Annotated in this window: 62 protein-coding genes and 1 pseudogene (2 of these 63 running past the window's edge); 24 read left to right on the top strand and 39 right to left on the bottom strand. The window is 70.4% G+C overall.

Annotated elements, in window-relative coordinates:
* Together QRX50_RS18860 and QRX50_RS18855 are read right to left on the bottom strand one after the other, a co-directional pair.
* Positions 1-595 carry the 5' portion of an LLM class flavin-dependent oxidoreductase gene (locus tag QRX50_RS18860; protein WP_285973252.1) on the bottom strand. It extends 260 nt beyond the left edge of the window, so 595 of the gene's 855 nt are visible here — the first part of the coding sequence; it begins with the start codon at positions 593-595; its stop codon lies off the left edge, out of view.
* The gene (locus QRX50_RS18855; RefSeq protein WP_285973251.1) at positions 595-1,491 is read right to left on the bottom strand and encodes an SDR family oxidoreductase; all 897 of its coding nucleotides are present in this window, start codon (positions 1,489-1,491) and stop codon (positions 595-597) included. The genes QRX50_RS18860 and QRX50_RS18855 overlap by 1 nt, the downstream gene beginning before the upstream one ends.
* A gap of 125 nt (positions 1,492-1,616) precedes the next feature.
* Between QRX50_RS18855 and QRX50_RS18850 the strand changes: the two genes are divergently transcribed.
* On the top strand, positions 1,617-2,504 hold the full coding sequence (locus QRX50_RS18850) for a LysR family transcriptional regulator (RefSeq protein ID WP_285973250.1): 888 nt from the start codon (positions 1,617-1,619) through the stop codon (positions 2,502-2,504).
* A 113-nt stretch (positions 2,505-2,617) separates the two neighbouring features.
* Positions 2,618-2,905: a hypothetical protein gene (locus tag QRX50_RS18845; RefSeq protein ID WP_285973249.1), complete on the top strand. Its 288-nt coding sequence runs from the start codon at positions 2,618-2,620 to the stop codon at positions 2,903-2,905.
* Between the two features lie 322 nt (positions 2,906-3,227).
* Here QRX50_RS18845 and QRX50_RS18840 read toward each other — a convergent pair whose 3' ends face one another.
* The 7 genes from QRX50_RS18840 to QRX50_RS18810 all read right to left on the bottom strand — a co-directional run bounded on the left by QRX50_RS18840 (position 3,228) and on the right by QRX50_RS18810 (position 9,332).
* Positions 3,228-3,650: a DUF5709 domain-containing protein gene (locus tag QRX50_RS18840; protein WP_285973248.1), complete on the bottom strand. Its 423-nt coding sequence runs from the start codon at positions 3,648-3,650 to the stop codon at positions 3,228-3,230.
* Between the two features lie 77 nt (positions 3,651-3,727).
* Positions 3,728-5,371 carry a RecQ family ATP-dependent DNA helicase gene (locus QRX50_RS18835; RefSeq protein ID WP_285973247.1) on the bottom strand — a complete coding sequence of 548 codons (1,644 nt, stop codon included), beginning with the start codon at positions 5,369-5,371 and terminating at the stop codon, positions 3,728-3,730.
* A 68-nt stretch (positions 5,372-5,439) separates the two neighbouring features.
* Positions 5,440-5,787: a UBP-type zinc finger domain-containing protein gene (locus QRX50_RS18830; RefSeq protein WP_285973246.1), complete on the bottom strand. Its 348-nt coding sequence runs from the start codon at positions 5,785-5,787 to the stop codon at positions 5,440-5,442.
* Positions 5,788-5,831: 44 nt separating this feature from the next.
* Entirely contained in the window at positions 5,832-6,473 is a 642-nt protein-coding gene (locus tag QRX50_RS18825) for a DNA-3-methyladenine glycosylase family protein (RefSeq protein ID WP_285973245.1), read from the bottom strand.
* 31 nt (positions 6,474-6,504) lie between these two features.
* Positions 6,505-7,278, bottom strand: a complete 774-nt coding sequence (locus QRX50_RS18820; protein WP_285973244.1) for an SDR family oxidoreductase — start codon at positions 7,276-7,278, stop codon at positions 6,505-6,507.
* A 121-nt stretch (positions 7,279-7,399) separates the two neighbouring features.
* Positions 7,400-8,425 (bottom strand): LacI family DNA-binding transcriptional regulator, encoded by a 1,026-nt coding sequence (locus QRX50_RS18815; protein ID WP_285973243.1) that lies wholly within the window; start codon positions 8,423-8,425, stop codon positions 7,400-7,402.
* 127 nt (positions 8,426-8,552) lie between these two features.
* Positions 8,553-9,332, bottom strand: a complete 780-nt coding sequence (locus tag QRX50_RS18810; protein WP_285973242.1) for an IclR family transcriptional regulator — start codon at positions 9,330-9,332, stop codon at positions 8,553-8,555.
* A 239-nt stretch (positions 9,333-9,571) separates the two neighbouring features.
* Here QRX50_RS18810 and QRX50_RS18805 point away from each other — a divergent pair, with 239 nt between their 5' ends.
* Positions 9,572-10,006: a cupin domain-containing protein gene (locus QRX50_RS18805; RefSeq protein WP_285973241.1), complete on the top strand. Its 435-nt coding sequence runs from the start codon at positions 9,572-9,574 to the stop codon at positions 10,004-10,006.
* A gap of 50 nt (positions 10,007-10,056) precedes the next feature.
* Positions 10,057-10,386, top strand: coding sequence for a cupin domain-containing protein (locus QRX50_RS18800; RefSeq protein ID WP_285973240.1), 330 nt, complete (start codon positions 10,057-10,059; stop codon positions 10,384-10,386).
* A 38-nt stretch (positions 10,387-10,424) separates the two neighbouring features.
* Here the strand turns inward: QRX50_RS18800 and QRX50_RS18795 are convergent, their stop codons facing one another.
* The 4 genes from QRX50_RS18795 to QRX50_RS18780 form a co-directional block, all read right to left on the bottom strand.
* The gene (locus QRX50_RS18795; protein WP_285973239.1) at positions 10,425-12,149 is read right to left on the bottom strand and encodes an L-aspartate oxidase; all 1,725 of its coding nucleotides are present in this window, start codon (positions 12,147-12,149) and stop codon (positions 10,425-10,427) included.
* A gap of 60 nt (positions 12,150-12,209) precedes the next feature.
* Complete coding sequence (locus QRX50_RS18790) at positions 12,210-12,965, bottom strand: SDR family oxidoreductase (RefSeq protein WP_285973238.1); 756 nt, start codon at positions 12,963-12,965, stop codon at positions 12,210-12,212.
* Positions 12,966-13,059: 94 nt separating this feature from the next.
* On the bottom strand, positions 13,060-14,379 hold the full coding sequence (locus QRX50_RS18785; RefSeq protein WP_285973237.1) for an NAD(P)/FAD-dependent oxidoreductase: 1,320 nt from the start codon (positions 14,377-14,379) through the stop codon (positions 13,060-13,062).
* A 109-nt stretch (positions 14,380-14,488) separates the two neighbouring features.
* On the bottom strand, positions 14,489-15,088 hold the full coding sequence (locus QRX50_RS18780; RefSeq protein WP_285973236.1) for a TetR/AcrR family transcriptional regulator: 600 nt from the start codon (positions 15,086-15,088) through the stop codon (positions 14,489-14,491).
* A 104-nt stretch (positions 15,089-15,192) separates the two neighbouring features.
* Here QRX50_RS18780 and QRX50_RS18775 point away from each other — a divergent pair, with 104 nt between their 5' ends.
* From QRX50_RS18775 to QRX50_RS18765, 3 genes are read left to right on the top strand one after another with little or no spacing between them, the layout of a single operon-like run.
* Entirely contained in the window at positions 15,193-16,116 is a 924-nt protein-coding gene (locus QRX50_RS18775; RefSeq protein WP_285973235.1) for a ketopantoate reductase family protein, read from the top strand.
* The gene (locus tag QRX50_RS18770) at positions 16,113-17,195 is read left to right on the top strand and encodes an enolase C-terminal domain-like protein (RefSeq protein WP_285973234.1); all 1,083 of its coding nucleotides are present in this window, start codon (positions 16,113-16,115) and stop codon (positions 17,193-17,195) included. The genes QRX50_RS18775 and QRX50_RS18770 overlap by 4 nt, the downstream gene beginning before the upstream one ends.
* A 16-nt stretch (positions 17,196-17,211) precedes the next feature.
* Positions 17,212-17,736 (top strand): LOG family protein, encoded by a 525-nt coding sequence (locus tag QRX50_RS18765; RefSeq protein ID WP_285973233.1) that lies wholly within the window; start codon positions 17,212-17,214, stop codon positions 17,734-17,736.
* A gap of 1 nt (position 17,737) precedes the next feature.
* Here the strand turns inward: QRX50_RS18765 and QRX50_RS18760 are convergent, their stop codons facing one another.
* The 4 genes from QRX50_RS18760 to QRX50_RS18745 all read right to left on the bottom strand — a co-directional run bounded on the left by QRX50_RS18760 (position 17,738) and on the right by QRX50_RS18745 (position 21,865).
* Entirely contained in the window at positions 17,738-18,616 is an 879-nt protein-coding gene (locus tag QRX50_RS18760; protein ID WP_491700786.1) for a formylglycine-generating enzyme family protein, read from the bottom strand.
* A gap of 96 nt (positions 18,617-18,712) precedes the next feature.
* Complete coding sequence (locus QRX50_RS18755; RefSeq protein ID WP_285973232.1) at positions 18,713-19,141, bottom strand: VOC family protein; 429 nt, start codon at positions 19,139-19,141, stop codon at positions 18,713-18,715.
* Between the two features lie 59 nt (positions 19,142-19,200).
* On the bottom strand, positions 19,201-20,907 hold the full coding sequence (locus QRX50_RS18750) for an MOSC and FAD-binding oxidoreductase domain-containing protein (protein WP_285973231.1): 1,707 nt from the start codon (positions 20,905-20,907) through the stop codon (positions 19,201-19,203).
* A 91-nt stretch (positions 20,908-20,998) separates the two neighbouring features.
* Positions 20,999-21,865, bottom strand: coding sequence for a DUF427 domain-containing protein (locus QRX50_RS18745; protein ID WP_285973230.1), 867 nt, complete (start codon positions 21,863-21,865; stop codon positions 20,999-21,001).
* A 116-nt stretch (positions 21,866-21,981) separates the two neighbouring features.
* Between QRX50_RS18745 and QRX50_RS18740 the strand changes: the two genes are divergently transcribed.
* Both QRX50_RS18740 and QRX50_RS18735 read left to right on the top strand, forming a co-directional pair.
* On the top strand, positions 21,982-22,584 hold the full coding sequence (locus tag QRX50_RS18740; protein WP_285973229.1) for a CGNR zinc finger domain-containing protein: 603 nt from the start codon (positions 21,982-21,984) through the stop codon (positions 22,582-22,584).
* A gap of 11 nt (positions 22,585-22,595) precedes the next feature.
* A complete protein-coding gene (locus QRX50_RS18735) occupies positions 22,596-23,513 on the top strand; it encodes a pyridoxamine 5'-phosphate oxidase family protein (RefSeq protein ID WP_285973228.1) in 918 nt (305 codons plus the stop codon).
* Here the strand turns inward: QRX50_RS18735 and QRX50_RS18730 are convergent.
* A complete protein-coding gene (locus QRX50_RS18730; RefSeq protein WP_285973227.1) occupies positions 23,510-24,115 on the bottom strand; it encodes a CGNR zinc finger domain-containing protein in 606 nt (201 codons plus the stop codon). The genes QRX50_RS18735 and QRX50_RS18730 overlap by 4 nt on opposite strands.
* Before the next feature lie 5 nt (positions 24,116-24,120).
* The gene (locus QRX50_RS18725; protein WP_285973226.1) at positions 24,121-25,278 is read right to left on the bottom strand and encodes an MFS transporter; all 1,158 of its coding nucleotides are present in this window, start codon (positions 25,276-25,278) and stop codon (positions 24,121-24,123) included.
* Between the two features lie 87 nt (positions 25,279-25,365).
* Between QRX50_RS18725 and QRX50_RS18720 the strand changes: the two genes are divergently transcribed.
* Positions 25,366-25,971 (top strand): CGNR zinc finger domain-containing protein, encoded by a 606-nt coding sequence (locus QRX50_RS18720; protein WP_285973225.1) that lies wholly within the window; start codon positions 25,366-25,368, stop codon positions 25,969-25,971.
* Between the two features lie 91 nt (positions 25,972-26,062).
* Here the strand turns inward: QRX50_RS18720 and QRX50_RS18715 are convergent, their stop codons facing one another.
* The 8 genes from QRX50_RS18715 to QRX50_RS18685 form a co-directional block, all read right to left on the bottom strand.
* The gene (locus QRX50_RS18715) at positions 26,063-27,181 is read right to left on the bottom strand and encodes an IniB N-terminal domain-containing protein (protein WP_285973224.1); all 1,119 of its coding nucleotides are present in this window, start codon (positions 27,179-27,181) and stop codon (positions 26,063-26,065) included.
* A 338-nt stretch (positions 27,182-27,519) separates the two neighbouring features.
* A complete protein-coding gene (locus tag QRX50_RS18710; RefSeq protein WP_285973223.1) occupies positions 27,520-28,332 on the bottom strand; it encodes a class I SAM-dependent methyltransferase in 813 nt (270 codons plus the stop codon).
* 23 nt (positions 28,333-28,355) lie between these two features.
* Complete coding sequence (locus QRX50_RS50325; RefSeq protein ID WP_434533285.1) at positions 28,356-28,511, bottom strand: hypothetical protein; 156 nt, start codon at positions 28,509-28,511, stop codon at positions 28,356-28,358.
* A gap of 62 nt (positions 28,512-28,573) precedes the next feature.
* A complete protein-coding gene (locus QRX50_RS50320; protein ID WP_434533284.1) occupies positions 28,574-28,960 on the bottom strand; it encodes a hypothetical protein in 387 nt (128 codons plus the stop codon).
* 115 nt (positions 28,961-29,075) lie between these two features.
* On the bottom strand, positions 29,076-29,657 hold the full coding sequence (locus QRX50_RS18700) for a DsbA family oxidoreductase (RefSeq protein ID WP_285973222.1): 582 nt from the start codon (positions 29,655-29,657) through the stop codon (positions 29,076-29,078).
* A gap of 451 nt (positions 29,658-30,108) precedes the next feature.
* Positions 30,109-30,828 (bottom strand): nitroreductase, encoded by a 720-nt coding sequence (locus tag QRX50_RS18695; RefSeq protein WP_285973221.1) that lies wholly within the window; start codon positions 30,826-30,828, stop codon positions 30,109-30,111.
* Positions 30,829-30,846: 18 nt separating this feature from the next.
* Positions 30,847-31,356, bottom strand: a complete 510-nt coding sequence (locus QRX50_RS18690) for a DUF4863 family protein (RefSeq protein ID WP_285973220.1) — start codon at positions 31,354-31,356, stop codon at positions 30,847-30,849.
* Positions 31,357-31,411: 55 nt separating this feature from the next.
* Positions 31,412-32,188: an arylamine N-acetyltransferase family protein gene (locus tag QRX50_RS18685; protein ID WP_285973219.1), complete on the bottom strand. Its 777-nt coding sequence runs from the start codon at positions 32,186-32,188 to the stop codon at positions 31,412-31,414.
* Positions 32,189-32,306: 118 nt separating this feature from the next.
* Here QRX50_RS18685 and QRX50_RS18680 point away from each other — a divergent pair, with 118 nt between their 5' ends.
* The 4 genes and pseudogenes from QRX50_RS18680 (at position 32,307) to QRX50_RS18665 (ending at position 34,718) form a co-directional block, all read left to right on the top strand.
* A complete protein-coding gene (locus tag QRX50_RS18680; RefSeq protein ID WP_285973218.1) occupies positions 32,307-32,984 on the top strand; it encodes a TetR/AcrR family transcriptional regulator in 678 nt (225 codons plus the stop codon).
* Positions 32,985-33,038: 54 nt separating this feature from the next.
* A complete protein-coding gene (locus tag QRX50_RS18675; protein WP_285973217.1) occupies positions 33,039-33,713 on the top strand; it encodes a nitroreductase family protein in 675 nt (224 codons plus the stop codon).
* A gap of 185 nt (positions 33,714-33,898) precedes the next feature.
* Positions 33,899-34,276 (top strand): annotated as a pseudogene (locus QRX50_RS18670) (thiamine pyrophosphate-binding protein); the annotation flags it as partial.
* A 211-nt stretch (positions 34,277-34,487) separates the two neighbouring features.
* A complete protein-coding gene (locus tag QRX50_RS18665) occupies positions 34,488-34,718 on the top strand; it encodes a DUF2630 family protein (protein ID WP_285973216.1) in 231 nt (76 codons plus the stop codon).
* A gap of 570 nt (positions 34,719-35,288) precedes the next feature.
* On the opposite strand, the gene QRX50_RS18660 is transcribed toward QRX50_RS18665, so the two are convergent.
* The 4 genes from QRX50_RS18660 to QRX50_RS18645 are packed head-to-tail and all read right to left on the bottom strand — an operon-like array spanning position 35,289 to position 39,651.
* The gene (locus QRX50_RS18660) at positions 35,289-35,834 is read right to left on the bottom strand and encodes a cupin domain-containing protein (RefSeq protein WP_285973215.1); all 546 of its coding nucleotides are present in this window, start codon (positions 35,832-35,834) and stop codon (positions 35,289-35,291) included.
* Positions 35,835-35,853: 19 nt separating this feature from the next.
* Positions 35,854-36,807, bottom strand: a complete 954-nt coding sequence (locus QRX50_RS18655; RefSeq protein ID WP_285973214.1) for a PDR/VanB family oxidoreductase — start codon at positions 36,805-36,807, stop codon at positions 35,854-35,856.
* Positions 36,785-38,221 (bottom strand): glutamine synthetase family protein, encoded by a 1,437-nt coding sequence (locus QRX50_RS18650; RefSeq protein ID WP_285973213.1) that lies wholly within the window; start codon positions 38,219-38,221, stop codon positions 36,785-36,787. The genes QRX50_RS18655 and QRX50_RS18650 overlap by 23 nt, the downstream gene beginning before the upstream one ends.
* Positions 38,222-38,229: 8 nt before the next feature.
* A complete protein-coding gene (locus QRX50_RS18645) occupies positions 38,230-39,651 on the bottom strand; it encodes an aromatic ring-hydroxylating dioxygenase subunit alpha (RefSeq protein WP_285973212.1) in 1,422 nt (473 codons plus the stop codon).
* 188 nt (positions 39,652-39,839) lie between these two features.
* On the opposite strand from QRX50_RS18645, the gene QRX50_RS18640 reads away from it, so the two are divergent.
* Positions 39,840-40,637, top strand: a complete 798-nt coding sequence (locus QRX50_RS18640; RefSeq protein WP_285973211.1) for an IclR family transcriptional regulator domain-containing protein — start codon at positions 39,840-39,842, stop codon at positions 40,635-40,637.
* 364 nt (positions 40,638-41,001) lie between these two features.
* Here QRX50_RS18640 and QRX50_RS18635 read toward each other — a convergent pair whose 3' ends face one another.
* Entirely contained in the window at positions 41,002-41,439 is a 438-nt protein-coding gene (locus QRX50_RS18635) for a Rid family hydrolase (protein ID WP_285973210.1), read from the bottom strand.
* A 155-nt stretch (positions 41,440-41,594) separates the two neighbouring features.
* On the opposite strand from QRX50_RS18635, the gene QRX50_RS18630 reads away from it, so the two are divergent.
* Positions 41,595-42,518: a GlxA family transcriptional regulator gene (locus tag QRX50_RS18630; protein WP_285973209.1), complete on the top strand. Its 924-nt coding sequence runs from the start codon at positions 41,595-41,597 to the stop codon at positions 42,516-42,518.
* 285 nt (positions 42,519-42,803) lie between these two features.
* Here QRX50_RS18630 and QRX50_RS18625 read toward each other — a convergent pair whose 3' ends face one another.
* Positions 42,804-43,202, bottom strand: a complete 399-nt coding sequence (locus QRX50_RS18625) for a hypothetical protein (protein ID WP_285973208.1) — start codon at positions 43,200-43,202, stop codon at positions 42,804-42,806.
* Positions 43,109-43,414 carry a TetR/AcrR family transcriptional regulator gene (locus tag QRX50_RS18620; RefSeq protein WP_285973207.1) on the bottom strand — a complete coding sequence of 102 codons (306 nt, stop codon included), beginning with the start codon at positions 43,412-43,414 and terminating at the stop codon, positions 43,109-43,111. Before QRX50_RS18620 ends, QRX50_RS18625 begins: the two co-directional genes overlap by 94 nt.
* 75 nt (positions 43,415-43,489) lie before the next feature.
* On the opposite strand from QRX50_RS18620, the gene QRX50_RS18615 reads away from it, so the two are divergent.
* The 3 genes from QRX50_RS18615 to QRX50_RS18605 all read left to right on the top strand — a co-directional run bounded on the left by QRX50_RS18615 (position 43,490) and on the right by QRX50_RS18605 (position 45,621).
* The gene (locus tag QRX50_RS18615; protein ID WP_285973206.1) at positions 43,490-43,678 is read left to right on the top strand and encodes a hypothetical protein; all 189 of its coding nucleotides are present in this window, start codon (positions 43,490-43,492) and stop codon (positions 43,676-43,678) included.
* Between the two features lie 319 nt (positions 43,679-43,997).
* Positions 43,998-45,368, top strand: coding sequence for a tol-pal system YbgF family protein (locus QRX50_RS18610; RefSeq protein ID WP_285973205.1), 1,371 nt, complete (start codon positions 43,998-44,000; stop codon positions 45,366-45,368).
* A gap of 88 nt (positions 45,369-45,456) precedes the next feature.
* Positions 45,457-45,621, top strand: coding sequence for a hypothetical protein (locus QRX50_RS18605; protein ID WP_285973204.1), 165 nt, complete (start codon positions 45,457-45,459; stop codon positions 45,619-45,621).
* 18 nt (positions 45,622-45,639) lie between these two features.
* Here QRX50_RS18605 and QRX50_RS18600 read toward each other — a convergent pair whose 3' ends face one another.
* The gene (locus tag QRX50_RS18600) at positions 45,640-46,335 is read right to left on the bottom strand and encodes a TetR/AcrR family transcriptional regulator (protein ID WP_285973203.1); all 696 of its coding nucleotides are present in this window, start codon (positions 46,333-46,335) and stop codon (positions 45,640-45,642) included.
* Positions 46,336-46,455: 120 nt separating this feature from the next.
* Here QRX50_RS18600 and QRX50_RS18595 point away from each other — a divergent pair, with 120 nt between their 5' ends.
* Positions 46,456-47,187, top strand: a complete 732-nt coding sequence (locus QRX50_RS18595) for a sigma-70 family RNA polymerase sigma factor (RefSeq protein ID WP_285973202.1) — start codon at positions 46,456-46,458, stop codon at positions 47,185-47,187.
* Positions 47,188-47,224: 37 nt separating this feature from the next.
* Entirely contained in the window at positions 47,225-47,446 is a 222-nt protein-coding gene (locus QRX50_RS18590; RefSeq protein ID WP_285973201.1) for a hypothetical protein, read from the top strand.
* A 110-nt stretch (positions 47,447-47,556) separates the two neighbouring features.
* Here the strand turns inward: QRX50_RS18590 and QRX50_RS18585 are convergent, their stop codons facing one another.
* On the bottom strand, positions 47,557-47,958 hold the full coding sequence (locus QRX50_RS18585; protein ID WP_285973200.1) for a hypothetical protein: 402 nt from the start codon (positions 47,956-47,958) through the stop codon (positions 47,557-47,559).
* 120 nt (positions 47,959-48,078) lie between these two features.
* Here QRX50_RS18585 and QRX50_RS18580 point away from each other — a divergent pair, with 120 nt between their 5' ends.
* The 3 genes from QRX50_RS18580 to QRX50_RS18570 all read left to right on the top strand — a co-directional run bounded on the left by QRX50_RS18580 (position 48,079) and on the right by QRX50_RS18570 (position 50,206).
* Complete coding sequence (locus tag QRX50_RS18580) at positions 48,079-48,252, top strand: hypothetical protein (protein ID WP_285973199.1); 174 nt, start codon at positions 48,079-48,081, stop codon at positions 48,250-48,252.
* Between the two features lie 69 nt (positions 48,253-48,321).
* Entirely contained in the window at positions 48,322-49,266 is a 945-nt protein-coding gene (locus QRX50_RS18575; protein WP_285973198.1) for an LLM class flavin-dependent oxidoreductase, read from the top strand.
* 112 nt (positions 49,267-49,378) lie between these two features.
* Positions 49,379-50,206, top strand: coding sequence for an IclR family transcriptional regulator (locus QRX50_RS18570; protein WP_285973197.1), 828 nt, complete (start codon positions 49,379-49,381; stop codon positions 50,204-50,206).
* Positions 50,207-50,513: 307 nt separating this feature from the next.
* Here the strand turns inward: QRX50_RS18570 and QRX50_RS18565 are convergent, their stop codons facing one another.
* From QRX50_RS18565 to QRX50_RS18555, 3 genes are all read right to left on the bottom strand, one after another.
* A complete protein-coding gene (locus QRX50_RS18565) occupies positions 50,514-51,983 on the bottom strand; it encodes a dihydroorotase (RefSeq protein WP_285973196.1) in 1,470 nt (489 codons plus the stop codon).
* 138 nt (positions 51,984-52,121) lie between these two features.
* Positions 52,122-53,486, bottom strand: coding sequence for an FAD-dependent oxidoreductase (locus tag QRX50_RS18560; RefSeq protein WP_285973195.1), 1,365 nt, complete (start codon positions 53,484-53,486; stop codon positions 52,122-52,124).
* On the bottom strand, positions 53,483-53,760 hold the final stretch of the coding sequence (locus QRX50_RS18555) for an aspartate/glutamate racemase family protein (RefSeq protein WP_285973194.1). Its footprint extends 358 nt past the window's final position; 278 of the gene's 636 nt are visible here — the last part of the coding sequence; its start codon lies beyond the right edge, outside the window — the gene reads right to left on this strand; the stop codon is at positions 53,483-53,485. The genes QRX50_RS18560 and QRX50_RS18555 overlap by 4 nt, the downstream gene beginning before the upstream one ends.

The raw sequence follows: 53,760 nt of genomic DNA, 5'->3' as shown, positions 1-53,760 counted from the left end.
CGAACGAGTCCGCGATCGACAGCGCCACGACCAGGAGTTTGTCCGGGCCCAATGCTCGCCGGGCGAGAGCCGTGTGCTGCGGAGGCAGGCCGGCGGGGAGTGCGCCGTCGGCGACGTCGGCGGCGAGGGAGAGCATCTTGGGGCCGTTGGCGCCCAGGATGAGCGGGTACGGGGCGTCCGGCGCGGGTGGCCGGGTTTCCGCTGCCATGCCTTCCACATAGGACCGCATGGTCGCCAGAGGAGTCCCGAAAGGGCGGTCCACACTCGACGCCTGCTGCGGGCATCCGACGCCGAGACCGAGCGTGAACCGACCCGGGAAAGCCTGCGCCAGGAAGGAAGCGGCGGCGTGCGCGGTCTGGGGCGCCCGGGCCCAGATGTTGGCGACGCAGGTGCCGAACGCCAAGGTCTCGGTGGCGCCGAGGAGCACCGCCAGCTGGGCGAGGGCGTCCTTGCCGATGACCTCGTTGGTCCACGCCGCGTGGTAGCCGGCGCGCTCCAGACGGCGCACAGCGGTGCGCTGGTCGTCGGCGGATGGCGCGCTGGTGAAGGTGACCGGAAGGCAGACACCGACCGGGCCGGCTTCGAACGTGGCCATCAGCGGGCGAAGTAGTGGCCGGCGTCCAAATCGGACAGCAGTCCGGGATGCGTTGGCTGCCAGTCGAACTGGTCCTGGGTGCGGGCGCTCGAGGCCGGCATGTCCGCGGCGAAGATCGGGCCCAGCCAGCTGAAGTGCTCGGCCGCCTGATCGCCCGGGACGGACTCGATCGGCAGGCCGAGGTGCTTGCCGATGCGCTCGGCGATCTCGCGCACGGGGATGCCCTCGTCGCCGACGGCGTGCAGGCGCGTGCCGGCCGGGGCGTGTTCGAGAGCCAGGCGGTAGAGCCGTGCGGCGTCCAGGCAGTGGACGGCGGGCCACCGGTTCGCGCCGTCGCCGGGGTAAGCCGAGACCCCGCGGGTGCCGGCGGTCTCGATGAGCAAGGGGACGAAGCCGTGGCGGTCCTCGTCGCTGTGGACCGACCGTGGCAACCGCACGACAGAGCCGCGGACTCCCCGCATTGCCAAGGAAACCACGATCTCTTCGGACGCGAACCGGCCGGCCGCGAGGCTGCCGCCTTCGGGGATGGTGTCCTCGGTCGCCACGCCGCAGGGAGTGGCCGGGGTGCCGGAGCTGATCACGAACGGGCGGCCGGTTCCGGCCAGGGCCTCGCCGATCGTCTCGATCGCGAGGCGGTCGGTGCCGACGGAGCGCTCGAAGTCGCCGAAGTCGTGGACGAACGCGGTGTGGACCACGCCGTCGGCCGCGGCGGCGCCGGTGCGCAGGCTGTCGAGGTCTTCGAGGCTGCCGCGGTGGGCCTCGGCGCCGGCCGCGGTCAGCTTGGCGGCCGACGCGTCGGAGCGCGCCAGCCCGAGCACCTGATGGCCGGCGCCGAGCAGCTCACACACGACGGCGGAGCCGACGAACCCGGTCGCGCCGGTGACAAACACACGCATGGTGTTGCTCCTCAAACAAGGGATGTTTTGGTCCTTCCACCCTGCCGTCGGGTCCCGCGCATCGGCCAATGAAACCTTCGTATCGCGCAATACGCTTTGTGCATCACCACAGGTAGAATCACACCGTGCCCGAACATCCGGTCGACCTCGACCTCCGGCTGGTGCACTGCTTCACGGTCGTCGCGGAGCACAAGCACTTCGGCCGCGCTGCCGAGGCCTTGCACGTGACCCAGCCTTCGCTGAGCCGCCAGATCCGCCGGCTCGAGCAGCAGCTCGGTGCGCGACTGCTGGACCGCACGCCGCAGGGCAGCCGGCTCACGGAGGCGGGTGAGGTGTTCCTGCCGCAGGCGAAGGCATTGCTGCGCACCGCGGCGCAGGCCATCGCGCGCACGCGGGCCGCCGCGCAGCCCAGCCGGCTGGCCGTCGGGTACTCGGGCGGGCTCATCGTCACGCCCGCCGTCCGGGAGATGCGCCACCGACACCCGGACGCCGACGTGCAGACGCTGCACGTCGCGTTCGACGACGTGCCGACTTCGCTGCTGGAGCATCGTGTGGACGTCGTCGTGAGCCGGCTGCCGTTCGCGACCGAAGGCCTCCACGTCACGGTGCTTTACGACCAGCCGCGTGTGGTTATTCTCCCACTCGATCACCGGCTGGCGGGCAAGGAGTCGGTGAGCATCAACGACATCGCCGACGAACCGCTGCCCCGCGTGCGTGATTCCGATCCGGCGTGGAGCGCGTACTGGCGCATCGAACCGCGGCCCGACGGCCGGCCGGCGCCCGACGGGCCCGTGATCGAAGCGCTGGAGGACAAGTTCGAGCTCGTCGCGGCCGGTCAGGCCGTGGCCATCTCCGCAGGTCACGATGTGCGTCTCCTGCGTCCCGACCTCACCTCCGTGGTCCTGGAGGACGTCGAACCGGCGCACGTCGTGCTCGCCACCCGCGCCGACGACCGCAGCCGCCTCGTCGCCGCTTTCCGGAAGTATGCGCAAACACACCTCACGGGCCGCTAAAGTGAACGGGAGTTGAACGAAAGGGTTGCCGCCGTGCGCTGACTTCCCGCTCTCGCGGCCGGACCGCCGCTCTCGCGACACGACCCCGTTCCTGCGCACCCCGAGGGACCCCGATGAGCACCGACAGCAACCCCGTGCGGCAGTGGCGAGCCCCGAAAACGGTGGCCGAACTGGCCGCCGGCCCCGCCTGGACCCTCGAGCGCAGTCCGACGACCGGCCAGTGGAGCACGGCGGAGTGGCACCACGGCCCCTGGCAGATCGGCCTGACGCCGGTGCGCCACGGTGTGATCGCCGCCATGCTGTGGTCGCAGGACAAACTGGTGGAACACACGCGCGGCGGCGAGGCCACGATCTGCGCGAAGGTGACCGGCTGGCTGGAGGAGATCGCGCGGAACGCGTGACTCCTAGGTTTTTGCGGCTGTTGCCCGCTCGCGGAATCCGACCGAGCGACGAGGTCAACGACAAACGTCAGCGAAACAGCCGCGCCCACTCCCCCGCGCCTCCGAGCCAGGTCGCTCGCCGCTCGCGGAATGTGGTCGAGTGGCGGGTGCGCGTCGGGACCCTGCGAAGAGGCGGCGCGATCTCCCCGGCGCCACGTGCCGGTCCGAGGTCCGGGTGGCCTCGCTGTGCGGACCCGCGTCAGCCGATGTCAGGCGGAGTCAGCCGGAGGGGGTGGTACGGGAAGTCCCGCACCACCTTGACCTCAGCGGTGCTCGGCGGTGCTCAGTAGCCCTCGGGGTCGTCGACCACGTGGACGGCGGCTTCCTCCGCGGAGGCGGCGCCGCCGTCGATGCCGACGTCCGAGGCGTAGAGCTCGTCGTCGGAGTCTTCGCCGGAGCCTTCGTCGGCGGCGACGAGGCGGCCTGCGCGGAAGTCGCCGAGTTCGCCGTCGATGAGTTCGCCGTCGGTGTCCTCGCTGTCGCCGAGGTCGTCGCCCTCCTCGGGCTGCAGGTCGGGCACCTCGCGGGCGAGGCGGCCCTCCCAGCTTTCGCCTTCGCGCTCTTCCTCGGGTGTGGTGCCGAACTCGTCGACCTCGAACGGCTTCTCCGGCGGCGAGTAGCCCTCGTCGTACGGATCGCCGTCCTCGAGCGTGTCTTCAGGGTCGAGCACGCCGGTGTCGGCGTTGTCCTCGATGTCGTCGTCCACGGACGGCTCCTCTCTCCGGGCGCACCCAGTCTCGCGCCCGAGTCGGGAAGTTACCAGGCGAGCCCGCGCGCGGTTGTTCAGCGCGGCTGGAGGATGCCGGACGAGATCGTCGACGCGGTCAGGTGCTTGTAGCCCACGCTGGGAAAGTAAACGAGCAACTCGTGTTCATCCTGGGACAACAGTTGCCCGTCTCCCCACAGGCGGTGGTGCACGGGAGCACCGCCGGAGACGTCGGCGCGCTGGTGTTCGGTGGTGTGCGCCGCACGGTCGTTGTCGCAGTTTTCACAGGGCGGTGTGTAGTTCTCACCGAAGTAGGCGAGAAGTTCCGCACGGCGACACCGCGTGCTTTCGGCGTACCCGCGAGCGGCCTCGATCCGGCTGGTGAGCACGGCCTGCCGGCGCCGGTCGAGGTCCACGAGCTGGTCGGCGAGCTCGGCTGGTGGTGTAAGTTCCTGTTCGCATTCCACCACGCGGTGGTGGCCGGATCCCGTGACGCCCACGAAACCCAGCTCCACCAGCTCGTTGACCACCCGCTCGACGGCGTGGGCGGGCACCCCGGCGCTGGCGGTCAGTTCGGTGAGCGTCGCCTGCCGGGGCGAGTTCTCGACCGCGTCGACGACCAGGTGCACGGTCTCCTCGCCGAGATGGGTGCGGGCGGCGAGCAGGCGCGGGATGCGGATGGTCCGCGGGTCGTGCACGAGGACTGCCACGGCCGGCTCCCCGTCCCGGCCGGCGCGGCCGATCTCCTGGTAGTAATCGTCGATGCTCGCGGGCACACCGGCGTGCACGACCGTGCGGATGTCGGGCTTGTCGATCCCCATCCCGAACGCGCTCGTGGCCACGACGACGTCCAGCTTCCCCGCGAAGAAGTCGTCCTGCACCTGCGCGCGGGCGGCAGCCGTCATGCCGCCGTGGTACGGCGCCGAGCGGAAGGCGTCGAGGCGCAGGCGGTCGGCGAGGGCCTCGCAGCGGGCATGGGTGAGCGCGTAGACGAGTGCCGGGGTGTCGTGCTGGATGAGGACGTCGACGCACCGGTCGTCGACGGCCCGCGCCTCCGGTTTGCTGGGCTGCGTCGGGCGCATCGAGAGCGAAATGTTGGGCCGGTCGAAGTCGGCGACCACCAGCTGCGCGTCGCGCATCCCCAGCCGGCGCGTGATGTCCGCCTGCACGGGCGGCGACGCCGTAGCCGTGAGCGCGAGGACCGGCGGCCGGCCGAACTCGGCGATCGCGTCGGTGAGCCGCAGGTACTCGGGGCGGAACTCCTGTCCCCATTCGCTCACCAAATGTGCTTCATCCACCACGAACAACGTGACATTGGTGATCGCCGCACGCGTCTCGGCGTTCGAGAGCTGCTCGGGGCCCAGGAAGACGAAGTCCAGCTCGCCCTTCTCCAGCCGCGCCAGCGTCTCCCGGCGTTCGTGGACCTTCTGGCTGGAGTTGAGGAGCTCGGCGTTGATGGTGCGGTCGCCGTACGGGCGTCCCGCGATGGACCGGAGCTGGTCGCGCTGCAACGCGATGAGCGGCGAAATCACCAGCGTCAACCCACCGCGGGCGAGGCCGGCGACCTGGTAGATGGCGCTTTTCCCGCTGCCCGTGGGCAGCACGGCCAACGTGTCCTGCCCCGCCGCGACCGCGTCGGCCGCCTGCACCTGTGAGGGCCGAAGTGCGAAATCGAACAACGCACCCGCGACGTCGGTGGGATTCGGACGTGAGCTGGTCATGGTGTCGAAGGTACTGTGCCCGCCCGGGCGGCCCGGCCGTCACCATGGCCGGGCCGCCCGGAGCCGGGTCAGTGAAGCTGGTTGGCCCAGTCCGCCGGCAGGCGGTCGGCCGGGCCGGGGGCGGCCTGCGTGAGCGGGTGGTGGGTCGGGGCGGCCAGCTCGGGGCCGCGTTCGTACATCACTTCCTCGGCGTAGTCCCAGAACCACTCCTCGCCCGGCTCGAAGCTGCGGACGATGCGGTGGCCGGACGAGGCGGCGTGCGCACTGGCGTGCTGGCCGGGCGACGAGTCGCAGCAGCCGATGTGGCCGCACTGCGCGCAGCGGCGCAGGTGGAACCACCAGCCCTGCGGACTGGCCGCATCACAGTCGGCGCAGCCGTTGCCGCTCGGCGCCACCGCGGGGTCGACACCCTCCACGTGTTTTTCTCCTTTGCGCGAAAAGTCCTGTGGCACCAGCTTAATCACAACCGCGGCGCCTGCTCGGCCAGTTGCCAGAGGTACAGGCACGCCAGCGTGCGGTACGGCCGCCACGGCTCGGCCAGCCGCGTGAGCTCCGCCGGCGTCGGCCGGGCGGCCAGCCCGTAGGCCCGCTCGACGCTGCGGCGCAGCTCGAGGTCCCCGGTCGGCAGCACGTCAGGACGGTGCAGATGGAACATCAGGAACATCTGCGCGGTCCACACGCCGATGCCCTTGACCACGTCGAGCTGCCCGATGACCTCGTCGTCGGGCAGCTCGTTCAACGCGTCGAGGTCGAGGCGGCCCGCCAGGATGCAGTCGGCGAGCGAGCGCAACGACACCGTCTTCGCGCGAGACAACCCGGCGGCCGGGCGCAGCTGCTCGGGGTCGTCGGCCAGCAGCTCCTCCGGCGTCGGCAGCCGGCCGCCGAAGCGGTCCTTCAGCTTGCGGAAGATGGCTCGCGACGAGTGGATCGAGATGTTCTGGCTGACGATCGCGCGCACGAGCACGCCGTAGTTGTCCTTCGGAATGTCCGGGTCGCCGGCCAGCGCGGGGTCGGGCGGCAGCCGGGGCGGAGGCCCGACCATCTGGTCCATGACCCGGCCGAGGACCGGGTCGGCGTCGCGCAGGTGCTCCTCGGGTGTCATCAACGGGATGTTACGCCAGGTCAGACGGGGTCTAGATCGTCTGCGTCATCCCGCCGTCGAGGATGATGTCCGCGCCCGTGAGGTTGCCGACGCGGCCACTGGCCAGGAACGTCACCAGGTCCGCGACCTCCTCGGGCCGCGTGAACCGGCCGGTCACGGAGTCGGCGGCCGCCTTCGCCGCGACGTTGCCGGGCTCCGCGCCGACAGCACCCCCGACCGTCTCGGCGACACCACCCTTGCCCAGCCACAGGTCCGTGGCGACCGGGCCGGGGCTGACCGTGTTCACGCGGACTCCGCGCGCGCCGACTTCCTTCGACAGGGACTTGAAAAAGCTGAGGCACGCCGCCTTCGCCGCGCTGTAGTCGATCACCAGCGGGTCGGGCAAGGTCGCGTTGACCGAGCACACCGTGACGATCGCGCCGGTCCGCTCCAGCAGCGACGGCAGCGCCGCCCGCGTGGTGCGCACAGCCGACATGAAGTCGAGGTTCAACGTCGCCAGCCAGTCTTCGTCGGTGACAGACGTGAAGCCGTCGGGCCGGGGCTGCACGGCGCCGACGTTGTTGACCAGGATGTCGATCCCGCCCACGCGCGCCACGGCCTCCTCGACCACCCGCGCCGCGCCGTCCGGAGTGCCGAGGTCGACCGCCACGGTCTCGACGGGCAGTTCCCCCAGGTCCCCGCCGACGTTGCGCGCCGCCGCGACGACCTGAACGCCCTCCCCGACCAGCGCCCGCGTCACCGCCAGCCCGATCCCCCGGCTCGCACCGGTGACGAGCGCCGTCTTGCCGCGCAACAGCAGGTCCATCGGAGACTCCCTCGAGCGTCGGTCGTTCTTCTCGGGAGAAGCCTAGACAGGGCGCCAAGCCGAGAGCCGCCGAATACCCGGCTGCAATCGTTCACAATGGAAAGGCCAACGGCAATTCGCGTCAGTTCGTGCGCAAAGGCGCCGTGGAACGCCGGTTGACCAGCTCGACCGGCAGCACGATCGATCGCGGCCCCTGTTCGGGGTTTTCCAGGTTGTCGACCAGAAGTTTCGCGGCTTCGCGACCCAAGTCGTACTGCGGAATGCGGATGGTCGTCATCGGCGGGGAAACGTGGTCCATGAACGGGGTGTCGTTGAATCCGATGATGCTCACGTCGTGCGGGCACGTCATCCCGTGTTCGCGCAACGCGTCGTAACAGCCGAGAGCGATCAGGTCGTTTCCGGCGACGATCGCGGTGAACTCGATGTTCTCGTCGCGCAGGAGTCCACTGAGGACACGGTGACCCTCGCGTTGCGACCACGCGTCGCACTGCGCCACGCGTTCGGGCTCGCGGTCGAGGCCGTGGTCGGCGAGGCCCTGCACGAAGGCACGCTTGCGGTGCACACCGGTCGACAGATCCTGCGGGCCGGCCAGGTGGACGATCTTGCGGTGGCCCAGCTCCACGAAATGGCTGAGCGCGAGGCGGACGCCGTGGTCGTCGTCGGCCGTGACCGACGGGATGTCGCGACGGTCGACGGTGCGGTTGACCAGTACGAGCGGGTGGCCCTGCCCGGCCATCTGCTCGGCCGTGTCGTCGTGCAGGCGCGACCCGGCGGAGATGAACCCGTCGACCCCACGGGAGAGGAACGCCTCGATCGACGCGGCCGTGATCTTCGGGTCGTCGTCGGTGTTGGCGATCCACGTGCTGTAGCCGCGTTCGCGCAGGATGTCCTCGGCGCCGCGCACGATCGGCGGGAAGATCGGGTTGGTCAGGTCCGGGAGCAGGATGCCGATCGCCATCGACCGGGCGGTGCGGAGCGTGCGGGCGCTGAGGTTGCCGGAGTAGCCGAGTTCGGTGGCGGCCCGGAGCACGCGGTCGAGCGTCGCACTGTTCACCAGGTGGCGGCTGGTCTCGTTGAGGGCCCTCGACGCGGTCGCGACGTGGACCCCGGCGCGCGCGGCCACGTCCTTCAAGGTCGCTCTTCGCACGACGGCAGTATACGCAGAGGCGCCGGGCGGCCCGCCCATTTCGGGTGCGATTTCCGCGCCGGCCTTGACTCGACAGGCGCCCGTACCGGAGTCTTGGTCTGCAAACGATTGTAGTCAGGTGGCGCAGTCAGCGCGGAGTACTCGCCCAGCGCGCCGGCTCGTTGATGAGCCGCGCGCTGATGAGGCCGGCCGCGTTGGTCACCGACGCGCGGACCGACGCCACGACGGCCGTGGTGAACATCGTCGCGGGCCCGGCCAGCGAGACGCCGCCGACCGCGTGGCCCGACGCGTCGAAGATCGCCGCCGCGACGGACATCCGGTCCTTCTGGAACGACTTCGACACCAGGAACCCGTCGTGGCGCGCGCGGACGAGCTCGGCTTCGAGCTCGTCGAGGTCGGGCGGCGGCGTCGAGCTCTCCGCGCAGCACTTCTCGACGTGGGCCACGACCTTGTCGAACGGCAGCCACGACAGCGCCGCCTTGCCGCACCCGGTGAGGTGCGCGGGCGCGCGCTGGCCGACGCGGTTGTGCATCGGGACCTTGCAGGTGCTGGCGTTGCCGTCGAGGTAGACGACCCAGCCCTGCGTGAGCTGGCCCAGGTGCGCCTCCTGTTCGGGCGCGCGGACCAGGCGGTCGAGGATGCCCTCGGTCGCGCGGACGAGGCCGGTGCGTTCGATGATCTGGCCGGCGAGCTCCAGCAGCAGCGGGCCGAGCTGGTAGCCGTTGCCCGAATCCTCCAGCATTCCCTCGGCGACGAGGGTGCGGCACAGCTCGTGGGCGGTGCTGCGCGGGATGTCCGCGCGGGCCGAGACCTGCCGGACGGACAGGACACCCACTGTGGGCGAGAAGGCGCGTAGCACCTTGCACGCCTTCACCACCGACGCCACGCCACCGCGCGTTTCATCCATCCGCCCACGATAGGTCGGACGTCGGCGTTTTGACCGGCAAGTGTCCGGTTCTGCGGGACACCATCCGAGTGTTCGCCGATCTCCACCGAGCGCACAAGGTGTTCGTTCGCGGACATCGGCTGTCGCCCGTCGCACCGCTCCTGGCCGGAAACCCACCTAGGATCGCTGTCACAGATAGCAGCCACGTCTTGTCTCAGCTCACGAAAGGACAACCGACACCAGGTCCGTGAAGGAAGCTCATGAGCGTGGAACATTCGCACCACCTGCGGAACCCGAAGTCGAGCGCGCCGCCGCCGAAGATCGAGCTGGTGGCGACCGCGGAGGGAGCGCCTGCGGCGCCCGAGGGGGCCGTGCCGATGACAATCCTGGTCACGTTGCCGCCGGGGAGTGACGGGGCGCCGCCGCACCGGCATTCCGGGCCGGCGTTCGGCTATGTGCTCAAGGGCGAGATCATCTTCGAGCTCGAAGGCGACCCGGAGCGCGTCGTGAAGGCCGGGGAAGCGTTCTGGGAGCCCGGGTTCGACGTGATCCACTACCAGGACGGCAACAACCTCGACGACGCCGAGTCCCAGTTCGTCGTCACGATGTTCTGCGCGCCGGGACAGCCGATGCTCATCCCGGTGAGCGACGAGGAACTCGAGCAGCGCGAGCACCTGCGAGCGCCCCGGCCGTGACCCGGAACGGGGACCGGCCCGGAAGGCCGGCCCCCTCCGCAAGGAGCATCATGAACCTGATCACCCTCGCCGAGACCCAGGCCGGGCTCGCGGCGCAGGCGTCCTCCGGGCGCAGCGCGGTGACCGTCCACGGTGGACACGAGCATGCCCTGCGCCAGACTGTGATGGCACTGTGCGAAGGCGAACACCTGCACGAACACGAACACCACGGTGGCGAGACCACCGTGCTCGTCCTGCACGGGCACATCCGCCTGGTCACCGGCGCCGAAAGCCAACGCGCGGCACCCGGCGACTTCCTCGTGCTCCCCGAGCACCGGCACCGCATCGAAGCCGAGACCGACGCGGCGATCCTGTTCACGAACGTCGTGCAACCCCGATGAGAAAAGGGGGCTCTCCCAACCAGGGAGAGCCCCCTTTGTCACTCGACCAGTTTCCCTTCCGAGGAAACCTCCCGCATCAACGCGGCGATCTCCGCAGGCACCGGTGGCAACGCTTCCCGTTCGATCCGCCCACGCCCGGACCACACGAGGTTCACCCGCATCGACTCGTCCAGCTCCGGGTAGTCCGAGCGGTTGTGGCAGCCCCGCGTCTCGCGCCGTTCCACCGCCGCCTCCAGCGTCGCCCGGCAGGCCAACGCCGAGGACTTCAGGTCGAACGCGTGCGCGAGGTCCTGGAACCCGGCCAGATCCGGGTGGACCCCGACGTTCTTCATCCGCTCCTCGAGCGCGTCCAGTTCGGACAGTCCCGCGAGCAGACCCTTCTCGTCCCGGACGACACCCGCGTGCTCGGTCATCGTGTTGCGCAAGGAACGCTGCAGGGCCCGCACGTTCTCCGGGCCCTCGGCCGCCAGCAGCTCGTCGACTTCACCGCGAGCCTCCGCGAGCGCGCCGGCGGAACGCCGTTGCGCGGAAAGAGAAGCCGAGTACTCCGCCGCCGCCTCGCCGACGATCCGGCCGTACACCAGCAGCTCGATCAGCGAGTTGCCGCCGAGCCGGTTGGCGCCGTGCAGGCCGCTCGCGGCCTCGCCGATCGCGTACAGGCCTTCGACGCCCGTACCGTGGTCGGACGACCGCACCCAGACACCGCCCATCGAGTAGTGCGCGGTGGGCGCGATCTCGATCGGGCTCTTCGTGATGTCCAGCATCTGCAGTTCCAGCAACGTCTGGTAGACGCGCGGCAGCCGCTGCATGATCGTCTCACGCGGCAGGTGCGAAACGTCGAGCCACACGCCACCATTCGGCGTGCCGCGGCCCGCCTTGATTTCGGTGTACGCGGCCAAAGCCACCCGGTCGCGTGTGGACAGTTCCATCCGCTCCGGGTCGTAGCGCTCCATGAACCGCTCGCCCAGCGCGTTGCGCAGCTGGCCGCCCTCACCGCGAGCGGCTTCCGACACGAGCGTGCCCGCCGCGTTTTCCGGCTCCAGCAACCCGGACGGGTGGAACTGCACCAGCTCCGGGTCCCGGATGCGGCCGCCGGCCAGCACGGCGAGCCGGAACGAGTCGCCCGTGTTCTCGTCGCGCCGCGAAGACGTGCGGCGCCAGATGCGGGTGTGCCCGCCGGCGGCCAGGATCACCGAGTCGGCGTGGATCACGTAGCGGGTGCCGTTGTCGAGGTCGAAGCCGTACGCGCCGAAGACCACGTTGTCCTGCACCAGGATTCTCGTGATGTAGACGTTCTCGAGCATCCGCACGTCGAGCTGCGCCGCGCGGTTCACGAGCGTGCGCTGGATCTCCAGTCCGGTGTAGTCACCCGCGAACGCGGTGCGCCGGTAGGTGTGCGCACCGAAGAACCGCTGGGAGATGCGGCCGTCGGCCTCGCGGGCGAAGGGCATGCCCCAGCGTTCGAGGTCCTCGATGCCGCGTGCGGCGTTCTGCGTGACGACCCGCACCGTGTCGGGGTGCGCCAGCAGATAGCTCTCCTTGATGGTGTCGGCGGCGTGCTGCTGCCAGCTGTCCTGCGGGTCCATCGTCGCCAGCGCCGCGTTGATGCCGCCGGCGGCCAACGTGGTGTGGGCGTCGCCTTTGGACCGCTTGCCGACCACGAGCACGTCGACGCCCCGCTCGGCCAGCTCGATCGCGGCGCGCAACCCGGACCCGCCCGTGCCGATCACCAGTACCGACGTCGCGACCTGCTGTTCTGTCATCGAATTCCCTCCTGACGGGATGCGCGGGTGGCACCGGAACGGGACCACCCGCGCAAGGAATCACTTCCTGGGCGGGTTGGCCGGGAGCCAGTCCGCGAACTTGATCTGCCCGAGCTGGGCCCCCTCGTCGGGCAGCAGGCCCCTCGGGCCCGGCTTCTCGCCGAAGTAACGGGCCTCGGGGTCGACGGTGACCTCACGCGGGTCGTTGCGGAAGGCCAGGGCCTCGCGCACCCAGTTCTCCATCGTGAAGATCTCGGGGCCGCCGATCTCGGTCATACCGCCCAGCGGCGCGCCGGCGGCAACCTTCGCGACCGCGCCGGAAACCTCGGAGGCCGCGATCGGCTGGATGCCCGCGTCGGGGAGCTTGACGACGTTGCCCTCGGTGCCGCCGTCGGCGATCGCGCCGACGAACTCGAAGAACTGCGTGGCCCGCACGATGGAGTAGGGCAGGCCGGAGTCCTTGATCAGCTCTTCCTGGGCGACCTTCGCCCGCAGATAGCCCGACTCGAGCAGGCGGTCGCTGCCGATCACCGACAACGCGACGTAGTGGCCTACGCCGGCGTCCTTGGCGGCGCCGGTCAGGTTCGTGGTGGCGGCGCGGAAGAACGCCATCACGTCGTCGTCGGCGAACGACGGCGAGTTCGACACGTCCACCACCACGTCGGCGCCCTGCAGCACTTCCTTGACGCCTTCGCCGGTCACGGTGTTGACCCCGGAGGTCGGCGACGCCGGCACCGCCTCGTGGCCGTGCTCCTCCAGCAGGCTCACGACCCGCGAGCCGATCAGGCCGGTACCGCCGATGACGACAATCCTCATGATGCGCCTTTCGCTGAGTGTCCCCGGCAGGCCCGGGGACTTCGCACCAGCCAGGACAAGACGGACCGCGGATCTGTGACAGCGCCGCCGCGAATCACCTGATCGGGTCGCCTCCGGAGACGAACGCGTCGCGCGGGTGCTCGACCGAAGCGAGCGACACGATGTCGCGGCCGAAGAACGCCGCCGTGAGCCAGATCGCGAGCACGCGCACCTTGCGTTCCCAGCTCGGCACGGCCAGCACGTGGTACCCGCGGTGCATCAGCCACGCGAGCAGGCCCGTGATCACGATCCGGCGGTACTGGAAGATGCCCTTGCCGATGCCCAGCGTCGCGACCGAACCCAGCCCGTGGTGGACGTACGGCTTCGGTGCGCGACCGCGAACGTGCGCTGTGAGGTTTCGAGCAAGCAGCTTGCCCTGGCGAACCGCGTGTTGTGCGTTCGGCACCGTCCGCGCCCCCGGAACGGGCGACGCGAGGTCCGGCACCGCGGCGTCGTCACCCGCGCCCCACGCACCCGGCACCGGGTCCGTCTCGGTGCCCACCCGCAGGTCGGCGCGCACGAGCAGCAAGCCGCGCTCGTCGATCGGCAGGTCGGTGTGGTTGTGCACCACGGGGTTGGCGGCGTTGCCCGCCGTCCACACGATGAGCGCGGAATCGAACTCCTCGCCCGTCGAGAGCACCACGTGCCCGTCGACGGCCGATCGCAGCTGCGTGTTGAGGTGCACGTGGGCGCCGCGCTCTTCGAGCGAGCGGACCACCCAGCGCCCCGGCTTGTCGGTGACCTCGGGCAGGATCCGGCCCTGCGCCTCCACGAGGTGGAAGCTCAGCTCGTCGCGGCTGATCTCCGGGTACGGCTTCAGCAGCGCCGTCGCCAGCGACAGCAGCTCCGCGAAGCCCTCGACGCCCGAGAAACCGCCGCCGACGAACGTCACCGTGAGCAGCTTCCGCCGCGCCGGCCCCGGCTCGAGCGCCGACGCGCGGTCGAACGACGTCAGCAGCCGGTCGCGGATCGCGACGGCCTCTTCCATGTGCTTCATCCCGATCGCTTCCTCGGTGATGCCGGGGATCGGGAACTTGCGGGTGACGGCGCCGGCCGTCACCACGATCTCGTCGTACTCGAGCTCGAACTCCGGGCCCTCGGCCGGCCGCACGACCACATGGCGGTTCGCGTGGTCGATCTCCGTCACCGCGCCGGCCACGATCCGCGTGCGCTTGAGGTGCCGCCGCAGCGACACCGCCGCGTGGCGCGCCTCGATCGAACCGGCCGTGACCTCGGGCAGGAACGGCTGGTAGGTCATGTACGGCCGCGGGTCCACGACAGTGAGCTCCGCCTCCGAAGGCCGCAACCGCTTCTCGAGTCCCCAGGCCGCGTAGAAACCCGCATACCCGCCGCCGACCACCAGGATCCTGCGCATTTCGCTCCTCGTTCTCTCGCCCTGCACAAGAGAGACAAGACAGCGATGCCGGATGTGACAGGTTTGCCCCCTTCGAGTGGGCGCCGTCACGAGGGGAAGGCGGAGCGCCTCAGACCGAGGTGGGCGCCTCCGCGGCCAGGCCGGCGAGCGCGCTGTCCGCGATGGACTGCAGGGTGGCGCGGCCCGGGCGGGTCTTGGCGAGCACGTTCAGGCCCTGCACGACGGCCACGAGCAGGGGCGCGGACTCGGGTCCGGCGCCCGGGCGGAGCTCGCCGGCGGCGCGGGCGCGGGTGAGGGCGCCGGCGAAGCTGGTGCGGAGGTTGGCGAGGTGTTGTTCGAACATCGCGGCCAGCGCCGGGTCCCGGTCGGTGAGTTCGACGAGCGAGTTTGTGACGAGGCAGCCCCAGCGGCGGCGGCCGTCGACCATCGCGTCGACGAGGTGGGCGAAGTAGTCGCGCAGGCCTTGCATCCCGCTTGGGGCGACGTTGAGCCGCTCGACGGCCTCGGCGGACACGGTTGCCGCGTAGGAGCGGAGTGCGGCGACGAACAGGGCGTGTTTGTTTCCGAACGCGGCGTAGACGCTGCCGGGCTGGATGTCCATGGCCTGGCACAGCGCCTGGATCGACGTGGCGTCGTAGCCGCGCTGCCAGAAGGTGTCCAGGGCGACGCCGAGGGCTTCGTCGACGTCGAAGGTGCGTGTGCGTCCCACGCCGTAATAGTAGAGTAAGCGTTCAAGAATATCGACACCGCTGATCCAGCGTGGTAGAACTCCAAGGCACGTAACTTGGACGATCGATCAACTAAGGGGATCTCATGCGGGTCGTGGTGATGGGCACCGGCGGAGTGGGCGGCTACTTCGGGGCACGGCTGGCCCAGGGCGGCCACGACGTGAGCTTCATCGCGCGCGGCAAGCACCTGGAAGCGTTGCGCGCCAACGGGTTGAAGGTCGAAAGCCCGGTCGGCGACGTGCACCTGCCGAAGATCGACGTGACCGACGACCCGACGCGGCTCGCGCCCGCCGATCTCGTGTTGTTCGGCGTGAAGCTGTGGGACACCGAGGCGTCCGCGGAGCTGATCAAACCGCTGCTCACCGAGCAGACGGCCGTGGTGTCGTTCCAGAACGGCGTGGTCAAGGACGACATCCTGCGCCGCGTGCTCGGGCCCGAGCACGTGATCGGCGGCGTTTGCTACATCGCCGCGACGATCGCCGAGCCGGGCGTCATCCGGCACACGGGCACGCTGCAGAAGCTGGTGTTCGGCGAGTACGACGGCACCACCTCGGCGCGGGTTCAGAAGTTTCACGACGCGTGCGCGGAAAGCAACATCGATGTGGAGATCAGCACCGGCATCGAACAGACGATCTGGGAGAAGTTCGTGTTCCTGGTCGGTCTTTCCGGCACCACGAGCACCGCGCGCACCACGATCGGCCCGATCCGGGCCAACCCGCGTTCGCGGGCGTTCCTGCACGACGTGATGGCCGAGGTCGTCGAGGTCGCCCGCGCCCAGGGCGTGGCGCTGCCCGCCGACTACGCCGACGACCGGCTCGCCTTCACCGACGGCGTGCCCGAAGGCATGACGTCCTCGATGCACCACGACCTCGAACGCGGCAACCGGCTCGAGGTCACGTGGCTCAGCGGCGACGTCGTCGAGCGCGGCAAAGCGCTGGGCGTGCCGACGCCGTGCAACCGCGCCATCACCGACATCCTCGCCGTGCACAGCGAAGGCCACGACCGATGAGCCTCACGGTCCGCTCGGTCGACGCCACGCTCGTGCTGGTGCCGATGCGCCGGCCGCTCGGGACCAGCGCCGCGCGCGTCACGGCGGCGCCGCTGCTCCTGCTCGATCTGCGCACCGAGGAAGGCGTGACCGGGCGGGCGTATTCGTTCTGCTACCTCGAATCCGCCGGGCACGCCGCGGCCGCGCTGGTTCGCGATGTGCACGAGGCCTTGGCCGGCACCCCAGCTGATCCGGCGGCCGCGCGGTCGACGCTCGAGGCGAGGTTCAAGCTGCTCGGTGTGCGCGGGCTCGTCGCCGCAGTGGTGTCGCTCGTGGACACCGCGTGCTGGGACGCGCTGGCCATCGCCGCGGGCCTGCCCCTGGCGCGGCTACTCGGCGCGCCGCTGAAGCCGATACCCGCGTACAACAGCAACGGCCTCGGCCTGATCGAACCGGCGGCCGCGGCCGCCGAAGCCCGGGAACTCGTGGCCGAAGGCTTCCGCGCGGTCAAGATGCGGCTCGGTCGCGCGCCGGCCGACGACCTGGCCGCCGTGCGCGCCGTCCGCGCGGCGGTGGGCCCCGGCATCGAGGTCATGGCCGACTACAACCAGGCCCTCGACCTCCCCGACGCCCTCACCCGCTGCGGCGCGCTGGATGGCGAAGGCCTGTCCTGGTTCGAAGAACCGGTGCGCCACGACGACTACGCGGCCAACGCCCAGCTCACCGCAACCCTGCGCACCCCCGTGCAGATCGGCGAGAACTTCGCCGGCCCGCGCGCGCTGGCCATCGCGCTGGAGCACGACGCGAGCGACCTGGTCATGCCCGACCTCGACCGCATCGGCGGCGTCACGGGCTGGCGCGACGCCGCCGCCTTGGCCGACACCCGCGGCATCCCCCTGTCGTCGCACCTGTTCCCCGAGGTCAGCGCCCACCTGCTGGCCGCGACGCCGACCGCGCACTGGCTGGAATACGTCGACTGGGCCGCCCCGGTCCTGCGCGAGCCGCTGCGGATCATCGACGGCCACGCGACACCACCCGACCGCCCCGGCAACGGTCTGGAGTGGGACACCGAAGCGGTCGCGCGGTACCGCGTGGGCTGAGCTTTATAGTCCGGCCATGAACATCTGCGTCTTCCTCTCCGCCGCCGACCTCGAAGAGCGCTACACCGGGCCCGCGCGCGACTTCGCCGGGCTCGTCGGCAAAGGCGGCCACACGCTGGTGTGGGGCGGCTCCGACAGCGGTCTGATGAAGGTCGTCGCCGACGGCGTGCGGGCGTCGGGCGGACGCCTCGTCGGCATCTCGGTCGAGCTGCTGCGCGACGCCGCCCGCGAAGACGCCGACGAGATGGTGATCACCGCCGACCTCGCCGAACGCAAGGCGCTGCTGCTCTCGCGGTCCGAAGCCGTGGTCGTGCTGGCCGGCGGTCTCGGCACGCTCGACGAGGTCACCGAGGTCCTCGAACTCAAGAAGCACGGGCTGCACCACAAGCCGATCGTGCTGCTCAACACCGACGGCTTCTACGACGGCCTCATCCTGCAGCTGCGCCGCATGGAGGACGACGGTTTCCTGCCGCTCCCCCTCGACGACCTCGTCCACTTCGCCGCCGCGCCCGCCGACGTGCTGGCGTACCTCGAGTCCTGACTCAGACGTCGGCGGCGGTGCGGAAACCCGTGTTGCCACTGGAAGAATCGGGTGTATTGCCCGTGCGCGCGGCGACGCGGTAGCGGTTGCAGTAGGACTCGTGGCACAGGTAGGACCCACCCCGCATGGACCGGTTGGCGGGGTCGAACCGGTCGGCGCACCACTCCCAGACGTTGCCGGAGACGTTGTACAGCCCGAACCCGTTGGGCCAGAACGCATCCACGGGTGCGGTGCCGACGTGGCCGTCTTCCTCGGTGTTGTGCACGGGGAAACGGCCCTGCCAGATGTTGCACCGGTGCTCGCCGCCGGGGGTGAGCTCGTCGCCCCACGGGAACCGCGCCTGGTCCAGCCCGCCGCGCGCCGCGTACTCCCATTCGGCCTCGGTCGGGAGCCGACGCCCGGCCCACGCGCAGTAGGCCAGGGCGTCGTTCCAGGACACGTGGACCACGGGGTGGTCCCACCGGTCCTCGACACTGCTGTGCGGTCCTTCCGGCGCCCGCCAGTACGCGCCCGCGACCCCGCACCACCACGGCGTCTGCTCCGGCCGCGGCGAGATCTTGCGCAGCGCGCCGGGGACGAACTTCGCGAACACGTAGGTCCAGCCGAAGTCCTCGGCCTCGGTCCGGTGGCCGGTGGCGTCGACGAACTCGGCGAAGCGGGCGTTGGTCACGGCGTGGGCGTCGATGGCGAACGGCGCCACCGTGACTTCCCGCACCGGGCCTTCCCGGTCGTCGGGGAAGCCGTCGGCGTCGTCGGTCCCCATCCGGAAGCCACCGCCGGGCAGGGTGATCAACCCGTCGGCGTTGGTCGCGGGCCCCGCCGGAACCTCAGTGGCCACGGGATGGTACGAAAAGCGCGAAGGCGGACAGCAATCGGACACGGGATGGGGACCTCCTCACCCGCACAGTAACTTCCCGAACACCCGGCGGCAGTTTCCGCACATCCCCCGGCAGTTTCCGCACACCCGCCGATCTCGTCAGGCGCGGTACCCGATCTCCTGCACCACCCACGTGTTCCCGTCCGGGTCCGCGAAGTCGAAGGCGCTCGCGTAGTCGCGACGGTCGGCGTCGAGGCCGGGGGCCCAGTCGCCCTGCCAGTCGGCGAGGTTGGCCTTGCGCCGGAAGTCGCCGACGGGGACACCGCGCCCGGAGAGCTCGCTGCGGGCGGCTTCGAGGTCGGTGACGACGAGGTAGGTGGTGCGCGCCGAGCCGGGGGCGGCGTCGGTCAGGCCGGTGCCGAACTGGACGGAGCAGGCGGAGCCGGGCGGGGTCAGCTGGACGACGCGGTAGCCGTCCTGCGGGTGGTAGTCGACGTCGAGGGAGAACCCGACCTGGTCGGTGTAGAACTTCAGCGATTTGTCGACGTCGCCGACGGCCAGGGTGAGGACCTCGAGAGCCCAGTTCATCGTGGTGTTCCTTTCGAGCACGGGATTACGTCGAGCACGGGATTACGTCGAGCACGGGATTACATGTCAAGGACGAGGTCGGTGTGCGGCGCGGCGCAGCACACCAGCGCCTGCCCCGGGGCGGGCGGCTCCAGCGGCGCGGGCGAGTAGTCGACGGAACCGGAGAGCACCGGCGTCACGCACGTGTGGCAGACGCCGCTGCGGCAGCTCCAGCGCGCGGGCACGTCGCACGCCTCGGCCAGCTCCAGCAGGCTGCCGCCGGGGAACGGGGCCGAGATGCCGCTGCGCGCGAACGTGACGGTCGGCCCGGTCCCGGGCGACCCCTCCGGCACGTGCGGCGGACGCGTGGTCTGGCCGACGAGGCCGGGGTTGATGGCGTCCAGCGCGCCGAACAGCTCGCTGTGGATGCGGGCCGAATCCAGACCCGCGGCGGTGAGCGCGGCGGTCATGTCCGTCATGAACGCCACCGGGCCGCAGAGGTACGCCGACGCATCGGCGGGCACGCCCAGCTCCACCAGCGCGTCTTTGGTCAGCCGGCCTTCGTGGGCGCCGGCCGAGGCACGTTCCTCCGCCGTCGCCGCGCTGTAGAAGATGTCCGCGCGGCCGCCGGGCAACGCGGCGAGCAGCGTCCGGGCCTCCGTGGCCAGCGGGTGCTCCCCCGGCCCGCGCGCGCCGTGGATCCACCACACCCCGCGGGTGCTGCCCTGCGCGGCCAGCTGGTGCAGCATCGCCAGCACCGGCGTCACCCCGATCCCGGCGGACACGAGCAGCACCGGCGACGAACCGTCGCCGAGCACGAAGTCGCCCCGCGGCGCGGCAACGTCCAGCACCGCACCGGCGGCCAGCTGCGTGGTCAAGAACGTGCTGGCGACACCCTCACGCTTCACGCTGATGCGGTAGCCGCCGGAGCCCGGCGCGGACGAGATCGAGTAGCTGCGCACCGGGGCCGGTGCGGCGGCGCCCGGGACCCGCAGCGTCAGGTACTGCCCGGGCAGGGCGGCGGGCAGCGCGCTGCCGTCTTCGGCCTCGAAGTACACCGACGCCACCGACGCGCTCTCGGGTCGCACCGCCGTGACGCGCAGCGGCCGGAAGCCGTCCCACGCGGGGCCTTGAACGACGCTCCCGATGCCCAGCAGCTCTTCGAACGACTGCCGCCACCCCGGGCTCAGTGCGGGGATCCCGGCGGCGACCCGCAGCTTCTCCCCGTCTTTTTCAGGCAGGTACAGCAATGCGTCGGTGTCGGCCACGCTCAGCGCACCCGGCCCGGTGCGCGTCTTCACGATCGCGTCGCCGGCCACGACGTGGCCCTCGCGGATGACGCGGAAGTAGAACCCGGGCCGGTGGTGGGCCACGAGCAGCGCGGGCAGCTCCGGCTCGCCGAGCCGCATACCGACGCGGTAGCAGGTGACCCGCGGCTGCGTGACCTCGAACTCGGCCTCGCCGATGCGGTAGCGGTCGCCGATGCACACCTCGTCGTCGGGCAGGCCGTCGACGGTGAAGTTCTCGCCGAACGAGCCGTATTCCAGACCGTCGCGGCCGAAGTGCCGCTCCCAGTGGCGGTAGGAGCCGATCTGGTAGACGAACACGGCTCGCTGCTCGCCGCCGTGGCCGCCCTTGTCGCCCTGGCCGTCGCCGTCGATGTTGAGACGGCGCACCATGGCCGGGCCGTCGACGGGGTGCTTCCACACTCCCGTGTAGACGGTCTTGCCCTGCCAGGACACGTTTTTCGGCATCCCGACGTTCACCGAAAGCATTGTTGCGGTCATGCCGGTACCTCCTGGGCCGCGAAGACGTACCACTCTGACACGGTTCCCACCGGTTTCCCCGGCTCGTTCGGATTCGGTAAGGCCCGCCCGTTCAGGCGGTGCGCTTCTCGATCTCGTCGGTGTCGAGGCCGCGGTCCACGCCGTGCGGGATCACGGTCTGGCCGGGCTCCAGCGACTGCCGCACGTCGTCGAGGTAGACCTCGATCTTGTCCGGCTCGAAGGACACCAGGCCGGAGACGCGTTCGACCTCGGTCCAGGCCTGCTCGTACGACCAGGCGGCGCCGGCGTGCGAGCCGATGTCGTAGTAGCTGGCGATGCCCTTGTACGGGCAGAACGTCTGTCCCTCGACCGGGGTCAGCGCTCCGTCCACGATGTCCTCGCGCGGCACGTACCAGCGCGGCGCGAAGCCGGATTCGTACAGCACCACCGGGTTGTGGGTGTCGGCGATGACCCGGTCGCCGTCGCGGACCACGAGGTGACGCGACGTGCTGCGGATGTCGTTGCGGTGGTAGAGGTCCGCCGCGTGGCCGACGATCCGGTCGTCCTCCTCGTAGAAGGCCTCCATGGCGCGCCACGCGAACGCGACACGGTCCTTCAGCACGTCGGCGTACTCCGGCAGCCCGGTGTACTCCCACGCCGCACGCTCGGCGCGGCCTTCGCCGGCCGCGACCGTGTACCACGTGGTGTCGCCCAGCTCGCGGTGCTTCGTCACGCGGCCGCTCGACTCCAGCACGCCGTCGGCGACGGCGGCCTTCGGGAAAAACGCCACCGGGTAGTGGCCCGGTTCGTGCAGGAGCAGCACGTCTTCACTGTCGACGAGCCACTCGCCGCCGAAGCGGACCCGCATCCGCCTGCGCAGCGGCTCCACGAAGAGCAACCGCTCGGGCAACGGCTCCGGGGTGAGGAACCTGCCGACCGACCTCGTCGAAAGCGGTCCCTGCTGCCATGCCAGTCCCATGACTTTCGCCTTCCTTCTAGCTAACGGATTCGCAGACTGTATATCCGTTAGCTTGACGAGCACAAGGCCTCTTCAGAACCTTGTCGACGCCCATGGCTAATGCGTACACTCGTTCCATGAGCAGTAGTGTCAGCCTGGAGGACATGCAACGGGCGGGCTTCCCCATGGGCGGCGAGCCGCTGGTCGCGCTGGATCTCGCCGACACGCTCGCGGCCGAGACGGAGCCGGGCGACGGCGACCTCCTCGCCTCACCCGAGCGCAGCGCGATCTGGTGGCAGCTGGAGCTGCGACGTCTGCCGGGGTCGGCGGCACCGGAGCTCGTGCCCACCCGCCGGCTGCGGTCCGCGATCCGCGACCTGCTGGAAGCGCACCTCGACGGCCGCGGGGCCGCGCCGGCTTCGCTCGAGGAGGTCAACGCGGTCGCGGCGGCCGTGCCGACCAGCCCGCGGCTCGAAGCGCACGAAGCCTGGGAGACGCACACGCGCTGGCACAGCGAGCACGGCGGCAACGTCGCGCTCGCGGCCATCGCCCGGGAGACGATCGAGCTCTTCGCCGACCCCGCCCGCCTCGCCCGGCTGCGCCGCTGCGCGAACCCCGACTGCACGATGTTGTTCCTCGCCACGAACCGGCGTCGCCAATGGTGCGCGGGCAACGTCTGCGGGAACCGCGTGCGGGTCGCCCGTCACTACCGCCGAACCCACGACCAGCAAGCCGGATGAGAGGGCACACCATGACCACGCAGCCGATCGTCGCCGGGTTCCACAGCGGTGAGCTGAGTGTGCAACGGCAGGCCGGGCTCGAGTTCGAAACGGCCCGCCTCGAAGGCATGCTCGCGCCCGCTCAGCTGAGCCGCGGCGCCGAGGGTTTCCTCGCGCAACGCGAGTTCGCGGCCGTCACGGCGCGCGACTCCGACGGGACACTGTGGACGTCTCCCCTGCTCGGACCGGCCGGGTTCCTGGAGGGTTTCGACACGACCCTGGTCGTGCACACGCGCCCCGGCGCCGGCGATCCCCTGCACGAGCTGCCCACCGCCGAGCCGGCCGGCCTGATCGCCGTCGAGTTCGCGACCAGGCGCCGGTTGCGGGTGAACGGCACCGTCGTGGCCGCGGCCGAGGGCGGGTTCCTCCTCGACGTGGAGCAGGCCTACGGCAACTGCCCGTCCTACATCCAGCAGCGCCGGCTGGAGATCGACCCCGAGCCGGCGCCGGCCGCCGTCGAACGGTCGGACGCCCTGACCGATACCCAGCGCGCCCTCATCCGCCGCGCGGACACGTTTTTCCTCGGCACGATCCACCCGACGCGCGGCGCCGACTCGTCCCACAAGGGCGGCGAGCCCGGCTTCGTCCGCCTCGACGGCGACGACGTGTGGTGGCCGGACTACGCGGGCAACAACCTGTTCAACAGCCTCGGCAACATCACCACCGACCCCGAGGCGTCACTGCTGTTCGTCGACTTCACCACCGGCACCACCCTGCAGCTGACCGGCACCGCCGCGCTCGAATGGGTCGCCCCGGGCACTGCCGGCGAGGACGACGCCACGGGCCGCCGCGTCCGCTTCCACCCGACCCGCGTGGTGTCGCGCACCGGAGTGCCGCTGCACGCGTCGGACGTGGTGCCTTCGCCGCACAACCCCCGGGTGACGGCTTAAGAGTCCACAGTAGACACAGACCGCTCCCGGAAGGCCGCCGCTTTGCTGCTGTTGCCGCAGCGCCGCATGGAGCACCAGCGGCGCGGGCGGCCGCCGGGCGGGTCGAGGAAGAGCATGCGGCACACGGGTGAGTCGCAGGTGCGCAGGTGGGTCCGGCGGGCCGGGTCGGTGACGATGTCGACGGCGTCGCGGGCGACGGTGGCCAGCAGCTCGGCGGACGTGCGCAGGCGAGGCCCCGAAGCCAGACGGCCGTCGGCAGCCAGTTCCAGCCGCGGAGGTGCCGTGACGAGGACGGCGTAAGCCTCGACCGTCGCCGCCGCGGCGGGGTCTACCGGGGCATCGGCCAGCACGTCCGTGACCACGCGGAACACGGCCTCCCGCAAGCGTTGCGCGTCGGACAGGGCGGCGTCGGTCGCCTCGCCCGGGAGCAGCGGCAGGCCGACGCCGGTGGCCCACGCGTCGAGGCGGGTGGTGTCCCCGAGGCGTTCGATGGCCGCGGTCGGGCGGCGCCCCAGGGTGGCGACGAGGTCGAGGGCGCGGGAACCGGCGTCGAATCGGAGTTCCTTGAGCTGGGCGGTCACGCGGACACGGGGCTGGGTCACCGCGATCACTGCGCCGCGCGAGCGGGGAAGGGCGCGGTGACGACGACCAGCACCACGCTCACTCCGGCGGCGACCACGAAGGCCACCGGCGCCGGGATGACGACGTCGACCGCCGCGAACAGGTACGGCGCCGCGAAACCGAGGTAGGCCAGGCAGTAGAAAACCGCCGTCACGCCCGCGAGATCGGCCGCCTCCGCCAGGGCCTCGACACGGCTGAGCCCGCCGACCAGCAGCATCCCGTACGCAGCGCCCAGCACCACGGCCGCGGGGAGCGTCAGGAGAGCCTGCCCCAGCTCCGTCGACAACGCGGCGAGCAGGAACCCCGCCGTGGTCAGGCCGAGGCCGCACGTCAGCACCAGTGGACTGCGCCGCCGTTCCAGAGCGCGGGCCACGGGCTGGACGAGCAGCCCGCTGCCCAAGGTCAGCCCCGCGATCACACCGCTGCTCGCCACGGGCGCGACCGGCGCGGGCAACAACGTCGGCAGCACGGCGAAACTCGTGGTCGCCACGCCGAACACCAGCGGCGCGCTCGGGACGATCCGGCGGAGGAACTCCGGGCTGGTCAAGGCGTGCTTGATCTCGCGCCGCCGCTCTCCCGGAGAAGCCGCGGCCGTCACGGTTTCCGGGACGTGCCACGCCAGCACGCCGACCACCACCGTCACCGCGATGTGCACCAGGTACGGCACCACGGCCGGCGCCGGCAGCCACTGCGCGAGGATCCCGGCGACCAGCGGCCCGCTCCCGAACCCGACCGACAGCGAAATCGCAGCCCGGCGCGCACCCGCACCCGGGCCGGCGTCCGTGGAAAGCTCCTTGATCCACGCGCTGCCCGGCCCGAACGCGGCACCCGAAGCGACTCCCGCGACGAGCCGGCCGAGCGCCAGCACCCACGTCGACCCGGCGCCGAACAACAGGATCACCGAAGCCAGCGCGGAAAGCACCAGCACCGGACGCATCACGCGGCGGCGCCCGAGCCGGTCGGAGAACCGCGCGCCCAGCAGCAGGGCCGGGATCAGCCCGACCACGTACGCACCGAAGATCGCCGTGACGATCGTCGGCGAGAGGTGCTCCTGGTCGCGGTAGACGATGAGCAGCGGCGAGAACTGGTTCGCGCCCCAGCCGACCGCGAGCACCGCCGCGCCGACCCTGGCCCACGGCCTCATGACACCTCCAGCGTATTGGTAACCTCAGTATGGGTTACTAACGGCGCCCTGACCACCCCGCGACGGTGTGACGGATATCGTGGAGCCATGACCGCCGGACCGACCCTCGAGGACGTGCAGGCAGCCGGGTTCCCGATGGGCGGCGAGCCGCTCGTGGCCCTCGACCTCGCCGACACCCTCATGACGGCGGTGGACCCCGCCGTCGACCTGATCAAACCGACGGACGGGTACGAGACCTGGTGGCGGCTGCAGCTGCCCCGGCTGCCCGAGGCGAGCGTCCCCGCCGCGGCGGCGACCCGACGACTGCGCGCGGCGATCCGCGACCTGCTGGAGTCACACTTGGAGACGCGGGCGCCGCAGGCCGTTTCGATCGAGGACCTCAACGCGTTCGCCTCGGCCGTGCCGCGAAGCCTGCGGCTGGCGGAAGACGCCGAAGGCACGCTCACCGCGGCCACGCGCTGGCACACCGAACACGGCGGCAACGCGGCGCTGGCCTCGATCGCCACCGAGGCGATCGAGCTGCTGTCTTCGCCGGCGCAGCTGGAGAAACTGCGCCGCTGCGCGAACCCCGCGTGCTCGATGCTGTTCGTCGCGGAGACGAAGCGGCGGCAGTGGTGCACGGGCAACATCTGCGGCAACCGGGCGCGGGTGGCACGCCATTACCGGCGGACGCACGCGGATTCGCCTTCGTGAGCACGGTCCTTTGTGGACACGGTCCTTCTTAGACACAAAAACAGGCCCGGACCAACCGGTCCGGGCCTGTTTTCGGTTGGAGCGGTCGAACTCAGTGACCGAGCAGCGGCAGGTGGCCGAGCGCGTCGGTCGCGGTGTGCAGGTCGAGGCCGTGGACCAGGTCCTGCGCGTGCGTCTCGACGCCACCCAGCGGCGAGCCCGTGTGGGTCGCGTCCGCGACGTCGGCGATCGGCGTGTGCTGGATGCCCGCGGTGTCGGCCTGGCCGACGGTGTCGAGCACGTGGTGCACGGTGTCGCCCGCGACCGGGGCCTGCGGCGCGGCGGCCGACAGGGTGTGGGTCACGGAGCCGACGACGCCGGTCACGTTCGGGACGGCCGGCAGCGCCGGGACGGCCGGGACACCCGGAACCGCCGGGAGGGCCGGCAGCGCCGGAACGGCGGCCGCGGCCGGGACGACGTGGTCCAGCGTGTGCGACAGGTCGCCCGCGGCACCGAAGTCGGCGCGCTCGTCGCCGTTCAGCGCGGCGCCGACCGGGGTGGAGCCGATGGCCTCGTTGACGTGGCCGAGCAGGCCGGCGCCGGTGACGCGGACGTCCTCGACGAGACCCGAGACCGGGCCGCCGACCGCCGGGACACCGGCGATCGCGGCCACCGCGGCCTGCGGCATGAGGGCGTCGCCCAGGTGGTTCGTGGTGGCGTCGACCGCGGAGCCCACGAGCTTGCCGTCGAAGAGGTGCTCACCCACCGCGCTCACGGTGTTCTCGAGGTCGATCGCACCGGCGGCCACGACCGGGCCGGCGATCGGGACACCGTTGACCGCACCGGCCACGCCGTCGACGACGTGCGAGACCTCGCCCAGCGTGCCGTGGGTGAGGGTGTTGAGGCCGGTCGAGTCCGCGACGTCGCTGACGGTCTCGAACACGCCGCTCAGGTTCGGCAGGCCGCTCGCCAGGCCGGTCACGTTCGGCAGGTCGGCGCGCTCGCCGGCCGCGTGCGCGAGCACGTTGCCGAAGACCGGCAGGCTCGGCGCGGCGGCCACCGGGGCCATGTCGGTCAGCAGCGGCATGATGTCCTGCACATCGGCCGGCGAAACGTCGGCCAGGCCAGCAGCGTCGAGCAGGCCCTGCGGGTTGGCGGCGTAGGCAGCCGCGGCCTGCGGGTTGCTCAGCAGGGTCATGGCGAATTCGTGCAGGTTCTGCACCGCGTCCATAGTCTGTTGTCTCCTGTGCACTGATTGATTCGGCCGTCGTGGGCATGCCGCGAAGTCGAAGGGGTTCGGGACGAAGATAGGACGCCGCCGTTCGGTGGCCATCGGGGGCCACCCCGGGGGTTCGGCGCATCGGCGTTAGGGATTTCGGGTCCCGCCCCATTAGGGGGACTAGGGAAATTCACCCCTTCGCGACGATTCCCCGTGGTCAGCGAGGTGCGGCCGGTTTCGTCCACTTCGCCTGCGGGGCGGGGATCCTGGCCGCTCGTTCGGAGACACGCGGTGCTCCTCGGAGTGATCGTCGAAGAAACCACCCGTTGGTGTGACAACCTCGCCTGATTTCACGGCCGCCAGACATCGACGACGAACTCGCGCATCTGCTCACGGAACTTTCCGGATGGGTTGGCGGCGGCGAGAAGGCCGCGCAATTCGGACTCGAAAGCGGCCACGCGATCGCCGAAGAGGTGCGGGGCGGAACTCGACAACGAGAACACCGTGGCGACGACGTCGTCGACATCCCGGACGACAATGGGGCCGGGTACCGCGATCCGCTCGGGGCCGGTGAACCCGGCGGAGCGGTAGATCTCCGGCTCCCCTCCGGCCGTGCCTTCGGGGAGGACACCGCGGCCCGCGCGCCGGGGTTCGCCGAAGTACCCGCGCACGAGCTCGGTGATCTGCTCGTGGGGTGGCGCCGACGCGGACGTGGTGCCGCGGTGGGTGGTGGCATGCACGTGGACGCACGCGCCGCCGGGGTCGAGCATTCCGCGCGCCGCCGCGGCGACCCGGGGGCGGTCGAGCCAGTGGAAGGACTGGGCGAACGTGACGAGCCGGAACGTACCGAGCCCGGCCGGCAGGTCCTCGGCCTTCGCGTGGGCCCAGCGGGTGGTGGTGATTCCTTTCGCCGCGGCCAGCCGGGCGGCTTCGGCGAGCATGTCGGGGTCGGCGTCGAGGCCGACGGCTTCGGCGAAGTGAGTGGCGAGGTGCAGGGTGAGGGAGCCCGGGCCGCAGCCGACGTCGAGCAGGCGGCCGGATCCGTCGAGCTGCAGTGCGTCGGCGATCGCGCGGGCGAGCGCGGGCGGATAGGCGACGCGGCCTCTCGCGTAGTAAGCCGCGCTGCCCGAGTACAGCGATTCGTCCCACTCCCAGCCCGCCATGGCCGTGAGCCTAGGGATGCGGATCAGTGCTGCACAGGGAAATACGTGAGCACCTCGCCCGTCGCCGGGTTGTGGTAGCCGGCGATCTCCAGGTCGGCGAAGGAACCGGACCACGCGCCCGTGGCGGGGTCGCGCAGGACGTCCGGCGAGGACCAGGCGGCAGTGCCGGCCGCGGACACGGCCTCGGGCGTCCAGTCGGGCGGGAAGTAGGTGTGGTCGACGAAGGAGAAGCGGCCGTTTTTCAGGTTGCGGTATTCGGAGGCCTTGCGCGTGATGCCCGTTTCGGCCGGGGCGCGCCGGACACGAGCAGGAAACGGTGCAGGGGCTCGATCGCCGTGAAGAACACTTGCTGCGGCACGACGGTGGGCGGCCAGGTGCCGTAGAGGCTTTCGAGCACGACGCCCTCGGCGGTGAACGCCACGGAAGTGCCGTTGCCAAGCCAGGTCTTGGCTTCGCGCTGGGCTCGGCGGAGCAGGCCGACGAGCTGCCCCACAGTGTGGGCGTCGGCCTGCGCGTCGGTGTAGAGGAAGGCGGCCAACGGCAGCTGGTCGGCCGGCGCCGAGATGCGCAGCCGGCGGGACTCGTCGAAGGCGAAGGTGAGCGAATCACCCGTGCCGAACAAAACCATCGTGGAGCGGCTTTCCGACTGGACCGATCGGCCGCGCGGGTGATCTTTTCCGCACATTATCACCCGCGCTGACCTGCGAAGACCTTTGTGACACGGATCGTGGGACGGCCTGGGTTCAGCCGAGAGACCCAGCCCACGTCACGAACCATTCACGTGGCCGCAACCCGCTGAAACTCCGGCCGCCCGCCACCCAGGCGGGAGTGCCCTCGACGCCGTGCTCGTACGCGAGGATCGCCGAACGGCCGACGGCCCGGTCCGCTTCGCCCGATTCCCAGGCGGCGCGGACGAGCTCGGGGTCGCCGCCGGCTCGCTCGGTCAACGTCAGCAGCAGGTCACGCGATTCGAGGTCCTGGCCCTCGCCGAAGTACGCGTTGAACACGGATGCGGCGAAGCGGTCGGCGACTTCGGGGTCGTCGAGCGTGGTGTATGCGCCCAGTGCGGGCAACGAGTAGGCGATCCGGTCCGTCCATTCGAGGGGCAGGCCCGCGGCTTCGGCTTCGCGCGCGAGGAACTCGTAGGTCGGGCCGACGCGCGGGCCGGCCAGGCTGCCGCCGGGGCCGATCTCGGGGTGGATCTGCAGCGGATGTTCGTTCACCACCACGCCGTGTTCGCGGAGCACCCGGTTGCGGTCCTGGGCGATGTAGCAGAAGGGGCAGAGGAAATCGAACCAGTGCTCCACGGTCGGGGTCGCGGACATTCCGGCCTCCTTGGTGTTGTTTCGATACGTTCATGATCTGTAACGAAACAACCAGGTGCGTTAGTCCCGAAGTTCCGCGGCCCGCACGGGCGCGTCGTGCAACGCCCGGCCCTCCCCTGGCGGCACGATCCGGGCGCGGTCGCCGTGTGCGATCAGGAACGGCGGGCGCCGAAACCCGCGCTCGCAGCAGGTGCACGGCGCCTTTGACGTCGTGCACCTGCCGCGGGAACACCACCCCTGGTGCCAGGTGGTAATCCGCGGACACGACGGTCACGCCGTGTTCTGCGCAAGGCGCCTGCCGCCGTGGCTGCCTCGCCGCGCCGGTCGCCGAGGGTCGACCCGCCGCCGTGCAGGTACAGCACGACGGGCGCTCCCGTGGTGGGGGCGTGGTGGATATCCACCATCAGCCGGGTACCGCCGACCGTCGTGTATTCGAGATCGCGGTCGACCGTCACACCGGTTCGGCCTGGTGGGTCACGGCGGCGGAATCGTAGAAGGTGACGAAGGATTCCACCGGCTCCCGCGATGTGCGATATCCACCAAGGCGATGGTCGTCGTCGGCATAGCCGAGTGCGATTCCGCACACCACGAGGTGATCGTCCGGAATGGTGAGGTGGCGGCGCAACACCGGGTGGTAATCGATGAACGAAGCCTGTGCGCAGGTGTGCAGCCCGGCTCCGCGCGCGGACAACATCAGTCCCTGGAGGAACAGACCGGCGTCGATCAGCGCGCCCTGCAGTGGTGCCCGGCTCACGGTGAGCACCAGGCCCACTGGCGCGCCGAAGAAGTCGTAGTTGCGCCGATGGTGGCCACTGCGGCCCGCGGTGTCGTCGGCCGCGAGGCCGAGCGTTTCGGAGTACAGACCTTCACCGAAGCGCCGGCGGCGCGAGCGGAACGGCTCGGGCCACGAGTCCGCCGCCGGCTGGTAGGCGAACTCGCCGACGGCGCGGCGGCCCTCGTCATACGCGCACAGCAGGTCGGCCGTCAACGCGCGCTTGGCGGCACCGGTGAGCACGTGGACCTGCCACGGCTGACTGTTGGAGTTGCTGGCCGAGGACGACGCCAGCGCGAGCAGCCGTTCGACCTGCGCCCGCGGCACGGGCGTCGGCAGGAACGCTCGGCAGCTGCGCCGCGTCGCCATCGCTTCCTCGATCGTGGACGCCGGGTTCATGGCGTTGGGCTCCCCGGTTCAGGCCGCGGGCGGCTGGATGTCGTAGGAGATCCGGCCGGCGGGCAGGTAGAACAACGCGATCAGCGCGCCGCCCTTGACCTCCGGGTAGTGGTGGCTGCCGGGGCCGGGCGCGGTCCAGCCGGGGCCGCTCCAGCCGTTGGGGCCCATCAGCTTCGCGTCGGCGTCGAGCGGCACCACGAGGTTGAGCTCACCGTAGGGGTGCTGGTGGTACTGGCCGCGGAACGGCTCGACGCTGTCCATGTAGACGGCCGTGATGCTGAAGTAGTTGAGCACGTCCTGCGGGTCGGCGATGCGGCTGCGGCGGTACATCTTGCCTTCGACCTCGATGTTGGCGGCCCAGCCGGCCTCGACGCCCTCGGTGATCATGCGCGCCAGGTCCTGGTAGAGCTCACTGTCCGGTCCGTAGCGGGTGTTGAGCCAGGACTCGAGCTCCCCGCCCGCGGTGCGGTTCTTCACCTCGTCGAGGAACGGGATGCTGCGGTCGATCAGCTCCTGGGGCGTGGTCATCGTCGACTCCGTTCGGTCCGCTGTGGTTCGGCGTTCTCGAACCGTACGTCCACGTTCAGTTACAGTCAAGTGTTGTAACGAAACTAGGTATGCGGTCAAGCCGCAAGCCGAAGTGCTCGCGGTAGGCCTCGAGGATCGCGGCGTCGCTTTCGAGCGCCCGCTCGACGCGTTCCCCGCCGGTCGTCTCGATGAGACGGGCCCCGGTGATCGTCACGCGTCCGTCCGCGGTCGGGCGCGAGCACGTCGGCCCCTGTGTGAACGGCGAGGCGGGCGAGGTCTCGTGGAACCACGCCATGGCGGCGAAGTCGTCGAGCTCGCGCGGCCGCGGCTCGAGCCGGTAGACGATCGCGCCGTCGCACACCACGTCGACGTCGCCGTGCGGCGCGGGCTCGACGGTGAACCGGCCACCCGGATCGAGCTGGACGTCGGTTGTGGCCAGCCGCAGCGGCGCGAGGCTGAAGCGGCCGAAGCCGACGTCGACCAGCCACGGTTCGTCAAGCTCCACGCGCAGCGCCAAGTGGTCGAACGGCGGCCCGAAGAACCCCTCCCGGCGCATCACCCGCCCGGCCAGCAGCTGCACGTCGAAGCCCACTTCGCGCAACAGCAGGGCAAACGCCCCGTTGAGCTCGTAACAGAGCCCGCCGCGGCGCCGGCCCACGATCTTGTCGAGCAGCGCCGGCTCCGCCAGCTCGATCTGCTCCCCCAGGTAGAACCCGAGGTTCTCGAACGGCACGCTTTCGAGGTGCCGCCGCTGCAGTTCGCGCAGCGCCGCCAGGTCCGGCACCGGGGGGCGGACCGCGCCGATCCGGTGGAGGTAGTCCTCGACGTCCACGATCGTTCCTCCAGCGCTGTTTTATTACAGTTAGTACACGTAACTATCAGGATAACAACACCGTCGTGTAACGGATCGGATATGCTTCGCGGATCGGTTTTCTCGGCGAGGTGGAGCCATGGCGCGGACACGCGAAGCGACGGCAGACGAGCAGGTCGGCACCGAAGACGGACCCCGGCCGGGCGGGCGGCCCCGCGACGCCGCACTCGACGAGGCGATCATCCTCGCCACACGCCGGCGGCTCGTCCTCGACGGCTACTCCCGCATGACGATCGGCGACATCGCCACCGACGCGAAGGTCAGCCGCCCCACGCTCTACCGGCGCTGGGCCACGAAGTTCGAGCTCGTCGTCGACGCGCTCGACTACGGTTTCCGCAAGCAGCGCGACATGTACGCGTTCGACCTCACTGGACTCGAGCCGCGCGAGGCGCTCACGGAGGCCGTCCGCCGGCTCGACCCGGCGTATTTCAACCCGGACGCCATGGTGCTCATGGGCAACTTCGCGGGCGAGGCGATCCGCACGCCGGAGCTGCTCGACATCCTGCGCAAGCATTCCGTCGAGCCGCGCGTGGAGCTCGTCGAAAGCGTGCTGACCCGGCTGCAGGAGAGCGGCGCCGTGCGGGACGAGATCGACAAGCACACCATCGCGACCATGTGCTTCGGCGCCTACTTCGCGGCGTTCTACCGTGGGGAAGCCAAAACCGAGATCCCCGCGGCGGTCGTGTCCGTGCTCTGGCCGGCGCTGGAGAAGAAGCCCGCGCCGCGGCGCCGGGCGTCCACTTCGGGCAAACGGTGACCCGCATCAGTTCCGATCGTTGACTGTAACGTAAGCCGGGGCATAATCGTCTCCATGCCGCCTGTGCCCGCGATGGACGTCCACGAAGCCCTTTACACCACGCGGATGATGCGGCGCATGCATCCGGACGCGATTGCCCTGGACGTACAGGCGCGCATCCTCGACGCCGCGATCCGGGCGCCGAACGGCGGCAACACCCAGCGCTGGCACTTCCTTGCCGTGGACGATCCGGGCATCAAGGCCGAACTCGCCCCGATCTGGCGGCGCTGCCGGGAAAAGGAGTACGAGGAGATCGCGGCCGGCACGTTCGCGCAGCCGATCCACGATCCCGAGAAGCACCGCGAGACGATGAAGCGGATCGCGAAGTCCGGGGACTTCCTGACCGACCACTTCACCGAGATCCCGCTGCTGCTGTTCGTCTTCTCCATCGACAACCACAGCGGAGCCAACATCTACCCCGCCATCTGGAGTGCGCTGCTCGCCGCGCGTGCGGAGGGGGTCGGCGGGGTGCTCACCACGATGCTGCGACTGGAGTCCGACCGGGTCATGGAGCTGCTCGCCGTGCCCGAGGACGAGGGCTGGGAGCTCACGGCCATGCTCGCGATGGGTTACCCGCGCGGCAAGTGGGGCGTCGCCGCGAACCGCCGCCCCGTGCACGAGGTGAGCAGCCGCAACCGGTGGGGCCGCGAGTTCGGCGTGTCCGTTCCCGAACCACTCTGGTCCGAATAGTCACACGGCTGAGTCATTCGCTGAGAGCAGCCCCACGGTGAGTTGCCGGGGCTCACGTCGGCTCATTACAGTCGAGCCCGGTGACCGACCGCGCCGCCCGGAAGCCCGCCGGGCGACGCGGAGCCGGCTCGGCGCGGGTGCACAACGGGCGGAAATCCCGACTACGCAGGGGAAGTCTGAGCGCAGTGGCCGACACCGTCACCACCCGCCTTCCGCAAGGCTGGACGGCCACCGACACCCGCGCCGTGGACACCGTCCGGGTGCTCGCCGCCGACGCCGTGGAGCGGACCGGCAGCGGCCACCCCGGCCTCGCGCCGCCGGCCTATACCCTTTTCCCACGCGAGAGGCGCCCCGACCCGGCAGACCCGTCGTGGCCGGCGCGCGAACGGTTCGTCCTGGCCGCCGGGCACACCAGCCTCCCGCCGTACATCCAGCGGATCCTCGCCGAGCCGTCGTCGATCGCGGGCCGCCGGCAGCCGGCGGCCCTGATCGTGTTCTACGACGACAACGACATCTCGATCGAAGACCATACCGACATCGCACGGTCCGAGGATCCGGACGGCTATCGTCTCGATCGAGCACTACGGCGCTTCGGCCGATTACGCGACGCTGTTCCGCGAGTTCGGGTTCACGCCCGAGGCCGTGGTGGCCACCGCCCGGGCGACACTGGCCAAGGTGGCCTGATGCCCACGCCCGGCCGGGATCTTCGCATTTCACGTCATCCCGGCCGGGTCACCCCGACCCGGCGCGGGCCGGCTCGAACGAGTGGGTGACATGGGCACGACTTCACACGCGATCACCGATCGCCTCGCGGCTCTTCTCGACGAGGAACACGACCTCCGCACCCGCGCCATGCACCACGGCGGCGGCCTGTCGCGCGACGAACAAGCGCGCCTGACCAAACTCGAGTCCGAACTGGACGCGGTCTTCCGCCTCCTCCAGCAGCGCCGCGCCCTGGCAGTCTTCGACGACGGCCCCGACGACACGGCGGACGCGTCGAACTGACCTCTCCGGGCGGACCGCAGCGGCCGGGCACGCTCGCCTGGTCGCGCACACGCGGCGGGCGAGCGCGCCGACGAGACTCGCGGTCGCCCCGGCAACGAAGCTCAGACTCAGGGGTCGAGGCGGGTGCCCGGCGGTCAGTGGCCAGTCGCGCAGACCTGGCTGCGGAACCGGGCCTGGCGGCCAGTCCCGTGACCAAGCCGCGGTAACCGGAACCACCAACCGAACGCAGACTGAGCGGGCAGATTCGGCGAGGCGCGGTAGCCACGTCGACGAGACTCGCGGTCGCCCCGGCAACAAAGCTCAGGCTCAGCGGCCAAGCGGTGACGAGTCCAGCGGCCGCGACGAGTTGGTCGCCCGTCGCAGTGGCTGTCCGCGTTGACCTCACCGCGGACTGGGCTCAGCAACCAAGCCCGCGGCCGCCGGAACCACCAACCAGGCGGGACGGGCAGGCTCGGCAGAGGTGCGACGGCCAGCCGCGCCGACGAGACTCGCGATCGGCCCGGCAACGAAGCTCAGGCTCGGCGGCCAGGCCGGCGACGAGGTCCAGCGGCCGACGCGAAAGACCAGCCGTCAGTGGCTGGGCGCGTCGAGGTCGTAGCGTTGGACGACGTCGTCCAGCCAGTCGGGGGTGCCGTAGGTCAGGCCGTACTTGGTGGCCAGGCGGGCGAACTCGTCGGTTTCGTGGAGGTTCTTCGCGTCGCCCAGGGTGCCGTCGGCGTGGGCGAGGAGGAGGTCGCTCAGTTCGCGGAAGTAGGTTTCGAAGCCGCCGGGGGTGATGATCTCGACGATGCGCCCCGGGGTTTTGCCGGCGTTCCACATGGCGTGCAGCTCGCCGCGGGGTTTGGTGATGTAGCCGCCCGGACCGAGGACGACTTCGGCGTCGTCCGAGCGGAAGCCGATGTGCCCGGCGAGCACGATGGAGTGCTCGTCCTCGCGGGTGTGGCGGTGGGGTGCGGTGATGGAGCCGACCGCGAACGGGTGCTCGAGGATCGCGACCTCGCCGCCGTTGTTCTGGTGCGTCAGCTTGAACACCGCACCGAACCCGGGCAGCGCCACCTGGTCCGACTCGTCCCCCGGTTGCACCACGGCGACCTTCGTCCGACTCTCCTCGCCCACCTGGTTTCCCTCCTCGTAGTCACAGGTCCAACACGAGCTTGCGGCCACAGGCTCGGCTCACGCAAGGGAAGAACGTCTTCCCCGCCGCGCGTTCGGCATTGGACAGCACGACGTCTCGGTGGTCGGGCGTGCCCTCCAGCACCCGGGTTTCGCAGGTGCCGCAGTAGCCTTCTTCGCAGTCGGACTCGAGGTCGACCCCGGCGTCGCGGATGGCCTGCAGCAGGGTGGTGTCGGCGTCGGCCACGACGGTCAGGCCGGACTTGCGGAGTTCGAGTTCCACCGCTTCGCCCCCGGAATCGTCAAGAGAAGCCAAGGCCGCGGCGAAGTGTTCGGTCTCGCACCGAACGCCCGCGGCCGCACAGACCTCGGTGACGCTGTCGAGCAAACCGACCGGGCCGCAGCAGTACACCGCCGCGCCCGGGGCCAGCCCCCCGATCAGCTCTTTCAGATCCGGCCGGGGCGCAACCGCAGTGTCCACGAAGGACACCCGGTCACCACAGATCGCGGCCAGCTCAGAGCGGAAGGCCATGGTCTCGGCTCTGTGTCCACAGTAGACCATCGAAAACTCGGCACCACGCTCCGCCAGAGCCCGCGCCATCGGCAACAGCGGCGTGACACCGATTCCCCCGGCGATCAGCAGGTACGACTCGGCGGCCGCCAACGGGAAGTGGTTGCGCACCCGCTCGACCAGCAGCTCCCGCCCGACCAGCGCCGTGCCGTGGACCTCGGCCGAGCCACCGCGGCCGGCGTCCTCCAGCCGCACGGCGAGGTCGTAGTGCAGACGGTCGGCCGGGTCGCCGCACAGCGAGTACTGCCGGCCCAGTCCCGACGGCAGCTTCAGGTCGAGGTGCGCGCCCGGTTCCCACGCCGGCAACGGAGAACCGCTGGACAGCCGAAGCCCCACCACCCCCGCGGCTTCCCAAGTCACGCGCGTGACCCGCAACGACAGCTCAGTAGAGGTCGAAGTACTCACGATGCTCCCAATCTGTCACCGTCCGCTCGAACCGCGCGACCTCGGCCCGCTTGATCGCGGCGTAGTACGACACGAACTGCTCACCCATCACCCGCCGCAGCCCGGCATCGGCCTCCAGCGCGTCGACGGCCGCGGCCAGGTTCGCCGGCAGCCGCCCGGCTTCGGTCGTGTACGGATCGTCGGCCGAGGGTGGCAACGGCAACGATCCCTCAACCCCGTTCAGACCCGAATGCAGCTGCGAAGCCATATACAGATACGGATTGGCCGCCGACTCCCCCACCCGGTTCTCGAGGTGCGTCGAGCCGTCCTCGGCCGAGCCGACGAGCCGGATCATCGCACCGCGGTTGTCCCTCGCCCACGCGATCCGGTCGGGCGCCATCGAGTACGGCTGGAACCGCTTGTACCCGTTCACCGTCGGATTCGCGAACACACACGCCGCGCTGGCGTGCGCGAGCTGACCCGCGATGAACTGCTTGCCCACCAACGAAATGGCCCCCTCGCCGTCGGCCGGGACGAACGCGTTGCGCCCACTGTCCGGCGAGACCAGGCTCTGGTGCAGGTGCCAGCCGCTCGACTTGCTGTCGGTGATCTGCGGCCGGCACATGAACGTCGCGTGGTAACCGGTGCGCCGCGCCACCTGCTTGACCGTGCTGCGCAACAGCACCATCGCGTCCGCCGGAGCGAGGCCGGCGGCGGGGTCGAGCGTGACCTCCAGCTGGTTGGCCCCCAGCTCCACCTCGATGCTGCGCAACTCGATGCCCATCCGTTCCAGCACCTCGCGGATCCGCCGCGTGGCGGGTTCGACCTCGTCGCCGAGGTTCTCGCTCAGCAGCTGGTTACCCTGGTTGATCGGCTCGACCGGCGTTGGCGTGGTGCAGCGGCCGATCCCGTCGTCGTTGGGGAAATGTGAAGCCCGCCGGTAAAGGTGGAACTCGATCTCCAGCCCCGTCACGTACGTGAACCCGGCGACGCTCGCGCGGTCCAGCGCCGTGCGGAACACGCCACGGCTGCAGAACGGCACCTGCTCACCGTTCTGGAACCGCAGATCACAGAGGACCCGCGCGGTGTCCTCGGCCCAGGGCACGAGATGGAACGTCGTGGGGTCCGGCACCATCACCACGTCGGCCGCGCCCGCCATCTCGGCCACGCCGAGGCCACCGTCGGCGTTGAAGGCCGAGAACACGGTGGTGCCGGATGTGTCCTTCGACAGCAAAGTCGACACGCAGCTCAACCCACCCCGGAACGCCGCGGCCAGCCCGCTCGCCGGGATCGTCTTGCCGTGTAGGATCCCGTGCTGATCCACAAAGGACACACGGATCGTCCGCAGGCCCTCCGAGCCGACCCGCGCCAGGACGGCTCTCGCCGCTTCCTGCTGTTCCTCGGTCCAGAGCCCGAACTTCTCGATGAACCCCATGACCGGCCTCAGTCCCGCGCGCGGTCGTAGGCGTCGGGCGACGAGGAACGATCCGGCTCGACCGCCGAGCCCGGCACTCCCGCCGGCCCCGTCGCGAGCGCCGCCTGCAGGTGAGAAGCCCACGGGCTCGCCTTGCGCAGGTCGGCGATCGAGCTCGCCCAGTAGTCCTCCCACTCGCCGGTGGGGCCGATGCCGTCGAGCGGGATGGGGCCGCGGCTCTCGACGTCCGCGCTGTCCTTGAGCAGCAGGTCGGGGCTGCCGCCTTCGGCGACGGTGTCGATGGCCTGCAACGCCATCCGCCGGTAGGTGACGATCGCGCGGTCGGAGCGGCTGAGGTGCTCGCGGCTGCGGTCGTAGATGTAACCCTGGCCCTCGACCGCCATCTGGTCGTGGACGTTGATGTCGCGCCCGAGCCCGGTGTAGGTCTGCGTGCGCTGCTCCTCGAAGTCGAAGCGGTAGTTGTTCGCCCGGTTGCGCACCGGTTTGTAGTCCGGGAGCGTGATGCCGTCGAGCCGTTGCGCGCGCATGGTTTCGGCGTCCACGGGCTCGTCGAGGCTGGTGAACATCGCGTACCAGTAGCAGGAGACGTCGTCGATCGGCACGTGCCACTGCGTGATCGCCATGGTGGAGCTCAACGGGATCGTGATGCCGTGGGGGAACACCTGGTGCGTGATGCGCACGTGGGTGGACGACCCGTCGAGGCCGTCCTTGTCGAGCGTGCGCAGGGCGACGATGCGCTGGCCGTATTCGGTGCGGGCGTTGAGGATCTCGGGCCGGCCGTACTCGCGCAGGATCTTCGTCATCGGCAGGTTCGTGCCGAGCGACGCGCCGCGGAACTGCTTGCCGTAGCTGTCGCCCGTGTCCTCGTCCTCTTCGAACCGGTGCAGGTAGGAAGCGTGCGCCGGGTCGATGCCGACTTCGAGCGCCTGCAGCCAGTTGCAGTCGAGGTAACCCTTGAACGCGAACGTGTACTCCGGCGGCGCCACGAAGCAGTCGAGCGCGGGCAGGTTCGGCGGCTCGCCGTCACCGAGGTAGCCCCACACGATCCCGTTGCACTCCCGCACCGGGTACGAGCGGATCTTCACCTTGGCCTTGAGCTTGCTGTCCTCAGGCTCGGCCGGAGTGTCCATACAGGACCCGTCGCCGTTGAAGAGCCAGCCGTGGAAGTAGCAGCGCAGGCCGCCGTCTTCCAGGCGCCCCAACGAAAGATCGGCTCCACGGTGGGCGCAGCGACGGTCGATGAGGCCCAGCGAGCCGTCGGCGTTGCGGAACAGCACGAGGTCCTCGCCGAGCACCCGCAGCGGAACGACCGGGCGTTCGGTGTCGAGCTCCTCGGTCAGCGCTACGGGCTGCCAGTACAGCCGCATCCAGTCGCCGCCCGGAGTGCCGGGCCCGGTCTCGGTGATCTTCCGGTTGTCGTCCGCGCGCATGGCAGCGTTCTCCTCGCGACTTCGTCGTCCAGCGTGGTGGGAGCCGGCAGTCTGTTGTGTTCAATTAACGAACATTTGGTTCTGATGTGAGCACTGTAGGCACGCGCGGTTGGTCGTCGCAAGGCCCCGGACGACGTTCGTGCTACATTTCGCGACAAGGTGTGCGTTAATCGAACGGAGCTGGTGGAGTGTCGAAGCTCAACGCCCGGGACGAGGCCCGCCGGGCAGCCCGCGAAGTGGACGGCACCAGCCGCTCGGACTACTCCGAAGCCCTCGAACGCGGCCTGCTCGTGCTCACCGCATTCGACCACACCGCGGAGCGGCTCACGCAGGCACAGCTGGCCCGCAAACTCGAACTTCCCCGCGCGACCGTGCGCCGCGCCCTGCTCACGTTGGCGCACATGGGTTACGTCGTCGCCGACGACAAGGCCTACCGCCTGGCTCCGAAGGTGCTCACGCTCGCATCGGCCTACCTCACGACCAACCCGGTGAGCCAGGTGCTGCAGCCGCAGTGCGACCGGCTGGCCGAGGTCTTCCAGGCCTCCTGCACCGCGGCGGTCCTCGACGGACCGGCGGCGGTGATGATCGCGCGGGCCCTGCCGCGCCACACCCTGCCGATCGGCGAGGGCATCGGCTTCCAGGTGCCCGCCGCGCAGTCCGCGCTGGGACTCGTGCTGCTCAGCGGCCTCGACGCCGAGCGCCGGCACCGCCACCTGGTCAGTCACGCGGGCCTCGACGACGCCGGCGTGGCCGCGCTGGAGAAAAAGGTCGCCGAGGTGGCCGAGGCCGGGTGCGCCTACGTCGCCCACGAGGTCGAGGCGGGCTTCCACTCGGCCGCCGTGCCGCTGCTCCGTTGGGACGGCACGCCGATCGCCGCGCTGAACCTCGGGACGAGCGTCGAGCGGATCTCCGAGGCGGACATGCGGGAACGCGTGCTGCCCGTGCTGCGGGAAGCCGCGGAGGAACTGCAACCGCAGCTCGTCTGATACCGCGGGTTCGGTGGGACTTCCATGCCGGTGACCTGAGCACCGGGCTCGAGAACGCCGGAGATCCCGCTCGTCACCGTCGCCAGACCTGAGCCGCGCCGACCGCATCTCCCTTGCGCTTGCCGCGCAGCCGCTCTTGCGTGAAGAACGCCGAACGCCACCCGGAGTGCACGATGAGCAGTGTCAGCAACGGTGCCACGGTGATCTTCGCGAGTGAATCGCCGGACGTGACCCTTGGGTGTCCTCTTCGGACCGCCGAGCGTCATCGGCATGGCGTTCTTCGTGGACGCCGGCCGCGACTCCGTGCACGACGCCGCCTGAGCGCCCCCACCGGATCCCCCGGCGAGGGCGCTCCACGGACGAGTCAGACCCGAGCGATCAGCTTGATCTCCACGAGCTGCTCGGGAAAGGCGAGCCGCGTCGTGCCGACCAGGGTGCTGGCGACCTGCGGGTCCTCCCGTCCGTAGGCCGCCTTGCGCACGGGACCCGCCACGGCGAAGGCCGCGTCGATGTCGAGGACGTAGAGCACCTCTTCGACGACGTCGGCCAGTGTCGCGCCGAAGCGCTTCAGCAGCTCGGCGGCGTTCACGTACGAGCGGCGCATCTGCTCTTCCATGGCGGAAAAGTCGGTGACGGCACCGTTGGCATCCACGGGCGCGGGCGCCACGAGCTGGTCACCGTCGTGGGACAGCTGGCCGGAGACGTAGATGGTGTCGCCGTGTTTCACGGCCTGGACGTAGCCGTAAATACCTTCCCACGGCACCCCGAAGTTCTCCGTGGTCCTCTCGATCGGCTCACTCATGGGGGTTTCCGCCTTCCTGCAGCCTCGTCGAGACCGAACACTACGAGCGAGCAGACGGCTCTCACCAGCCGTTTCGATGCCAGAATGGGCAAGGATCGTGCCACTGCGGGTAGCCTGGCGGCAGTTGGTTCCGGTGCGATCCGAGGAGAAGTCCGTTGCCCCGCACGAAGCTGGTCGTGGCGCTGCTGGCCGTGCCCCGGGTCATGGGGCTCGACTTCAGCATCCCCGCGCACATCCTCGGCCGGCAAGAGGGTTACCAGGTGCTCGTGTGCGGCAAGGAGACCACGGGTTCGCCGATGGGCATCACGCCGACGCATTCGCTGGCCGACGCGCCGGAGGCCGACATCGTGATCGTACCCGGATACGACGAACCCGAGGTCCCGCTGCCCGAGGAGTACCTCGACGTGATCCGGTTCGGCGCCGAGCGCGGTGCCCGCGTGGTGGCGATCTGCACCGGCGCGTTCGCGCTCGCGGAGAGCGGCGTGCTCGACGGCCGCGAGGCGACCACGCACTGGCGCTACCTCGCCGCGTTGCGCGAGCAGTACCCGGCGGTGCGCGTGCTGGAGAACCAGCTGTTCGTGGAGGACGGGAAATTCCTCACGTCCGCGGGGGCCGGCGCCGGCATCGACGCGTGCCTGCACCTCATCCGCACCGACTTCGGCGTGGCGGCCGCCCACGAGGCCGGCAAGGAGGTCGTGGCCTCCCCCGCGCGAGGCGGCGCGCAGCCGCAGTACGTCGACGTGCTCACCGCCGCGCGCACGGATCTTTCGGCCACGCGCAGCTGGGTCATGGAGCACATCGGCGACCCGATCACCGTGCAGCGCATGGCCGAACGCAGCAACCTGCCGCGCCGCACGTTCATCCGGCACTTCGAGCTCGAGACGGGCATGTCGCCGATGCGCTGGGTCGTTCACCACCGCATCCTCAGCGCACGTCGGCTGCTGGAGACCTCCGACTGGCCGGTCGAGCGCATCGCCGCGGCCACCGGTTTCGGGACGGCGGCGAACTTCCGCATCATCTTCCGCCGTGAGGTGGGCACCACGCCGACGGGCTACCGGCGGATGCACAGCGTGCTCTAGCTTTCATCGACCATCTGTGTGCACTCGAATGATTGACAGTTTCGCGCTGCTGGCACAGGAGTACGCGGCCGGCGCGGAGGGTGCGGGCGAGGAGGTGCGGACCCCGTGCAGTTCGCGACGGGCACGCCGTACGGGCCTTCGCACGCCGACGGTGAGGGCACCATCCCGATCAGCGATGAGACGAAGGCGTCGGCGCGGTATGCCGGGTCACGAATCGCGAAACGGCGCCCGGGATCTGGTGCCCGGCCGGGCCGCTTGAGTCCTGTCGACGCCGTTTTTCCGTTGTCAGGGCGTGGTTTTCGCGGCGGCGACCATGGTGGCCATGAGCTTCGCGGCGTCGTTGGTGCTCAGGCCGGCTTCGCGCACCAGTGAGCGCCAAGTGTCGAACGCGAGCGCGTGGCGCACCGCCGCGACCACGAACCGCTTGCGCCCGCGGGCCGGCGACCAGCCCGCCGAGAGCAGGCTTGTGGCGTCTTCGAGGAACGCCGACATCGACCCGAGCGCGCGCTCGACGGCGGGCATCTCGACGGCGTCGCGCAGGGCGTTGACGAGCATCGGTTCCACTTCGGAATAGAAGGCGTAGAGCTGCTTCAGCGCGTACGTGATGCGCTCGGCCGGCTCGCCGATCGCCCGCCAGCCTTCGAGATCCGGGCGCGGATGCCGGACCAGAAGTGCGCGGAGCACGCGGCGAGCTGGTCTTCCTCGGTCGGGAAGTAGCGGTAGACGGTGTGGCGCTGCACCCCGGCGGTCTCGGCGATGCCCGCGATGGTCGTGCGCGCCGGGCCGATCGACCCGTGCAGCTCGACGATCGCCTCCGTGATCCGGCGGCGCGTGTCCTCCATGGCGTCGGCCCGCCGGCTCATCCGGTAGGTCCGGGTCGCCTTCTCCACAACCATCGTTTCGCTCCTCGCCGCACGGACGTTCCAGGATAACCGCCGTTTTTGTCGGGGGTGGGGGGCACCATGGCGGGCATGTGGGGACGCAAGGAGAAAGACCTGCCCGCCGACACGGCGGCCGAGGCCGTCGAATTCGCGCGGCCACTCGTGCACGGCGGCTTCAGCACGCCCGACGACGTCGCGGTTCGCACGGCCCGACTTCAGCCGCGAACTCCGCCACGCCACTCACCGACCTCGGCGACCGAGCGGAGCCGCAACTCCTGAGAAGCCAGGATCCGTGACACCCGGCGGCGTGGAAGGTTCGCACTGCCCGGCTTCGACCGCGAACTCCGCCGCGCCACTCACTCACCTCTCGAGAGGGGCGGCTCCGTGACATCCGGCCCGCGACCCGGGCCGGCGACCGAGCGGAGTCGCAACTCGTGACCGGAACATGGCACCTCCGGCCGACAAGCCAACCCCGCCCCGACAATCGCGCCGGACGACACTCGTCCGGCTGTGGTCGCCGGTTTCGGGCACCGGGACCCCTCCCGGGGCGGGTGGCCACAATCGGCGGCGGTCGTCGTGTGGTGGGGAAAGGGAGCCGATGTTCGAACCGCCGTGGGTGCCCGTGCGTGGGGCCAGTGCGGCCGCCGTGGCGGTCGGGAATGCGTCGTTCCTGGGGGTCGGGTACCTGCTGCAGGGGCGGCGAGGGCTGGCGGTCGCGAACGTCGTGGGCACGGTCGTGCCGGCGGTGCTGCTGGTGACGGCGTTCCCGACGGTGTGGTTCGAGATCGTGGTGCTGGTGTGGTGGGCGGCCGGGATCGTGCACGGGTGGTTCCTCGCGGGGCCGACGGCGCAGAACGGGTGGCGGGACTGGGTGGTGGCGCTGGCCGTCGCGGTGCCGGTGCTCGTGGTGGCGGCGTTGCTGCGGTTCGATGCCGTCGGGATCGCCCGGGATGTGGCTGACGCGCGCGAAAGTGGCGACTGCGCCAAGGCCGAGGGGGCGCTCGACCGCGTGTGGTTCGGCCACCGCCTCGCCGACGCGCCGCTGGCTGCCGCCGGAGATGCGACGGCCCAGGCGTGCGGCCGGCTCCACACCGCGGCTGAGGCACTGACCGACGGCCTGCCCGGCAACCCTGGTCAGCTAAGGACCGGTTTCGACATTCTGGCCGGAGTGCGCACCGACCTGCCCGGCAACGAGCGCATGGCCGACGTCGTGCTCGACGGTTTCCTCACCAAGCTGCCGGCGCAGAACCCGTGTGACCTCGCCGTGGACACCGACTGGTTGCGGACCCGCCACGAAGCCACGGCCGTCGTCGAGCGCACCCGGCCCGGCGCCCTCGTCTCGTGCGCCGACGGCCTGCTGGCCACCGGCGACTGGCAGAACGCCCGCACGCGGTACCAGCAGGCGCTCGACCAGTACCCGCACAGCGCCGTCGCCGCGAGAGCCACCGAAGGCAACCAGAAGGCCAAGGTCGCGGGGGAACTGGCGAACGTCCGCAGCCTCCTGTCGAACACCAGCGCACCCGAGTACTGCACCAAGCCTGCCCCCTACAGCGCCGCGCCGCCGTACGGCAAGGGCACGAACCACGCGATCTTCTCCGGCAACGACGACTTCACCAACCGCCTCCCCGCCGGCTGGCGGGTAACCGACCCGACGAAGGCCGTCCTGATCGTCTGCGCCGGCGACGACACCAACGGCACCGCCGTCCGCACCTGCCAGTACGAGGGCACGTTCAAGGGCTTCCCCGACGACGTGACCTTCCACAAGATCGCCATCCCTCTCAAGGCCTACGAGCTCCGCACCGGCAAACTCGTCGCCGACACCAAGGTGGAGATCGGTGGCACGAGCTGCCCCCCGTCCGTCTCCTACACCTCCTACGGCTACACCGACCTCGGCCCGCCGTCCGACATGCCGGTCGACGCCTCGGACGCCGACGTGCGCGCCGCCTTCGCGTCCCTCATCACCCGCTGAACCCGCGAAAATCGCTTGAGGCAGGTGGCTCCGCCCGCCAGACGCGTGCGCACGGACCGGCTCGAGGCCGCGTTCCTCACCAACGCCGATGATGCGGCGCCGGACCGGATCCAGAGAAGCCCTCGGCGGCCGCTACTTCTGGGTCTCCGACGGCCTGATCGTGCGCGAGCCCGGGGTCAGCGCCATCGTCGGCGTGCTCGAAGGACTGCTCGACAACGGCGATTTCACCTCGATCCGCCAGCGACTCGACTGACCACAGTCCACAAGCGACTCAAGAATCCCCCGGCCCGGCAACGCTTTCCGGCAACGGCACATCCGGGTCGAGTGTGATACCGCCGGCACGGAGGGCGTCGTCGAGGATGCGCCAGGTCCAGCGGGCCAAGAGGGTGGCCAGGTCGGCCTGGTCGAGGCCCCGCGGGTTTTCCAGCCAGCGCGCGGTGCTGGACTCGACGAGGCCCACGAGGGCGAAAGCGATCGTGTCGGCGACGCGCGTGTCCATGGCGTACGCGGCGAGGTAGCGCTCGAACAGCACGGTCAGCTGGCGGGCGATGGCGGTCTTCACGTCGGCGACCACGTCGCGGGTGCCGGGGCGGCCGGAGACCTGCGTGAGGTAGCGGTAGAGGTGGGCGTGGTCGGCGAGCCAGCGCGTGTGGGCGCCGATCGCGCCGCGGATCATCTGCATGGGGGTGCCGGGCGGGTCCCACAGGGGCGCGAACTCGGCGGTGATCAGCTCGCCCGCGCGGTCGGCGATGGCGCACTGCAGGTCGGTGGCGTCGGCGAAGTGCTTGTACAACCGCGTGCGCGCGACGCCGGCTTCCTCGGCGATCTGTTCGGTGGACACGTCCGGTCCGTGGCGCGCGATGGCGCGCAACCCGGCCTCGACGAACTCGCGGCGGCGGCGTTCCCGCTGGCCCGCCCAGCGCGCCGCCCGGCCGTCAGCCTTGTGGGGGGTGCCCGGGGACGTCATCGGCGGGAAGTGTAGCGCTCCCTACGATATCAGGTACACTTCCGTACCTGTTACTTTAAGTGCCTATTGAACACGGTCAGTGTTCATACGGAGAGTGTCCAGACGATCGTGGAGAGCCGCGTGGGGAGTTGCGTGGACGGCGAGCCGCCGGACCCGGTGCTGCTCGCGGCCGTCCGCGCCGGTGACCTCCACGCGAGCGGGGCACTCTACCGCCGTCACGTCGAGCCGATGCGCCGCACGGCCGCGCGCTTGAGCCACCGGCCGGCGGAGCGCGAGGACCTGGTCGCCGAGGCGTTCACGCGGGTGATCACCACCGTGCGCGCGGGCGGCGGGCCGCGCGAGGACGCCCGGCCGTACCTGATCGTCACGATGCGCAACCTCGCCGCGCGCTGGAGCCGGCACCACAACCGCGTCGACCTGTGCGAAACCGTCCCCGAGCCCCCCGGCGCGCGGGCGGTGGCCGAGGAAGAGGCGGTGCGACGGTCCGACGTCGACCTCGTCTGGTCGGCTTACTGCACGTTGCCCGGCCGGTGGCGAACGGTCCTGTGGCGCACCGCTGCGGAAGGGGGCTCGACCGCGGAGGCCGCGCTGCTGCTGGGCGTCTCGCCGAACGGCGCCGCCGTGCTCGCCGGACGGGCACGCGAGGGCCTGCGCCAGGCGTACCTGCAGGTCCAGGTGCCGAGCGCGGAAGACCCGTACTGCGCGGAGGCGCGCCGCAATCTGGGCGCGTGGGTGCGCGGCGGGCTGTCGCGGCGGCGGTCGACGGTGATCGACGGGCACGTCGCGGGCTGCGCGCCGTGCCGGGTCGTGACCGCGGGGCTCACGGAGGTCAACGACGAACTTCCGGCCTGAGAGGGAAACGCAGGGGAACATCATGAGGAGGGGAACCATGAACGAGGAACCACTGGTGCGCGGCCACCGCGTCACCTACCTGCCGGGCAAGCGCAAGCCCGGCCCCCAACGCCTGTGCCGGCGCGGCATCGTGACCGGCCCGCCCGTGCTCGACACCGACACCGACGTCACCTGGGTCCCCGTCCAAGCCGACGGCAATCACGACGCCGGCGAATGGGTCCGCGCCGACGCGATCATCGACGTGGTGGCCCCGACATGACCCAGCCCGACACGCCCATCTTCGACACGCTGATCACGGAAGCCGGTCTCGACTGGCCCGAGGAGACCCCAGCGAAGGAACCTTCCTGACGCGCGGCAAACCGTGCCGAGTCAGCTGCGCACCCCGAGGTCGGCGAGCAGCCGGGTGAGCACGTTCTCGTTGGCGGGCAAGGAGAAATGGTCGACACCGGGATTGTCGTCCAGCCGGTACGAGCAGCACGACGTGCCCTGCCACACGCGGGTCGCCTCGTTGGTGAGGTCTTCCTGGTTGCCGTCGCCGTCGCGCGTGATCGTGATGGAGGGCGGGCCGGCCACCTGGCCGACGGTGAGGTCCGGCAGGCGCGCGTAGTCGTCCGGGGTGTACGAGCGGCCGGTGGACTGGTCCACCAGCACGGTCTCCCGGTCGCCGAAGACCTTCGGGTCGGCAGCGCTCAGGTACGTGGTGGGCGCGGTCAGGTACCTGCCGGCGAAGCCGCCGATGTCCGGGGTGAGCCGCGCGTCGTCGCCGACCACGCGGATGTCCTGGTCGCAGCGGAGCCGTGCGCCTCGAGGGTGCGGTTGAGCGGCCCGTAGAAGGGCGCGCTCGCGGTCGTGCCGTAACCGAGCACCGACACGTCGACGCCGGGCTTCACCGTGCACGACCCGACCACGGCCGCGGCGTGCCTGCGGTCGGGTTCGTTCACCGACTGGTTTCACAACGACCACCCGAGCACCACGTTCAGCCAGGTTTGCCAGGACGAGCTGCTGACGCTGCGGTACGACTCCGACCCGTTCGCCCCGATGGCGAAGCGCTTCTCCGAGCAATGATGACCACTTGCTCCGGACAGCGGGTACAAAAGACACCTCAGCCGGAGAACATACGGGAGGAACCCCGCCGTGAAGATCGGTCTCGTCGCGCCACCGGATCTCGGTGTCACCCAGTTCGTCGGCTACGCGCAGCGGGCCGAGCGGCTGGGGTTCGACGAGCTGTGGGTGGTCGAGGACTGCTTCTTCCGCGGCGGAATCGCGCAGGCGGCGGTGGCGCTGGCGAAGACCGAGCGGATCCAGGTCGGCATCGGGGTTTTGCCCGCCGGGGCGCGGAATGTCGCGTTCGCGGGGATGGAGGTGGCGACGCTCGCCGGGATGTTCCCGGGGCGGCTGCTGGCCGGGATCGGGCACGGGATGCCGGCGTGGCTGCGGCAGGCCGGGGCGTGGCCGGGGAGCCCGTTGACGCTGCTGCGCGAGTATTTCACCACCGTCCGGGCGATCCTCGCCGGCGAGCGCGTCGGCTTCGACGGCGCCGAAGTACAGCTGCGTGACGTCCGGCTGCAGAGCCCGCCGGAGGTCGTGCCGCCGTTGTACGCCGGGGTGCGCGGGCCGAAGTCGCTGGCGCTCGCGGCCGAGGTGGCGGACGGGACGATCCTCGCGGAGCCCGTCACGCCGGAGTATCTGCGGGCCGTGCGCGAGATCGTCGGGGCGGAGCACGAGCTCATCGCCTACAACGTCGCGGCCGTCGACGACTCCCCCGACCACGCGCGGACCCTGGCCCGGCAGGCGCTCACGGCGATCGGCGAGCCGGACTGGGCGCCACACCTCGCGCCGTTGCCGTTCGCCGTGGAGTTCGCCGCCCTGCGCAAGGCGGCCGGGTCACAGGAGGAGTTCGCGGCGGCGCTGCCTGACGAGTGGGTGGACCAGCTGGCGGTGGTCGGCACCCCGGCCGACGCCCGGGCCCGGCTCGGCGAGCTCGAGGCCGCCGGTGCGGGCCACGTCGTGTTCATCCCCGCGGGGCCGGACCCGACGGCGGCCGTCGAGGCCCTCGCGCGAGTGCTGCCGTATCGCTGACCGGAACGGGGTGGTCCCGAAAATGCCTCGGAAACGGTAAACTGGGCGCCAGTGCGCAGTTCACCCACGTTCCCATCAGCGGAACACAACCAGAATTCCGAGGACCACCGGTTTGAGCACCCACAGTACCGCCGGGCGCAAGCCCGCAGCTTCGTCCGACAACGCCGGCACGGAAGCGGCCGCGCGCGTCGCCGACGTGCTGCTGCTCTTTACCGGCGGGCCCCGGTACCTGGGGGTGAGCGCGATCAGCCGGGAGCTCGGGCTGGCGAAGGCCGTGGTGCACCGGATCCTGCAGTCGCTCGTCTCGCGGGAGATGCTCGCCACCGACCCTGGTGTCGCCGGTTACCGGCTCGGTCCGGCGGCCGTGGCGCTGGGGGCGAGTGCGTTGCGGAGGTTCGATGCGCGGACGGTCGCCACCCCGGTGTTGCGCCGGCTGCGGGACGAGACGAGTGAGACCACGACGTTGTCCGGGCTGGTCGGCGATGAGCGGGTGTATCTCGATCAGTTCGAGAGTCCCCGTGAGATCAAGATGACTGTCGACATTGGACGGCGGTTTCCGTTGCACGCCGGGTCGTCCGGGAAGGTGATCTTGGCGTTTCTGCCGGAGGAGCGGCAGGCGGCGGTGCTGGGGCGGGAATTGCCGGCGTTGACGGAGAAGACGATCACGGCGGCGGATGATTTGCGGACGGTGTTGGCGGAGACTGCTCGTGAAGGGGTTGCGGTGTCGTTGGGGGAACGGCAGCCGGGGGCGGGGTCGGTGGCGGCGCCGTTGTTCGGGCCGGATGGGGAGATTCACGGGTCGATCAGTGTTTGTGGGCCGGAGTATCGGTTTACGCCTGAGGTGGTGGGGCGGTATCGGGTGTTGGTGAGGGATGCTGCGGAGGAGATACGGCATAGCTGGGCTTGGTTGAGGGATTCGGGGGATTCTGCAGGGAGGTGATTTCTTGGGCCGCGCAGGAGGGTTGCGGGGGGTTGATTTTGTTTCCTCGCAGGGCGTGTTGCGGCAAGGCGGCGTTGATGCGGTTCGTCGCAGGAGCGGCTTGCTGTTGAATACGCACCCCGAAGCTGGAGTGTGTTACGGCCGGCAAGGAGGCTTCGGATCGGGGTGCCGGGGCGGGTCTGGGTGCAAGCGTTGTTGCGTTGTTGGGCCGCGGTTGGGTAGGGGCCAAAGCGCAACCAATGCCGCATTGGGGCGCAAAAAGTGGGCCCTCCACGCCGGAGCGTGAAGGGCCCACTCTCGGGAGAACTCAGCGGCCGCGCTTGAGGTAGTGGCCGATGGGGTCGCCGGTGATTTTGCCGTCGGTGTAGACGTGGTGGCCGCGGACGAAGGTGTCGGTGACCTTGGCGGTCATGTCGAAACCCTCGAACGGGGTGTATTCCTGGGTGGACTCCGAGTCGGCCGCGTGGACGGTCCAGCGGACGTCGGGGTCGACGAGGGCGAAGTCGGCGTCGTAGCCCTCGGCGATGGTGCCCTTGGTGAGCAGGCCGTAGCGGCGGGCGGGGTTCGTCGAGGTGAGCTGGGCGATGCGCTGCAGCGAGAGGCCGCGCTTGGCGCCCTCGCCGACGAGGCCCGGCAGGAGGTACTCGGCGCCGCCGAAGCCGGATTTCGCCAGGAAGACGTCGTCGCGGTCGGCGCCGAACTTGAGTTCGTCGCGGCAGCAGGCGTGGTCGCTGACGACCCAGTCGACGTTGCCGGCCAGGACGTGGCGCCAGAGGGCCTCGACGTCCTCGCGTTCGCGCAAGGGCGGGTTGACCTTGCCGCCGATGCCGGAAGCCGTGTCCACATCCGCGAGCAGGTGGCCGATGGTCACCTCGCGGCGGAAGTCGATGTGGGGAAACGCCGACGCCATGGTCAAGGCGGCCGAAAGCGCCTTCTCCGACGACAGGTGCAGCAGGTTGATGTTCGGCAGGCCCGTCTCGTGCGCCAGGTACGACGCGATGGTCACCGCGAGGCCTTCGGAGTGCGGCGGCCGCGAAGCACTGTACGCGCGCAGGCCCGACAGCGAACCGTCCTGCTCCACCAGCTTCGTGTACGCGGTCATGATCTCGGCCGTCTCGCAGTGCAGCGAGAGCGACAGGTGCGGCGCGTACTCGGTGAGGATCTCGCGCGCGTTCTGCACACCGCGCATCACGAACTCGAAGTGCGCGATGTCGTAGCGCTCATCGGGCGGGATCATGAGGAAGTCGCTCTGGCTGGTCGAGCGGCCGTGCAGGCCGTGGCTGCCATAGAACATGAAGATCTTGAACGACGTGACGCCGTGTTCCTCGACGAGGTACGGGATCTCCGAGATGTGCTCGGAGCTCATCGGCGCGAGGTGGAACGCGTAGTCCACGTACGCGTTGCCCTGCGCCGCCGAGAGGACCTCGGGGAAGAAGTCGCGGTAGCTGCCGCCCTTGTTCAGGTAGTACTGGCCCGTGCGCATGTAGGTCAGCGACGTGGTGACGCCGCCCTGCGCGCTCGCGCGGCTTTCGGTGCGGGTGTCGGTGGCGAGCTCGTTGTAGATGCCCCAGTGCTGGTGCGCGTCGACCACGCCGGGGAAAGCCAGCAGGCCGCGACCGTCGACCACCCGGGCGGCGTCGTCCTCGGGCAGGTTCGGCGCCACCCGCGTGATCTTGCCGTCGTTGACGGCGATGTCCAGCAGTTCCGGCTGCGACCCGTCGGGGTCGTCGGGCCGGACGACCCGGACGTTCTTCACGAGCAGTTCCGTGGTTGCCATTCTTCTCCTCCGCTTGCGGTATGGGCTGTGCTGATTGTTTACCAATCCGACCACAGCCACGGCGGGAACCGTTGCCTGACGCGGTAACCGTCCCGTTGCGTGCCCGCCTACTTATGGGTCGGATTGGTAAAAGGAAAGTCAGTGGTGACGGCGGGCGACGTCGCCCGCGGCAAGATAGGCGAGGCCGAACGCGGGTAGCAGCCCGTTGCCCGGCAGGTAACCGGCGGCGCCGTGGCCGGAGATGCTCGCGGCCGCGCCGCCGGCGGCGTAGAGGCCCCGGATCGGGTTGCCCTGCGCGTCGAGCACGGCCGCGTTCTCGTCGACCATCAGGCCGCCCTGGGTGTGGAACAACGCGGGCACGACACGCACCGCGGCGTAGCGGCCCGAAAGCGGGCGCTCCCAGTTGGTGCGGCCGAACTCGTCCGCCCGCTCGCCGCGGGCGATCGCGGCCACACCGGACAGCTCAGCGGCCAGCGCGTCCGCCGGTAGGCCCGTCACGGCGGCCAGGCCGGCCGCGTCGTCGGCCCACACCAGCGCACCCGACGCGACGGTGTCCCGGAAGTCCTGAAACGGCTGGCACTGCTCGAAAATCGTCTCGTCCAGTACGATCCAGCCGGTCGAGCCTTCCCGCGCGGCCAGCTCCGCCGCATACTCCGAATAGCCGCGCGTCTCGTCGCCGAAGCGGCGGCCACCGAGGTCGACGAGGAACGCGCCGTGGATGATCGTCGCCCAGCCCACGAGCGTGCCGGCGTTGGCCGCGACCGCGCCGTGGCCCTGGTACGCGTCGAGGAATCCCGTCGCGGCACCGAGTTTCTCGCCGATGCGCAACGCGTCGCCGAGCGACTGGTCACTGCCCTGGTACAGCGCTCCGGCGATCTCCGGCAGGTGCCGGGCCACGAGGTTTTTGTCGGCGCCGAAGCCATTGGTGGCCAGCAGCACCGCACGCGTCGGGATTTCTTCCTCGATGCCGTCGGGGTAGCGCACCACGACCGCGCGCACACCGTCCTCACCGGACAGCACCTCGATGAGCTTGCCCGGCACCAGCAGCTCGATGTTCTCGTGCTCGGTGACGCGCCGCGCCAGGTGGTCGATCACGCCCGAACCGTGGCGGCCGGGGATCGAGTGGCAGCGCGTGACGGCGTGGCCGGGGTAGTTGAAGTCCGTCACCAACGAGAGCGGCAACCCCGCCGAATCGGCGAGCCATTCGACCAGCGGTGCGCTCACCGAGGCGAGCGTCCGGGCCAGCCGCGGGTCGGCCTGCCCCTTCGTCTTCGCCATGATGTCGGCGACGAACTGCTCCGGCGAGTCCTCGACGCCCGCCTCGGCCTGCCAGCGCGAACCCGCGCCGGGAAACATGGCCGTGGACATCGACGTGTTGTTGCCCCGCCGGAAGTGCTCGCTCGCCTCGACGACGAGCACGCTCAGCCCCAGCTCCGCCGCCCGCAGCGCACCGGCGAGCCCGCCACCGGCGCCGGCGACGACGAGGTCCGGTCCGTCGCTCACCGCGCCCCCTCGACGGCGAGCAGCCGCATCGCAAGCTCCGTCGGGTCGACGATCCGCGCCGGCAGGTCGGCCGGCTCGACGTCGACCGCCGAGCAGCCGTTGATCACCGCCGTCGCGCCCAGCTCCGCCAGCTCGCGCACGGCCGACCCCAGCGCCGCGTTCCACACCTCGGTCTCGGCGATCGCGGAGAACGGCAGGTCGAGCACGCGGATGCCGGCGAGGTACTCGTCGAGCCCGTACGCGGAGATCCGGTCGGCGAACTCGTCCTTGATGG

Origin of the sequence: Amycolatopsis sp. 2-15, assembly GCF_030285625.1 — a bacterium.
Lineage (GTDB): Bacteria > Actinomycetota > Actinomycetes > Mycobacteriales > Pseudonocardiaceae > Amycolatopsis > Amycolatopsis carbonis.
This window is presented reverse-complemented; position numbering and strand designations above follow the sequence as displayed.

Excerpts from the sequence above, each read along its gene's own strand:
- QRX50_RS18725 (WP_285973226.1), bottom strand. The coding sequence starts at position 25,278 with ATGAGGCCGTGGGCCAGGGTCGGCGCGGCGGTGCTCGCGGTCGGCTGG.
- QRX50_RS18590 (WP_285973201.1), top strand. The coding sequence starts at position 47,225 with ATGAACGAGGAACCACTGGTGCGCGGCCACCGCGTCACCTACCTGCCG.
- QRX50_RS18765 (WP_285973233.1), top strand. The coding sequence starts at position 17,212 with ATGAACATCTGCGTCTTCCTCTCCGCCGCCGACCTCGAAGAGCGCTAC.
- QRX50_RS18675 (WP_285973217.1), top strand. The coding sequence starts at position 33,039 with ATGCCGCCTGTGCCCGCGATGGACGTCCACGAAGCCCTTTACACCACG.
- QRX50_RS18800 (WP_285973240.1), top strand. The coding sequence starts at position 10,057 with ATGAACCTGATCACCCTCGCCGAGACCCAGGCCGGGCTCGCGGCGCAG.
- QRX50_RS18795 (WP_285973239.1), bottom strand. The coding sequence starts at position 12,149 with ATGACAGAACAGCAGGTCGCGACGTCGGTACTGGTGATCGGCACGGGC.
- QRX50_RS18710 (WP_285973223.1), bottom strand. The coding sequence starts at position 28,332 with ATGGCGGGCTGGGAGTGGGACGAATCGCTGTACTCGGGCAGCGCGGCT.
- QRX50_RS18650 (WP_285973213.1), bottom strand. The coding sequence starts at position 38,221 with ATGGGGTTCATCGAGAAGTTCGGGCTCTGGACCGAGGAACAGCAGGAA.
- QRX50_RS18680 (WP_285973218.1), top strand. The coding sequence starts at position 32,307 with ATGGCGCGGACACGCGAAGCGACGGCAGACGAGCAGGTCGGCACCGAA.
- QRX50_RS18755 (WP_285973232.1), bottom strand. The coding sequence starts at position 19,141 with ATGAACTGGGCTCTCGAGGTCCTCACCCTGGCCGTCGGCGACGTCGAC.
- QRX50_RS18615 (WP_285973206.1), top strand. The coding sequence starts at position 43,490 with ATGTGGGGACGCAAGGAGAAAGACCTGCCCGCCGACACGGCGGCCGAG.
- QRX50_RS18700 (WP_285973222.1), bottom strand. The coding sequence starts at position 29,657 with ATGTCCGCGACCCCGACCGTGGAGCACTGGTTCGATTTCCTCTGCCCC.
- QRX50_RS50320 (WP_434533284.1), bottom strand. The coding sequence starts at position 28,960 with ATGGTTTTGTTCGGCACGGGTGATTCGCTCACCTTCGCCTTCGACGAG.
- QRX50_RS18695 (WP_285973221.1), bottom strand. The coding sequence starts at position 30,828 with ATGAACCCGGCGTCCACGATCGAGGAAGCGATGGCGACGCGGCGCAGC.
- QRX50_RS18740 (WP_285973229.1), top strand. The coding sequence starts at position 21,982 with ATGAGCAGTAGTGTCAGCCTGGAGGACATGCAACGGGCGGGCTTCCCC.
- QRX50_RS18565 (WP_285973196.1), bottom strand. The coding sequence starts at position 51,983 with ATGGCAACCACGGAACTGCTCGTGAAGAACGTCCGGGTCGTCCGGCCC.
- QRX50_RS18645 (WP_285973212.1), bottom strand. The coding sequence starts at position 39,651 with ATGCGCGCGGACGACAACCGGAAGATCACCGAGACCGGGCCCGGCACT.
- QRX50_RS18835 (WP_285973247.1), bottom strand. The coding sequence starts at position 5,371 with ATGACCAGCTCACGTCCGAATCCCACCGACGTCGCGGGTGCGTTGTTC.
- QRX50_RS18775 (WP_285973235.1), top strand. The coding sequence starts at position 15,193 with ATGCGGGTCGTGGTGATGGGCACCGGCGGAGTGGGCGGCTACTTCGGG.
- QRX50_RS18790 (WP_285973238.1), bottom strand. The coding sequence starts at position 12,965 with ATGAGGATTGTCGTCATCGGCGGTACCGGCCTGATCGGCTCGCGGGTC.
- QRX50_RS18665 (WP_285973216.1), top strand. The coding sequence starts at position 34,488 with ATGGGCACGACTTCACACGCGATCACCGATCGCCTCGCGGCTCTTCTC.
- QRX50_RS18770 (WP_285973234.1), top strand. The coding sequence starts at position 16,113 with ATGAGCCTCACGGTCCGCTCGGTCGACGCCACGCTCGTGCTGGTGCCG.
- QRX50_RS18610 (WP_285973205.1), top strand. The coding sequence starts at position 43,998 with ATGTTCGAACCGCCGTGGGTGCCCGTGCGTGGGGCCAGTGCGGCCGCC.
- QRX50_RS18750 (WP_285973231.1), bottom strand. The coding sequence starts at position 20,907 with ATGACCGCAACAATGCTTTCGGTGAACGTCGGGATGCCGAAAAACGTG.
- QRX50_RS18715 (WP_285973224.1), bottom strand. The coding sequence starts at position 27,181 with ATGGACGCGGTGCAGAACCTGCACGAATTCGCCATGACCCTGCTGAGC.
- QRX50_RS18745 (WP_285973230.1), bottom strand. The coding sequence starts at position 21,865 with ATGGGACTGGCATGGCAGCAGGGACCGCTTTCGACGAGGTCGGTCGGC.
- QRX50_RS18605 (WP_285973204.1), top strand. The coding sequence starts at position 45,457 with ATGATGCGGCGCCGGACCGGATCCAGAGAAGCCCTCGGCGGCCGCTAC.
- QRX50_RS18855 (WP_285973251.1), bottom strand. The coding sequence starts at position 1,491 with ATGCGTGTGTTTGTCACCGGCGCGACCGGGTTCGTCGGCTCCGCCGTC.
- QRX50_RS18805 (WP_285973241.1), top strand. The coding sequence starts at position 9,572 with ATGAGCGTGGAACATTCGCACCACCTGCGGAACCCGAAGTCGAGCGCG.
- QRX50_RS18690 (WP_285973220.1), bottom strand. The coding sequence starts at position 31,356 with ATGACCACGCCCCAGGAGCTGATCGACCGCAGCATCCCGTTCCTCGAC.
- QRX50_RS18735 (WP_285973228.1), top strand. The coding sequence starts at position 22,596 with ATGACCACGCAGCCGATCGTCGCCGGGTTCCACAGCGGTGAGCTGAGT.
- QRX50_RS18600 (WP_285973203.1), bottom strand. The coding sequence starts at position 46,335 with ATGACGTCCCCGGGCACCCCCCACAAGGCTGACGGCCGGGCGGCGCGC.
- QRX50_RS18820 (WP_285973244.1), bottom strand. The coding sequence starts at position 7,278 with ATGGACCTGCTGTTGCGCGGCAAGACGGCGCTCGTCACCGGTGCGAGC.
- QRX50_RS18845 (WP_285973249.1), top strand. The coding sequence starts at position 2,618 with ATGAGCACCGACAGCAACCCCGTGCGGCAGTGGCGAGCCCCGAAAACG.
- QRX50_RS18825 (WP_285973245.1), bottom strand. The coding sequence starts at position 6,473 with ATGACACCCGAGGAGCACCTGCGCGACGCCGACCCGGTCCTCGGCCGG.
- QRX50_RS18635 (WP_285973210.1), bottom strand. The coding sequence starts at position 41,439 with ATGAGTGAGCCGATCGAGAGGACCACGGAGAACTTCGGGGTGCCGTGG.
- QRX50_RS18785 (WP_285973237.1), bottom strand. The coding sequence starts at position 14,379 with ATGCGCAGGATCCTGGTGGTCGGCGGCGGGTATGCGGGTTTCTACGCG.
- QRX50_RS18810 (WP_285973242.1), bottom strand. The coding sequence starts at position 9,332 with ATGGATGAAACGCGCGGTGGCGTGGCGTCGGTGGTGAAGGCGTGCAAG.
- QRX50_RS18620 (WP_285973207.1), bottom strand. The coding sequence starts at position 43,414 with ATGGTTGTGGAGAAGGCGACCCGGACCTACCGGATGAGCCGGCGGGCC.
- QRX50_RS18720 (WP_285973225.1), top strand. The coding sequence starts at position 25,366 with ATGACCGCCGGACCGACCCTCGAGGACGTGCAGGCAGCCGGGTTCCCG.